49 protein-coding genes (2 of these 49 cut by a window edge) are annotated in these 57,671 nt (G+C 32.0%); 23 read left to right on the top strand and 26 right to left on the bottom strand.

Annotated features, from left to right (window positions below; translation table 11 throughout):
• The 5 genes from ruvA to ES044_RS01220 all read left to right on the top strand — a co-directional run.
• On the top strand, nt 1–468 hold the 3' portion of the coding sequence (ruvA, locus tag ES044_RS01240) for a Holliday junction branch migration protein RuvA (RefSeq protein WP_147117733.1). The gene continues 114 nt to the left of window position 1, outside the view; the window shows 468 of its 582 coding nt (coding positions 115–582); the start codon falls outside the window, past its left edge; it ends in the stop codon at nt 466–468.
• A 4-nt stretch (nt 469–472) separates the two neighbouring features.
• Entirely contained in the window at nt 473–7,660 is a 7,188-nt protein-coding gene (sprA, locus tag ES044_RS01235) for a cell surface protein SprA (RefSeq protein ID WP_147117732.1), read from the top strand.
• Nucleotides 7,661–7,682: 22 nt separating this feature from the next.
• Nucleotides 7,683–8,063: a glycine cleavage system protein GcvH gene (gene gcvH / locus ES044_RS01230; RefSeq protein WP_147117731.1), complete on the top strand. Its 381-nt coding sequence runs from the start codon at nt 7,683–7,685 to the stop codon at nt 8,061–8,063.
• A gap of 58 nt (nt 8,064–8,121) precedes the next feature.
• Nucleotides 8,122–8,406: a VanZ family protein gene (locus tag ES044_RS01225; RefSeq protein WP_223269090.1), complete on the top strand. Its 285-nt coding sequence runs from the start codon at nt 8,122–8,124 to the stop codon at nt 8,404–8,406.
• Nucleotides 8,407–8,469: 63 nt separating this feature from the next.
• Complete coding sequence (locus ES044_RS01220) at nt 8,470–9,189, top strand: energy transducer TonB (RefSeq protein WP_147117730.1); 720 nt, start codon at nt 8,470–8,472, stop codon at nt 9,187–9,189.
• An 894-nt stretch (nt 9,190–10,083) separates the two neighbouring features.
• On the opposite strand, the gene ES044_RS01215 is transcribed toward ES044_RS01220, so the two are convergent.
• Nucleotides 10,084–10,437, bottom strand: coding sequence for a toxin-antitoxin system YwqK family antitoxin (locus ES044_RS01215; RefSeq protein WP_147117729.1), 354 nt, complete (start codon nt 10,435–10,437; stop codon nt 10,084–10,086).
• A 760-nt stretch (nt 10,438–11,197) separates the two neighbouring features.
• On the opposite strand from ES044_RS01215, the gene ES044_RS01210 reads away from it, so the two are divergent.
• Nucleotides 11,198–12,004 (top strand): mechanosensitive ion channel family protein, encoded by an 807-nt coding sequence (locus tag ES044_RS01210; protein WP_147117728.1) that lies wholly within the window; start codon nt 11,198–11,200, stop codon nt 12,002–12,004.
• A 194-nt stretch (nt 12,005–12,198) separates the two neighbouring features.
• Here the strand turns inward: ES044_RS01210 and tsaB are convergent, their stop codons facing one another.
• From tsaB to ES044_RS01130, 16 genes are all read right to left on the bottom strand, one after another.
• Entirely contained in the window at nt 12,199–12,885 is a 687-nt protein-coding gene (gene tsaB / locus ES044_RS01205; protein WP_147117727.1) for a tRNA (adenosine(37)-N6)-threonylcarbamoyltransferase complex dimerization subunit type 1 TsaB, read from the bottom strand.
• 81 nt (nt 12,886–12,966) lie between these two features.
• On the bottom strand, nt 12,967–14,298 hold the full coding sequence (locus ES044_RS01200) for a TolC family protein (RefSeq protein ID WP_147117726.1): 1,332 nt from the start codon (nt 14,296–14,298) through the stop codon (nt 12,967–12,969).
• A 121-nt stretch (nt 14,299–14,419) separates the two neighbouring features.
• Nucleotides 14,420–14,644 carry a hypothetical protein gene (locus ES044_RS01195; RefSeq protein WP_147117725.1) on the bottom strand — a complete coding sequence of 75 codons (225 nt, stop codon included), beginning with the start codon at nt 14,642–14,644 and terminating at the stop codon, nt 14,420–14,422.
• A complete protein-coding gene (locus ES044_RS01190; RefSeq protein WP_147117724.1) occupies nt 14,637–15,176 on the bottom strand; it encodes a DUF420 domain-containing protein in 540 nt (179 codons plus the stop codon). The genes ES044_RS01195 and ES044_RS01190 overlap by 8 nt, the downstream gene beginning before the upstream one ends.
• Complete coding sequence (locus tag ES044_RS01185) at nt 15,169–15,813, bottom strand: SCO family protein (protein ID WP_147117723.1); 645 nt, start codon at nt 15,811–15,813, stop codon at nt 15,169–15,171. The genes ES044_RS01190 and ES044_RS01185 overlap by 8 nt, the downstream gene beginning before the upstream one ends.
• The gene (locus tag ES044_RS01180; protein WP_147117722.1) at nt 15,806–16,480 is read right to left on the bottom strand and encodes a hypothetical protein; all 675 of its coding nucleotides are present in this window, start codon (nt 16,478–16,480) and stop codon (nt 15,806–15,808) included. Before ES044_RS01180 ends, ES044_RS01185 begins: the two co-directional genes overlap by 8 nt.
• Nucleotides 16,481–16,559: 79 nt before the next feature.
• Nucleotides 16,560–16,898: a cytochrome C oxidase subunit IV family protein gene (locus tag ES044_RS01175; protein ID WP_147117721.1), complete on the bottom strand. Its 339-nt coding sequence runs from the start codon at nt 16,896–16,898 to the stop codon at nt 16,560–16,562.
• A 90-nt stretch (nt 16,899–16,988) separates the two neighbouring features.
• Nucleotides 16,989–17,972, bottom strand: a complete 984-nt coding sequence (locus ES044_RS01170) for a cytochrome c oxidase subunit 3 (RefSeq protein ID WP_147117720.1) — start codon at nt 17,970–17,972, stop codon at nt 16,989–16,991.
• 48 nt (nt 17,973–18,020) lie between these two features.
• Nucleotides 18,021–18,608, bottom strand: a complete 588-nt coding sequence (locus ES044_RS01165) for a heme-copper oxidase subunit III (protein ID WP_189663152.1) — start codon at nt 18,606–18,608, stop codon at nt 18,021–18,023.
• A gap of 2 nt (nt 18,609–18,610) precedes the next feature.
• Nucleotides 18,611–19,513, bottom strand: a complete 903-nt coding sequence (gene cyoE, locus ES044_RS01160; RefSeq protein WP_147117719.1) for a heme o synthase — start codon at nt 19,511–19,513, stop codon at nt 18,611–18,613.
• 225 nt (nt 19,514–19,738) lie between these two features.
• Nucleotides 19,739–20,302, bottom strand: a complete 564-nt coding sequence (locus tag ES044_RS01155) for a hypothetical protein (RefSeq protein ID WP_147117718.1) — start codon at nt 20,300–20,302, stop codon at nt 19,739–19,741.
• Nucleotides 20,302–20,859 carry an MOSC domain-containing protein gene (locus ES044_RS01150; protein WP_147117717.1) on the bottom strand — a complete coding sequence of 186 codons (558 nt, stop codon included), beginning with the start codon at nt 20,857–20,859 and terminating at the stop codon, nt 20,302–20,304. Before ES044_RS01150 ends, ES044_RS01155 begins: the two co-directional genes overlap by 1 nt.
• A gap of 4 nt (nt 20,860–20,863) precedes the next feature.
• Nucleotides 20,864–21,634 (bottom strand): enoyl-CoA hydratase/isomerase family protein, encoded by a 771-nt coding sequence (locus ES044_RS01145; RefSeq protein WP_147117716.1) that lies wholly within the window; start codon nt 21,632–21,634, stop codon nt 20,864–20,866.
• A gap of 127 nt (nt 21,635–21,761) precedes the next feature.
• Complete coding sequence (locus tag ES044_RS01140) at nt 21,762–22,019, bottom strand: SemiSWEET family sugar transporter (protein ID WP_223269089.1); 258 nt, start codon at nt 22,017–22,019, stop codon at nt 21,762–21,764.
• Nucleotides 22,020–23,516: 1,497 nt separating this feature from the next.
• The gene (locus ES044_RS01135) at nt 23,517–26,867 is read right to left on the bottom strand and encodes a leucine--tRNA ligase (protein WP_147117715.1); all 3,351 of its coding nucleotides are present in this window, start codon (nt 26,865–26,867) and stop codon (nt 23,517–23,519) included.
• Nucleotides 26,868–27,052: 185 nt separating this feature from the next.
• On the bottom strand, nt 27,053–27,649 hold the full coding sequence (locus tag ES044_RS01130) for a porin family protein (RefSeq protein WP_147117714.1): 597 nt from the start codon (nt 27,647–27,649) through the stop codon (nt 27,053–27,055).
• 203 nt (nt 27,650–27,852) lie between these two features.
• On the opposite strand from ES044_RS01130, the gene ES044_RS01125 reads away from it, so the two are divergent.
• On the top strand, nt 27,853–30,687 hold the full coding sequence (locus tag ES044_RS01125; protein ID WP_147117713.1) for a M16 family metallopeptidase: 2,835 nt from the start codon (nt 27,853–27,855) through the stop codon (nt 30,685–30,687).
• Nucleotides 30,688–31,565: 878 nt separating this feature from the next.
• Here the strand turns inward: ES044_RS01125 and ES044_RS01120 are convergent.
• The 3 genes from ES044_RS01120 to ES044_RS01110 form a co-directional block, all read right to left on the bottom strand.
• Nucleotides 31,566–31,808 carry a hypothetical protein gene (locus ES044_RS01120; RefSeq protein ID WP_147117712.1) on the bottom strand — a complete coding sequence of 81 codons (243 nt, stop codon included), beginning with the start codon at nt 31,806–31,808 and terminating at the stop codon, nt 31,566–31,568.
• Between the two features lie 119 nt (nt 31,809–31,927).
• Nucleotides 31,928–32,161 (bottom strand): hypothetical protein, encoded by a 234-nt coding sequence (locus tag ES044_RS01115; RefSeq protein ID WP_147117711.1) that lies wholly within the window; start codon nt 32,159–32,161, stop codon nt 31,928–31,930.
• 350 nt (nt 32,162–32,511) lie between these two features.
• Complete coding sequence (locus ES044_RS01110; RefSeq protein WP_147117710.1) at nt 32,512–32,907, bottom strand: hypothetical protein; 396 nt, start codon at nt 32,905–32,907, stop codon at nt 32,512–32,514.
• Nucleotides 32,908–33,355: 448 nt separating this feature from the next.
• On the opposite strand from ES044_RS01110, the gene ES044_RS01105 reads away from it, so the two are divergent.
• From ES044_RS01105 to ES044_RS19155, 5 genes are all read left to right on the top strand, one after another.
• Nucleotides 33,356–33,841: an RNA polymerase sigma factor gene (locus tag ES044_RS01105; protein ID WP_147117709.1), complete on the top strand. Its 486-nt coding sequence runs from the start codon at nt 33,356–33,358 to the stop codon at nt 33,839–33,841.
• Between the two features lie 4 nt (nt 33,842–33,845).
• The gene (locus ES044_RS01100; RefSeq protein ID WP_147117708.1) at nt 33,846–34,454 is read left to right on the top strand and encodes a hypothetical protein; all 609 of its coding nucleotides are present in this window, start codon (nt 33,846–33,848) and stop codon (nt 34,452–34,454) included.
• Between the two features lie 99 nt (nt 34,455–34,553).
• Nucleotides 34,554–35,951 (top strand): alpha/beta hydrolase family protein, encoded by a 1,398-nt coding sequence (locus ES044_RS01095; RefSeq protein ID WP_189663151.1) that lies wholly within the window; start codon nt 34,554–34,556, stop codon nt 35,949–35,951.
• A gap of 294 nt (nt 35,952–36,245) precedes the next feature.
• A complete protein-coding gene (locus tag ES044_RS01090) occupies nt 36,246–36,710 on the top strand; it encodes a glycine zipper family protein (protein ID WP_147117706.1) in 465 nt (154 codons plus the stop codon).
• 182 nt (nt 36,711–36,892) lie between these two features.
• Nucleotides 36,893–37,018: a hypothetical protein gene (locus ES044_RS19155; protein ID WP_262712385.1), complete on the top strand. Its 126-nt coding sequence runs from the start codon at nt 36,893–36,895 to the stop codon at nt 37,016–37,018.
• Between the two features lie 148 nt (nt 37,019–37,166).
• On the opposite strand, the gene ES044_RS01085 is transcribed toward ES044_RS19155, so the two are convergent.
• Nucleotides 37,167–37,619, bottom strand: a complete 453-nt coding sequence (locus ES044_RS01085) for a hypothetical protein (protein WP_147117705.1) — start codon at nt 37,617–37,619, stop codon at nt 37,167–37,169.
• 318 nt (nt 37,620–37,937) lie between these two features.
• Between ES044_RS01085 and ES044_RS01080 the strand changes: the two genes are divergently transcribed.
• On the top strand, nt 37,938–38,930 hold the full coding sequence (locus ES044_RS01080; RefSeq protein ID WP_147117704.1) for an IS110 family transposase: 993 nt from the start codon (nt 37,938–37,940) through the stop codon (nt 38,928–38,930).
• Nucleotides 38,931–39,099: 169 nt separating this feature from the next.
• Here the strand turns inward: ES044_RS01080 and ES044_RS01075 are convergent, their stop codons facing one another.
• The 5 genes from ES044_RS01075 to fabD all read right to left on the bottom strand — a co-directional run bounded on the left by ES044_RS01075 (nt 39,100) and on the right by fabD (nt 45,587).
• Entirely contained in the window at nt 39,100–41,319 is a 2,220-nt protein-coding gene (locus ES044_RS01075) for an AAA family ATPase (RefSeq protein WP_147117703.1), read from the bottom strand.
• A gap of 183 nt (nt 41,320–41,502) precedes the next feature.
• Complete coding sequence (locus ES044_RS01070) at nt 41,503–42,360, bottom strand: hypothetical protein (protein ID WP_147117702.1); 858 nt, start codon at nt 42,358–42,360, stop codon at nt 41,503–41,505.
• A gap of 26 nt (nt 42,361–42,386) precedes the next feature.
• Nucleotides 42,387–42,692, bottom strand: coding sequence for a hypothetical protein (locus ES044_RS01065; RefSeq protein WP_147117701.1), 306 nt, complete (start codon nt 42,690–42,692; stop codon nt 42,387–42,389).
• A gap of 165 nt (nt 42,693–42,857) precedes the next feature.
• Entirely contained in the window at nt 42,858–43,856 is a 999-nt protein-coding gene (locus ES044_RS01060; RefSeq protein WP_147117700.1) for a hypothetical protein, read from the bottom strand.
• Nucleotides 43,857–44,705: 849 nt separating this feature from the next.
• Nucleotides 44,706–45,587 carry an ACP S-malonyltransferase gene (gene fabD, locus ES044_RS01055; protein ID WP_147117699.1) on the bottom strand — a complete coding sequence of 294 codons (882 nt, stop codon included), beginning with the start codon at nt 45,585–45,587 and terminating at the stop codon, nt 44,706–44,708.
• Nucleotides 45,588–45,863: 276 nt separating this feature from the next.
• Here fabD and ES044_RS01050 point away from each other — a divergent pair, with 276 nt between their 5' ends.
• The 10 genes from ES044_RS01050 to arsM all read left to right on the top strand — a co-directional run.
• Complete coding sequence (locus ES044_RS01050) at nt 45,864–46,595, top strand: queuosine precursor transporter (protein WP_147117698.1); 732 nt, start codon at nt 45,864–45,866, stop codon at nt 46,593–46,595.
• Nucleotides 46,596–46,665: 70 nt separating this feature from the next.
• Complete coding sequence (locus tag ES044_RS01045) at nt 46,666–47,376, top strand: DUF547 domain-containing protein (protein WP_147117697.1); 711 nt, start codon at nt 46,666–46,668, stop codon at nt 47,374–47,376.
• A 38-nt stretch (nt 47,377–47,414) separates the two neighbouring features.
• Nucleotides 47,415–47,750: an arsenosugar biosynthesis-associated peroxidase-like protein gene (locus ES044_RS01040; RefSeq protein ID WP_018943417.1), complete on the top strand. Its 336-nt coding sequence runs from the start codon at nt 47,415–47,417 to the stop codon at nt 47,748–47,750.
• Between the two features lie 424 nt (nt 47,751–48,174).
• Entirely contained in the window at nt 48,175–49,227 is a 1,053-nt protein-coding gene (arsS, locus tag ES044_RS01035; protein WP_147117696.1) for an arsenosugar biosynthesis radical SAM (seleno)protein ArsS, read from the top strand.
• A 193-nt stretch (nt 49,228–49,420) separates the two neighbouring features.
• Nucleotides 49,421–50,104 carry a DUF2064 domain-containing protein gene (locus ES044_RS01030; protein WP_147117695.1) on the top strand — a complete coding sequence of 228 codons (684 nt, stop codon included), beginning with the start codon at nt 49,421–49,423 and terminating at the stop codon, nt 50,102–50,104.
• Between the two features lie 62 nt (nt 50,105–50,166).
• Entirely contained in the window at nt 50,167–53,361 is a 3,195-nt protein-coding gene (locus ES044_RS01025; RefSeq protein ID WP_147117694.1) for a SusC/RagA family TonB-linked outer membrane protein, read from the top strand.
• Between the two features lie 140 nt (nt 53,362–53,501).
• The gene (locus ES044_RS01020) at nt 53,502–54,941 is read left to right on the top strand and encodes a SusD/RagB family nutrient-binding outer membrane lipoprotein (protein WP_147117693.1); all 1,440 of its coding nucleotides are present in this window, start codon (nt 53,502–53,504) and stop codon (nt 54,939–54,941) included.
• A gap of 50 nt (nt 54,942–54,991) precedes the next feature.
• A complete protein-coding gene (locus ES044_RS01015; protein ID WP_147117692.1) occupies nt 54,992–56,326 on the top strand; it encodes a sodium:solute symporter family transporter in 1,335 nt (444 codons plus the stop codon).
• Nucleotides 56,311–57,138 (top strand): metallophosphoesterase family protein, encoded by an 828-nt coding sequence (locus ES044_RS01010; RefSeq protein ID WP_147117691.1) that lies wholly within the window; start codon nt 56,311–56,313, stop codon nt 57,136–57,138. The genes ES044_RS01015 and ES044_RS01010 overlap by 16 nt, the downstream gene beginning before the upstream one ends.
• Nucleotides 57,139–57,160: 22 nt before the next feature.
• Nucleotides 57,161–57,671, top strand: partial view of an arsenosugar biosynthesis arsenite methyltransferase ArsM gene (gene arsM / locus ES044_RS01005; RefSeq protein ID WP_147117690.1) — the 5' portion only. 458 nt of this gene lie beyond the right edge of the window; the window shows 511 of its 969 coding nt (coding positions 1–511); the start codon lies at nt 57,161–57,163; its stop codon lies beyond the right edge, outside the window.

Here is a 57,671-nt window from a genome sequence, read left to right as displayed (position 1 = left end):
CCTGCGGATGAAAACGTAGTTTTATTCACGCATTTATCCATCAGAGAAGATGCACACACCTTATTTGGCTTTATCAACAAAACAGAAAGAGAAATTTTTAAATTATTAATTTCGGTTTCTGGTGTTGGTCCCAGTATTGCCAGAACCATGCTGTCTTCTATGACTTCAGAAGAAATACAGAATGCTATTGCATCAGAAAATGTAACGCTAATTCAGTCTGTAAAAGGAATTGGTATAAAAACAGCACAACGCGTTATTGTAGATTTAAAGGATAAAATTTTAAAAACCTATAATATTGATGAAATTTCTTTTGCAAAAAGCAATACTAATAAAGATGAAGCGTTATCTGCTTTAGAAGTTTTAGGTTTTAATAGAAGACAATCAGACAAAATTGTAAATGCTATACTAAAAGAAAATGCTGATGCCTCTGTAGAACAAATCATAAAACTAGCTTTAAAAAAATTATAATCCATTGACTAGATTATTAAAAAATACATTTTTATTAGTCCTTTTTACTGTGTTGGTAAACTTATCAGGGCACGCTCAAACTACTCAAAAAAAAGATACTACAGAAATCAAAAAAGATACTTTAAATTTAAGGTACGATTTTAATAACACCCAAAAAGGAGGTCTTTTTTTAGATGATTTAGCAGAAAAAGAAATCGTTTTTGATAAAGTTTTAAACAGGTATGTAATTCTTGAGAAAATTGGCGATTATCAAACCAAAACACCTATTTATTTAACGCAAAAAGAATATCAGCAATATCGTTTAAAACGAGATATGTTACAATATTTTAAAGATAAAGTAAGCGCAACAAATAGTAAAAAGAAAGGTTCTGCTGCTGCACAAAAAGACTTGCTACCAACATATTACGTAAATAATAAATTTTTTGAATCTATTTTTGGAGGCAATACTGTAAAAGTAACTCCTACCGGAAATTTAAATTTAAAACTTGGTTTTATTTATCAGAATACAGAAAACCCTCAAATTTCTGAAGAAAACAGAAGTAGTTTTGTGTTTGATTTTGATCAGCAGATAAACGCCAGTATTCGTGCAAAAGTTGGTGAACGATTAGAGTTTACAGCAAATTACGATACCCAATCTACGTTCGATTTTCAAAATTTAGTAACCATCGATTTTACACCTACAGAAGACGATATTCTGCAAGGAATTGAGGCAGGTAACGTTGCGATGCCTATTAAAAATTCATTAATTAATGGTGCTCAAAGCCTTTTTGGTGTAAAAACAAAGCTACAATTTGGTAACACAAACGTTACCGCAGTTTTTTCTCAACAAAACTCTGAAAGTAAAACGGTTGTGGCAGAAGCTGGCGCCTATATTCAAGAGTTTGAATTAAGAACTACAGATTATGATAATGATCGACACTTTTTTTTATCGCAATTTTTTATCGATAATTATGCAAATTCGTTAAAACGATATCCTCTAATCAGCAGCCAAGTTAGCATTACCAGAATTGAAGTTTGGATTACCAATAGAAACGCAACCACAGAAGATTTTAGAAGCATTGTAGCGCTGGCAGATCTTGGTGAATCTAATGCTTCTCAAAACCCAGCGTATAATAATCTTGTTGATGATACGGGTTTAGTTCCAGATTTCACGAATCAGATCAGCATCAATTCAAATGGTCGGGAACATAATTTACCGCAAAATAATGCGAATAACATTTATGAGCAAAATGTATTAGACGGTATTAGAGATATCTCTACCGTAGATAATACGTTACAGAATCGTTTTCAGATGCAACAAGGTACAGATTATTCTATTCTAGAAAACGCAAGAAAGTTAGATGCAAATGAATATAGTTTAAACGCTCAATTAGGTTATATTTCTTTAAATAGGAGGTTAAATGATAGTGAAGTTCTAGCGGTTGCTTATGAATATACCGTTGCCGGAAGTATAAATGGTAGTGCCCAAAAATCTTTTAAAGTTGGTGAATTTTCTAATGACGGAATTAAAGCACCTCAAAATTTAGCGGTTAAATTATTACGCTCAGAAATTTTACAAACAAAACGTAAAAATGCTGCTACGGGTGCAGATGAATCTTTTCCTACGTGGCGTTTAATGATGAAGAACATTTATGCTTTAGGGGCGTCTCCTTTAACGCGAGACGGTTTTCGTTTCGAAATTTTGTATAGAGATGATAATACAGGTATTGCCTCTAATGTATTACAAAACTCAAATACGGCCAACATACCCAATGTGCCTTTAATTCAGATTTTGAAACTAGATCAATTAGATCAAAGTCAGTTTAGAACCGCAGATGGTTTCTTCGATTATGTAGAAGGCATTACTGTAAATTCTCAAAACGGATATGTTATTTTTCCAGAACCAGAACCTTTTGGTAACGATTTAGTTTTAAATCCAAATGACCCCGATGATCTTGGTTTAAATGCCAATGTAGATGAGCAATTTATATTTAAAGAACTTTATTTAAACACAAAAATTAACATCAAAAATAACTTTCAAAATAAAGATAAATATTTTTTAAAAGGATATTTTAGATCAGAAAGCGCCAGCGGAATTCCTATTGGTGCTTTTAATGTTCCTAGAGGTTCTGTTAGAGTAAGTGCCGGCGGAAGACAACTGGTAGAAGGTGTTGATTATGTGGTAGATTATCAGCAAGGTAGAGTGCAAATTATAGATCCAGGTTTGCAAGCATCTGGCACCCCCATAAGTGTCTCTACAGAAAATAACGCTGTTTTTAATCAACAAAGAAAAACCTTTATGGGGGTTGATGTTGAACATACCTTTTCTGAAGATTTTGTAGTGGGTGCAACCGTCTTAAATATCATGGAAAGACCTTTAACACCAAAAGTTAATTTTGGTGCAGATCCTATAAATAACACCATGTTTGGGTTTAATATAGATTATGCTACAGAAGTACCTTACTTTACAAAACTAGCCAACAAATTACCTTTTGTAGACACCGATGTCCCGTCTAATTTATCAATAAGAGCAGACATGGCTTATTTATTACCAGGAACACCAGACGGTATCGATGTTGCTGGCGCTGCAACTTCTTATCTAGATGATTTTGAAGCTTCTCAAATACCCATCAGTTTGCTATCTGCATTAGATTGGTATGAAGCCAGCACACCTAGATATGATGACATCAACGATAAGTTTAATGGCAAAAATAATGATTTATCTTACAATTATAAAAGAGGTAAATTAGCTTGGTATAGTATTGATCAAATATTTTACGGAATTGGGCAAACGCCAGCAAGTATTAATGCAGACGAATTGTCTAGAGCAGAAACGAGACAAGTAAATTTTGGCGAGTTATTCCCAAATCAACAATTTGATATTACTCAAAATATACAAGCAAGAACATTAGATTTGGCTTATTTTCCTGAAGAACGAGGTTCGTATAATTTTAATACAACGAATAATGATGTAAATGATAACGGAACTTTCAGGAATCCCCAAGAAAATTGGGGTGGAATTATGCGTGCCTTAAACACCAATAATTTTGACCAAGCCAATGTTGAATTTATTCAGTTTTGGGTGATGGATCCGTATCAAAACTACTCAATTACTACAGAAGAAGGCTTACCACAAAATATAAACCCGAATGATGTTTCTAGTCAAGTAGGAGATTTATACATTAACCTTGGTAATATTTCTGAAGATATTGTAAAGGATAATCGAAAAATGTTCGAAAACGGTTTACCAGAAGATGGCTTAAAATTAAATGGGGTAAATGTAAACTCCACAATCTGGGGAGATGTTCCTAGAAATCCTTCTATTATTTATGCATTTAGTGAGCAAGACGAGGCAAGAACCAATCAAGATGTTGGCTTTGATGGCTTAAATGACCTCGAAGAACAGCAAAATTTACAGCGAATTTCTGACTCTTTAAACTTGAATATTAATTTTAGCCGTTTAAACCCAAATGATATTGCGTCTGATAACTTTCAGTTTTTTAGAGGAGGATCTTTAGATGCCATCAATGCATCTATCTTAAAAAGGTACAAAGATTTTAACAATACGCAAGGCAACTCGCCCACCTTAAACCAATCTACCGAAGCCTACCCTACATCTTCTACAACTTATCCAGACGTAGAAGACATCAACAGAGATCAAACCATGAACACGGTAGAGAGTTATTATGAGTATAGAATTTCTATGAACAAGAACGATTTACAAAAAGGAAGAAATTTTATTGTTGATGAAAAAACAACGACTGTTACTTTAGAAAACGGAAATACACAGCAATCTAAATGGTATCAATTTAGAGTACCAATTAGAAACGGAACGCCCATAAACGGTATCTCTGACTTTAACAGCATTCGTTTTGTAAGGATGTTTTTAACTAATTTTAAAATACCTGTTGTAATTCGATTCGGAGAATTAGATTTGGTCCGTGGCGATTGGAGACGTTATACAAGAACTATAGATCCTGCAATTAATCCTGATAGAGAACTAAATCAGGCAGAATTAGAAAGTTTTGAGGTTGGCGTTGTAAGTATTGAGCAAAATAATGGCAGCTATATTCAGCCGCCAGGTATTGAACGCGAGCGTTTGCAAGGAACTACTTCAGTACAATTGCAAAACGAACAGTCCGTTACTTTAAAAGTAACCAATCTTGAGCCGAATAAAACAAGAGCAATTTTTAAAAATATTAGCATCGATTTAAGACGTTTTAAGAATCTTAAAATGTTTTTGCACCTGCAACCAAGCGGAGAAGGCCCTGTTAGTGATGAAGATTTTTCTGCCATTATTAGATTAGGTACCGACTTAAATGAAAATTTTTATCAAATAGAAGTTCCTCTAAAAGTTTCTACAAGCGGCGCTACCGCGCTTGACATTTGGCCCGAAGAAAATAATTTAGATGCGTTGTTAGAAACCTTCGGACAATTAAAAGTAGATCGAGACGGCATCCCTAACTTATTGCCCAATGAATTATATCCAGCAGTTGTTGCAGGTGAAGCGCCGGCTTATACAATTCGAGTAAAAGGAAACCCTACATTAGCACAATTAAGAACAGTAACACTTGGTTTGCGAAACAATGCTCCTTTAAATAAAAGTGGAGAAATATGGTTTAACGAACTACGCGCCTCTGGTTTTGATAACGATGCGGGTTGGGCAGCAGTGATGAATGCTGATGCTAATTTTGCAGATGTTGCCAATGTATCTGTGTCTGGTAGTATGCAAACTATTGGGTTTGGTAATGTAGAAGACCGTATAAATCAGCGTAGTTTAGATGAAACCAAACAATATGACATTGCTACAAGTATAAACCTTGGCAAGGTACTAACTCCTGAAAATTGGGGCATTCAATTGCCCATGAGTTATAGTATTGGTGAAAAATTTATTGATCCAAAATTTGACCCGCAATATCAAGATGTTACTTTAGCAGCTGCTTTAGAACAAAACCCGAATAGCGAGTTTTCTAGAGATTATACCAAAAGAACAAGCATTAGTTTTATCAATGTTAAAAAGAATAGAAACCCTAATACTACCAAAAAACCTCGCTTTTATAATGTAGAAAATTTAGCGGTTTCTTATTCTCACAATAAAGAATTTCATAGAGATTACAATATTGAAAAATATATCAACGAAAATGTAATGGCTTCTGCTGCTTATAATTTTAGTTTTGATTCTAAATCGATAGAACTCTTTAAAAACTCTGAAAGTTTTAAAAGCAAATACTGGAAATTTATCAAAGACTTAAATTTTAACCCTGTACCAAGAACGTTGGCTCTAAATTCTAGAATAAATAGAAGTTATAACGAACAACAATCTAGAAACTTAATAGAAGGTTTACCAAATCAACCAGAATTAAAACAACGTAGGTTTCTATTTGATTGGGATTATACAGTAGGTTTCGATTTAACAAAATCATTACAACTAAACTTTAACGCCACCAATAATTACATTTATGATGCTTTTGGGGGTGATGAAGAATTGCAAATTTTTGATAATTTCTTTAATACTGGTAGACCTAATCAATACCATCAAAAATTAAATGCAACTTATGCAATACCTTTAGATAAATTTTCTTTTTTAAGTTTTATACAAGCAGATTATGCATATACCGCAGATTTTGATTGGCAAGTATCATCTCAAGATGAAACAATTACAGAAAAAATTGGAAATGTAATTCAGAATGCAAATACCCATAATTTAAACACTACTTTTTCTTTTGATAAAATTTACAAAAAGGTTGGTTTTGAAAAGTTACTTTTAACAAAAGCACAACGTAAAAATGCAAAAGGAAAAAATGTTTCAAGAATAAAACTACAGAATCCGCTACCAATAGGTAAAAAGATTTTAAAAGGTGCTTGGGAAATTCTTACAGCTGTAAAACAAGGTAAAATAAGTTATTCAGAAAATAACGGACAATATTTACAGGGTTATGACGAAGGAATTGGCTTTTTAGGAGGATCACCAACTGCATTTGCTTTTGGTAGTCAAGTAGATATTAGAAATCAAGCCCTTACCAATGGTTGGTTAGTAAGCCCAAGAGCTCTTATCGATGATCCTGCCACCAACGAAGATGAAAGTGCTTTTTATAACAAAACCTATAGCAGAACTCATTATAATAAACTCGATTACACGTTCACCTTAAAACCTTTTAATGATTTAAACATTGATGTAAGAGGCAATAAAATTCAGACTTCAGATTTATCGCAACAATTAGATATTATTGCAGACGGCACTGAAAATGGTGCTATTGACTTTGGTATAGATTCTTTTGAAACGGGTAACTTTAGCTCAAGCCATTCTATGTTTTCTACTGCATTTACCGATGGTGACGCATTGTTTCAGAAAATGAAGGATTATAGGAGTGTTATTGCCAATAGATTTGCTTCAGAAAACCCAACGGTAGATCCGGCTGGCTTTGGCGCAAATAGCCAGCAAGTATTACTACCTGCTTTTATGGCTGCTTATTCTGGTAAAAACCCAAATACCGTAAATACAGGTTTGTTTAGAAATATTCCCATTCCGAATTGGACGTTACGCTATAATGGATTAATGAAAATGGATTGGTTTAAAAAGAATTTTTCATCGTTTGTAGTTTCTCATGGCTATAGATCTTCTTACACTATTTCTAATTTCACTAATAATTTACAATATGGCAATGATACCGCTTTTACAGCAACCAATGCCGCCAATAATTACGAACCACAACTGTTAATTGCAAGTGCAACTTTGGTCGATGAATTTTCGCCGTTGATAAAATTAGATATGAAAATGAAGAATTCATTTTCTTTTAGAGGCGAAATAAAAAGAGACCGAACATTAACCATGAACTTTAACAATAGTACCTTAACAGATATTGCGGGCACAGAGTATATCTTCGGTTTAGGATACGTTTTTAAAGATGTTAAAATGAATACGCGCTTTACAGGCAAGAAGACTACTTTAAAAGGTGATGTTAATTTAAGAGCAGATGTATCTTTAAGAGATAATTTAACACAAATTAGATATATTGATGAAGATAATAATCAAATTAGTGGTGGTCAAAGATTATTTTCAATTAAATTTACCGCAGATTATAGATTGAGTAGCAGTTTAACTGCTTCTTTTTATTATAATCATCAAACATCGAAATATGCTATCTCTACCACTTTTCCAAGGCAAGCCATAAACGGTGGTATTAATATAGTCTATAACTTAGGAGGAAATTAAAAATATAAAAACAATAAATAAGATGAACATACCAGCTGAATTAAAATATACAAAAGATCACGAGTGGATTAAGATTGAAGGAAACATTGCCACTGTAGGCATTACAGACTTTGCACAAGGAGAATTAGGCGATATTGTTTATGTAGATGTAGATACATTAGACGATACTGTGACAGAAGGCGACGTTTTTGGTTCTGTAGAAGCTGTAAAGACGGTCTCTGATTTATTTATGCCTTTAACAGGAGAAATCGTTGAGTTTAATGACACTTTAGAAGATGATCCTGAATTAGTAAACACAGACCCTTATAATAAAGGATGGATGATAAAAATAGACATCTCTGATAGTTCACAAATAGAAAAATTATTAGATGCTAAAGCGTATCAAAAACTTATTGAAGGATAATATCATTATTATTGCCATCCTTATTTCGATAGGTATTCTATGTTTAAGCCTCATAAAAATGCCAAATACAGGTATTAAGGTTGCTAATATAGACAAAGGATATCATGGCATTGCTTATTTTATACTCACAATAACCTGGTTAATTACCTTTTATAAAAAACCAGCAAAAAAGTACATCATAGTCATCAGCTGTATTATTTTTGGCATCATAATTGAAATACTACAAAGTACGCTTACCATTTACAGAACTGGAGATTATCTAGATGTTTTTGCAAATTCGTTCGGTGTAGTCGTAGCTTTAGTAGTTTTTAATTTATTTTTTAGAAAAAAAAATATTAATTAATGCTCATAGTTGCATTTAAAACAATAATTTATTTAAATTAGCAATCTATAAAAACTCTTTATAATGGAAATTAAGAAAAATCCTAAATCAAATTTAGAAAATTTTAGCAAAATTTTTATGCAAATAGGCCTTGTTCTAGCACTTTTTGTAACATATGTTGCCATAGAACAAAAGACATATGACAAAACCTATGGAGACCTAGGTGTTTTGAATATGAATGCAGAAATGGAAGAAGAAATTCCGATTACGGAAAGAATTGAGCCCGTAAAACCAAAAACTCCACCACCACCAGCTCCAGAAAAAATAGAAGTTGTTGAGGACGAAAAAGAAATTGAAGAAACTGTTATAGAATCTACAGAAACAGATGAATCTGAAGCAGTAGTCGTAGAAGAAATTATTGAGGTTGCAGAAGCAGAAGAAGTAATTGAAGATGTAAGTTTTATGATTATTGAAGATGTGCCTGTTTTTCCTGGATGTAAAGGAAGTAAAGCAGAATTAAAAGCATGTTTTAGTAAAATGGTTCAAAAGCATTTTTCTAGAAAATTTGATGCAGATTTACCAAATGAGTTAGGATTATCACCAGGAAGAAAAAGAGTATTTATTGGTTTTAAAATTGATAGAAGCGGTAAAATTGTTGACATTCAAGCAAGAGCTCCTCACCCAAAAATTAAGAGTGAAGTAATTAGTGTGATGAATCAATTACCAACAATGAAACCAGGAAGACAAAGAGGTAAACCTGTTGGAGTAAAATATAGCATTCCGTTTACTTTAATTGTAGAGTAAATAATTTTATAAAATTATAAAAAAACCGTTTAGAAAATTTCTAAACGGTTTTTTATTTTAAGCACATGTCTTTAGAAACAAATTATCCGAAGATTCCTCTAAAACTAGATGAAAAAAAAAAGTAAACCATACCTAAATACGATTTAAAAAGCTTGAGACAAATATAATTACCTTATTTATCAACAAATAGACCAAACTATAAACCCAAGTTTAAACAGAGCTTATACGGTCTTATTTGAAAATTATCATAGTACTTTTTTAACTTTGCAAAAGCATTAAACTTCTTTTCATAATAAGCTTTCTTTATTACTACTTTTCGCAAAATTATGGACGAATGAACAAAGTTCTCAATCCTATAGCAAAAACTACTAGTAACTTACAATTTCTCTTTGAATGTTCAATTTAAAGTTTAACTTTTAAAAGATTGATTTTCCCAAATACCTATCATACATAGAAAAGTCAAAAATTAACTTACCTTATCTTGATTTCCAATCCTGCGATCAATTTGTTTTTTAAATATCCTTTAATATCTTCAATTATTCAAATTCAGAACTTTTTCTAATAACAAGTATACTATCATTTGCAAGCCGGAACCTCTCGAATATTTTTAAAGAAGATAGTAGTATTCTTCACCAAATTCAAAAACACATTTTGAATTTTATTGTTTTTCACAACTTTATAGGGCTAAATTAGCTACCCACCTACTTCTCATTTCTGGGTGTATTGAGCAGTATTATTTTATTGTATACTACTGCCCTATCTCAAAATAATCGAAGATCTTTAAACATCTATTCTATAGCACGAAATTATCAAAAAAACGAAAAAAATGTAGCACAAGGAAAACCCATTAAAATTTTTACATTCCAATGGGTTTTTCTAAAAAATATTTTTATGCTAGTCGTTGTTTAAAGCAACTTTAGATTCTTGCTTCCAAACATTCACAGATGCCAATATATTGTTTTCGTAGTTAATTTCTTTTAAAGCTTCCTTTGTCCATAAAAACCATTTTCCTACTTTCTTACCATTTTCATAGTACGCTAACTGAACTTTATTTCCAGAGGTATCAAAACGTATCCATTCTCCAGTTAACTTTTTATCTTTAAAAAAGCCTTGCGTCTTAACAAGTCCGTTTTCGTAATAGTAAGTAGCTTTCACTAAATCGCCTTCTGCCTTATAAGTTGGTTTATTTTCTTGAGCAAATCCTATGGTTGCTATACTTAGCAAACAGATTGTTAAAAATTTTTTCATGTCCATTTTGTTAGAGTTTTAACATTACATTTACAAAGATAAATATAATTTTACAATTAAACAACATTTTGATAATATTAAGATAACATTGAGTTATAGTATTAAAAGTCATCAAAAATCAAAACCTATAACGATTATATAGTGATTTAAATCTATTATAAACCTCACTTTAAGGCAAATAACTTGCTTTATAAAATTTTAAATTACTTTTTAAACCTATATAATTGATCCTTTGAATACAACGAAACCTAAATTCTTTTTAATAGCTCCTACCCTAATAAGTATAAGAAAACTCTAATATATACCGTTAAATTAAAACGACTACCTTTTAAATTAGCGCAATTTATTTACAAATAACCTTCATGCGCATTGTTGCTCAAATACACATTTATGTGGTGTATTTAAAAATGGCTCTATGATGCGCAAAAGATAAATTTACATTTTATGGATTAAGGGCAAGCAAATTACAGAAAAACTAAATTTATGGCTGCAAACTAAAATTTATAGAGTGTTATCTAGTTGCAAGTGTATTATGGTCTGTAATTCCGAACCCATTAACCCAACCCCTTGCTTTCTTTTTAAGCTGCATTTTTATTGCAGAAACGATTAAAACTTTTATAACAAACAACGAAATATTTTTTGTCTTCAAACCAGAACTCCACCCTTAACCCTGTGATCACTCTTAAAATTTTAAACAAACATTTTAAATTTAAAAACCAAACCTTTACTTTTGCAGCTAATTTTCAAACAAAAAAATAAAATGGAAGACTATATTGAATCATCAAAAGACCTGTTATTATTATATGTACCAAAAATTATTACGGCTTTACTAATACTTATTGTTGGTTTGTTTTTGATTAAACTAATTATTAAATCATCTAGAAAGATAATGCAGAAAAGAAGTGTAGATATTACGCTTCAAAAATTTTTAGGAAATGTTTTGGGATGGGGTTTAAAAGTTTTATTATTTATTACAGTCATTTCTCAATTAGGGATTACAACAACCTCTTTTGCTGCAATTATAGCGGCAGCGGGTTTAGCCATAGGTTTAGCATTACAAGGATCTTTAGGTAATTTTGCCGGTGGTGTCTTAATCATGATCTTTAAACCCATTAAAATTGGCGATTTTATTGAAGCCCAAGGAAAAAGTGGTACAGTAAAAGAAATCGAAATTTTTACGACAAAACTAAATACAACAGACAATAAAGAAATTATAATTCCTAATGGTGCACTCTCTAACGGTACTATTGTTAATTATAGTACAGAAGCTACTCGCCGTGTAGATTTTACCTTTGGTGTTGGTTATGATTCTGATATCAAAAAAACGAAAGAGGTTCTTTTTAGCGTTATCAATGCACATCCCTTAGTTTTAAAAGATCCTGCCACTGCTGTAAATGTTTCTGAACTTGCAGATAGCTCTATTAATTTCTTTACACGTGGATGGGTTAAAAAAGAAGATTATTGGACTGTTAAATTTGATGTTATGGAACAAACAAAAGAAGCCCTTGACGCAGCCGGAATTGATATCCCATATCCACATAGAGTAAACATCAATAAAAACGAATAAAAATGCAAAACCTAGCGACAGAAGAAGCAAAGTACTCATAAAAATCCGCTTTTAACCCTTCGAAGCAGAGCTTGGATAATTAAATGCAAGATCTCACTAAATACTGAAACAAGTTCAGCCCATGAAACCGCAATTAGTTCAGTTTATGTTTTGAATGCATAGCTCCGCTATTTTTAAAAATTTGGTTACAAGAATTAAAAGGTGGGTTTCTTTTTCTTTTCAGGAATTACAACAAAATCTTTTAAATAAAAAGGCTCAAAATAAGCGACATTTTCTGTGTCGCTTTTTTTGTATTTATCATAAGATAAAACGGCCATTTCTTTTGCCGATGGAAATTTATCATCTATAAAAACAGCATTTTTATGTGTTATAATTTCTTTACATTTATGAGCGCCATCGCCTAAAAAATAAACTTTACCAAGAGCTAGATATTCACTAAAAGAATTTTCATCCATAATTTCGGCTCTTATATCTCTAATTTGTATGTTTTTTTCGTTGTAGACTGCCGCATAAACCTCCATTCTTCTCGCGTCTAGCATGGGTATAATTAAACCATTATCAACAGAAATAGCATGTGAAAGCGATGTTAAGGTTTCTATAGATATTAGCGGTTTCTGTAGCGCAAAACATAAGCCTTTAGCTGCAGAAACTCCGATTCTGAGACCTGTATAAGAGCCCGGACCTTTGCTAACCGCAACGGCATCAATATTATTTGATGTTAGATTAGTCTCTTTTAAAATAGCCATCATAAACGGGTGTAAAACTTCGGCATGAGAATAATTACCATTATTTAATTCTTTCAATGCTAAAATTCTACCGTTTTGGGCAATACTCACAGAACAGTTTTTAGTGGCCGTTTCAATATTTAAAATAATACTCAAAATCTATATTTTTTGACAAATATAAATCAAAAGAAAACCCCACTAAAATTAGTGAGGCTTATATGCTATATTATTGTTTTATTACTCTAAAATTAAATCGCCTGCATAGAACTGCAATACTTTCGTTTTAAATACATAGTCGTATTTTGACCGAATTAAAGTAGCTTGTGCATTTACTAAACGTGTTCTTACTTGATCGAAATCAAACTGTGTTATAGAACCATAATTATAACTTTCTTGCGCATTTTTAAATGCTTCTTCTTGTGCTCCTAAAGAAATTTTAGAGACTTCAAATGTCTTTAAAGCGGTCTTCACATCTAAGAACGATTGCTCTATGGTTTGTTTTAAATTTAACTTTTCATTGATTAATCTTGTTTCCGAAATTTCTTTATTAATCATAGATTGAGCGACTCTATTTTTTGTTTGGAAACGATTAAAAATTGGAATACTCATGTTAAATCCTCCACCATAACCAAAGTTATTTTCTAATTGATTTCCTAAAGTAGGATTTGAAAAACCATCTGGTAAATTTAAATTAAATCCAAAATTTGTCCCCATCGCTAGTGATGCATTTAAGGTTGGCAAAAAGGCAGCTTTTGAAATCTCAATATTTAAATCCGAGTTTTCTATGGCTAACTTTGCTCTTTCAATCTCTGGCATTCTATCTAAAGATTTGTCATAAACCGAAGATGAATTTGTATAGAATAAATTTTCTGAAGGCTCACCTATATTTACTGGAGCAACATCAAAACCTTCTAAAGAAACCTGTAATGCCTGTGCTAAATTTAATAAGGCAATATCTAAAGCATTTTCTTGCGTCACTATGGTCTGTTGATTTGTAGCAGCTGTAGCCTGTGCATTTAACAAATCTCCTTTAGGAACAACACCTGCTTTAAACCTTGCTTCAGCAGCTTCTATTTGTGTCTTACTAATTTTATATTGCACTCTAGAAGCACTCAAATTCTCTTTTGCAAAAAGAATATTTAAATAACTATTTACAACAAATAAAGAAATATCATTTTCAATTTGTTCTAAATCTAATTTACTAGATTCTACACCTAATTGTGCCTGTTTATAAATGTTTGTATTTCTAAAACCATTAAAAATTGTAATTCCAGAACTTAAATTTGCAGTACCACTTAAAAATGTAGTGCTAATTCTGTTTTGAGTAGTAGGATCAAAACTGGTACCAAAGTTCAAATTACTTCCTGTTCCAGCATTTAAGTTTGGTAAAAAATTACCTTTAGAAATATCGACATCCTTTTCTGCTAGCTCTAAACTTAACCTGTTTTGTTGTATCGAGATGTTCCTTTTTAGAGCTTCATCTACACATTCTTTGAGTGTCCATTGTTTTTGTGAGGAAACAGCCATAGAAATTAATAAGGCTGTTAATACTAATACTTTAGTTTTCAATACGTATTTATTTTTGGTTGATATCAGTTTATATAGGGCGAAAAGAAATAAATTCTTCTCATACTACACATAAGACGACCAAAAGTAAATTTTGTTACAGAATTTTACTCTTATTGGAATGTTAATTTTTTACCTGATTTTTTTTATATCGATATAAAGTAAAAAACAACCCGAAAATTAATAAATATGGAAAGACCATTAAATAGGATATTCCATTATTAACACCCTCTGCCATACCTAAATCTCCAGTTTCTAAAACTGCCTTACACATGGCACATTGCGCATTTGATACTATTGATGAAGAAATCATCAAAAAGAAAAAAAAGAAAAATTTTTTGTTATACATAATAAGGAGAGATCATAAAATAAACAATTACACCCGTTATGGCCACATACAACCATATTGGAAATGTCTTTCTAGCAATTTTTTTATGTGCTGTAAAATCGCCTAACTTGGCTTTCATATACGTTAGTAATACCAAAGGAATTACGATTACAGATAAAATTATGTGCGTTATTAAAATAAAATAATAAATATAAGCTATAGCGCCTTCTCCACCAAATTTGGTTGAGTCGGAAGTCATATGATACGCTATATACATCAACAAAAAAACAAGAGAACAAGAAATTGCAACTGTATTTAACTGTTCATGTAGCTTTTTGTTTCCGTTTTTTATTGCGATTACAGCTGCAATTAAAACAACAGCTGTTAAACCATTTATAGAGGCATAAATTGGTGGTAAAAACTTAAGAGGTTCAACATCAAAGCCCAGCTCTCTTAAATTAACCCCAAACAATGCGGCAACTGCTAAAGGAATAACAATAGATAAAGCCGTAATTATTTTCTTGTACTTTTTTTCTTGTGCTAGATTATTCATTTAACAGTAGTTTAATATCTTCTTTCAACTCTTTAATTTGATCCGGAAAATCTTGCTCTTCTAACGCTCTATAATACATAATAGGGTTACCATACTCATCTTTTCTTGAGCGTATTATACCCTCTTTATCTATAAGAGCAAATAAACCTGAATGATAAAAGCCTCCATGCGCTTCAACTCCTTTTCCTACAGGTAATTTAAAACCTTCATTAGAGAGTTCAAAAACAAACTCTTCTGACCTACCCGTTAGTAAATGCCAATTTTTATGAGTAATCCCTTTATTTCTTGCATACTCCTTTAAAACTTCTGGTGTATCAATTTCTGGAGTTATAGAAATTGAAGCGATTCCGAATTCTGGATTGCCAAAAAAGGCATCTTGAATCGTGACCATCTTTTGATTCATAATTGGGCAAATTGATGGACATGTAGAAAAGAAAAATTCTAATACATACACTTTACCATCATAGTTTTTATTCGTGATTGTTGCGCCTACTTGGTCGGTGAACTCAAAATCTGGAACTTTACCAAACTCGACCAAATCTGCATCTTGAAATCGACTCACTATTTTTGGTACTGTATAAATACCAAACAACAATATAATAAATGTAATGCCTATATATGAGTATTTTTTATTCATAACCTACCTCTTTTCTATCTGCCTTATTCTTATTCTTAACCTTAAAAGCTGCATAATACTCGTAAAACAACACATTTATATCATCTTTTAACTTGCTTTTAAGCACAGATACAGAATTCATATTGTAGCCGTATAGTTTCCCATCTTCCGCATCTTCATCATTGGTTCTTCCCCTTAAATTTACAGCCTTGTCTACAAGAAATGCTTTTGTAGAAGATAGTTTTACAAGTGGTTCTTTTACATTAAAAGACTCATAAAAACCTTGAATTTCTTCAGGAGAACTTGCTACAAACACCCATTTTTCCATATCCGTAAAAGACCCTAATTGTTCTTTTAAAACATTTACCTCATTTTCTGAACCAATAGGATAAATCGCTACAATTTGAAACTTTTTAAAATCTAAAAACTTTTTATAAATTTTTTCATTTAAGTTTAAAAGTCCAGATTTGTTCCTGTTTATATTTTCTCCAAGAAAACAAACTACAGAAACATGATCTTTTAGATTTACCTTATTACTTGCATCAATTTCAGAAACATCGATAATATTTTCTGTAACAACAGGTAGTTTTTTGAAGTTATTTTCTCCGGTAGATAACAGCAGAAAACAGATTAAAGGAAATATAAAAAGTAAAAATAATACGATTCTTTTTTTTGTAAAAAACTTCATGTCTCAAAATTGATTTAGTGAACAAATAAGATTTTAAGCGTATAAAAAAAGGTGGTTAAAACCACCTTTTAATTTTTAATTACCATTTCACAAGTGGTGATAATGTTTCGAATAAATACCCACCCTCTATTAAGAGCAAGGCAACAAGATAGCTGATTAGAAAAACGGAAGTCCAAACTACAGCGCGTCTAAACCATTTCTTTTCTTCTTCCATGTGCATAAAAGCCCAAGTAATTCCGTATGCTTTTGCCAAAGTTAAAATAATAAAGATCCAGTTTAAAGGGCTTGTTCCTAAAAAATTGGTAAGATGTAATACATCTGGTTTTATAATACCGAAAGCTACTTCTACAATTGTTATTGCAGATAATATCCAAAATACATTCCAGATTCTTTTTGTATGAGATTGTGCGTGTGCCATTTTAAATGCTATTTTTAATTTTCTGGTTTCACAGAAAAACAGTTTTAACTGATTCCCAAAGGCTTGCACCTTTAGGCAATTTTATGATGATTAAACTAAGTAGAAGAAAGTGAATACGAATACCCAAACTAAATCTACAAAATGCCAATACAAACCTACCTTTTCTACCATTTCATAATGCCCCCTTTTTTCATAGGTTCCAATAAGAACATTAAAGAAAATAATAATATTAATTGCAATACCCGATACTACGTGAAATCCGTGAAAGCCCGTAATAAAGAAAAAGAAATTTGCGAATATGGTATTACCATATTCATTAGCTGTTAAATTAGCACCTTGAATAATTAAATCTCCTTTCGCTAATTCTTCTAAACCTTTTTCTCTAGAAAGTATAATTTTCTGTTTTATATCAAGATTCATGCGTTCACTTCTAATTTGAACAGATGGATCTGCTTTGTAAGAAGCTAAAACTTGCGCCATTGAATACTCGGGCACTTCTTCAGAATCGCTTTCAAACCACAAACCATTTTTTGTTGTATGTGTAACTCTAGCGTCCATTCTGTCTCCTACAATGAAATCTGAAAAAGCTATTTGCTCACCATCTTTCACAAATTGTAAAACTTTACCTTCGGATGTTTTTACTGCTCCGTAAGAACCATTGATAAAAGTGTTCCATTCCCAAGCTTGAGAACCCACAAAGATTAAACCACCAATAATAGTAGCAAACATGTACCAAGCCACTTTATTTCTCTTCATTTGATGACCAGCATCTACTGCCAAAACCATCGTTACCGAAGAAAAAATCAGTACAAACGTCATAAACGCCACATAATACATAGGATATACACCATGAATAAAAGGAACGTGCGTAAATACTTCATCTGCAATTGGCCATGAATCAATAAACTTAAATCGAGTTAAACCATAGGCAGCTAAAAAAGCTGAAAAGGTTAAAGCATCAGAAAGGATAAAAAACCACATCATCATTTTACCATAACTGGCCTTAAATGGTTTTACACCACCACCATTCCAGGTGTTTTTTCCGTCTGACGGTACAGCAATATTTGCTTCCATAAATAATTTTTAGTTAAATCTTAATTTTTCAAAATTAAACATTTTTCATCATCTAATAAAATAGAAAAAGAAAAATAGATAGATCCATAATAAATCTACAAAATGCCAGAATATCGCACCTAGTTCAAAACCAAGCATCTCGTCTGAATTATATTTGTATTTAAAATGATTATAAATTACAACTAGCAACACAATAATACCCGCAATCAAGTGAATAACGTGCATAAATGTAATGCCAATTATAAATGAGGTGGATACTGTGCTTTCTGGTCCTGTAAAAAATAACCCGACACTTTTTAGTTGATTAAAGCCAATATACTGTTGCCAAACAAAACCAATTCCTAAAAGGAAGGTAATGATTAATAACACTAAAGATACCTGTCTTTTATCTTTTTTTAAAAAGTGCTGCGACAAAATTAGCGTTATACTACTCGCAACTATTAAATAAGTGCTGATATGAAATGCCTGTGGCAGATCAAAAGCAACCCAATCGTCACGGTTCATACTAATTACATACGCACTTGTTAATCCTGCAAAAAACATGATCATACTGATCATAGAAATCCATAACATAGGTTTCGCAGCTTTCTTTTTGGCTACAATGTACTCTTGTTTTAAAGCTTGTTCTTCTATCATTTTTAATGTAAAAATTTATCTACTACATACACAACTTGCACTACGGTAATATACAAAACACTAGATAGCATTAGCTTTCTAGCATCTATGTTCTGTTCAGATTTATGCAATATTATTGCATAATATAACATTACAAGCCCTAATAAAGCAATAATAACTGCGGTTAAAGGATAAATATAGAACTCTCCAGAAACCATTAAAACAGGTGCTATTGACACTAGAATCATAATGATTGTATAAAAAATAATTTGCTTTACAGCTCCTTTATCTTTTGTATTCATCGGCAGCATATTAAATCCTGCCTTTTTATATTCTTCAAACTGTAACCAACCAATTGCCCAAAAATGGGGGAATTGCCAAAAAAACTGAATCATAAATAAAAAACCAGCCTCGATTCCGAAATTATCAGTTGCCGCTACCCAACCTAACATAAATGGAATTGCACCAGGAATTGCACCCACAAAAACAGTTAAAGGTGTAACCGCTTTTAAAGGGGTATATGCACAGGTATATAAAAATATAGAAATTGCACCAAATAATGCTGTTTTGGGATTGATACTATATAAAATAGACAACCCTAAAATCGTAAATAAGATGGCAACAAACATAGCAAAATTAACAGACATTCTACCTGTTGGTAATGGCCTGTTTTTTGTACGCTGCATCAATGCATCTGTATCTTTCTCTATAATTTGATTAAATGCATTCGATGCACCTACCATAAAAAAACCACCTAATGCTAATAAAATAAGTGTTGTAAAATTTACAACATCAATTGCTAATAAATAACCTGCAACCGAAGAAAAAACTACACTTAAAGACAACCCAACTTTGGTAAGCTGTTTTAAGTCTGATACAAGTGTACTCATTGATGTTTTGTTCTCTAAAATTACCGTTGAATTCATATCTCACTAATAATATGCAAAGATATTTGATAATTATCAATTTACCACATATTTCTGCCCTTTTGTTAGTTAAAAAACACAAAAAAACCCACTCACAGAATGAGTGGGAAAATTGCTATGAAAAAGAAAAAGTGTGATTTAATTAAAAACCACATGCAAAGGTAAATTATATATTATACAACGCTATCATTATTTTACTTTTTCTTTCATAATATATTTTAATATTTACAACCTCTTTTGAAGCAAAAAATTAGGAAGTAAACTATCTGTTGATATTAAAAGTTTATTGACTTTACTAAAAATATAAACGCTGTCAAAAACCTGCTCCTTACTGCTTATAATTGTCTTGTTTAAAAAAAGCGAATCTTTACGATAAAAATACGTTCCTTTTTGAACACAACTATAATTTGAAAAAGTAGTTTTAAACTCGAAAGTAGCGTCTCCAAATAGTTTAATTTCAACATCATTTGTATTCTTCTTTTGACTTTTAAAAGTTTGAAATTCGTTTTTAAAAAAATTTTTATCATGAAATTTTAATCCTAAAAATAATGCCGTAAAAAAAACACCTGCAATTATTAACGGTTTAAAATTAAACATCTCTTTTCCAAAAGAAATGGTATACAAATCATTAAACACATTTGTTATAAAAACGATTACAAATACAATTGTAAGTACCCCTACCACCAATAAATCTTCGTCCCCAAAACAATAATCATCAAAATGAAATAATTTATAAATAGGAAGTAATGCCAAAAAAATTAGTAAAAAATATCTTTTGATAGACTTCATTATATCCCTTTTTCTTTTTTCTTTTTGATTAATAAATCTGCAATTGTTACATTATTAGTACCACTTTTTATTTGATAAAACTCATCGCCTGCTTGTACAAAGCCTGTTTGCAATACTTTAAAGTAAACTCCGCATTTGGTAGTGTTCCATACTTGTTTTACAATTTTCATATCCTCAAAACGAATCCCTAACTTATGACAAGGATCTCTTTGCAAAGTTGCCTCTAAAATAGCTTCACCTACTTTAAAAGTATCCCCAACACAAATTTTTTCTTCATCTAACGTATCCATCGTTAAATTTTCTCCAAACATTCCAAAAGACCATTCTAAATTAGGGTACAAAGGTTTCCAATATTCATAATGCTTTAAGGAATAGCCATAGACGGCTTGCTCAATTCCGCCATGATATTTTCTGTCAGAAATTTCATCGCCTTTCACCTCTTCTCGATCTAAAAAAACAGCTGTATCAACCGTATATTTAAAGATACCTGTAACCACTTTTTTACCGCCGCTAATAACCTCTTTTCTTTCCCCAATATTTGTAGAGACAATTTTCATTTTTTTATTTTTTAGCAAATTTAGACAATGCCTTTTTAGTAGATTCAGATACTACTAATTCTCCTGAAATCTTTGCCCTTTTAACTAATAATGTATCCCAATGATTGGTGTTTTCCCATAATACCTTTTTCATTTCTGACAGTGCTTGTGGGTTATAAGACGATAACTTTTCTACCAAAATCTCTACCTCTTTATCGAGTTCTTTTATGTTTTCAAGAACTTTGGCATACAAACCTTTTTCTTTTGCCCAATAGGCGTTTTTCCAGCTAGTAGCGTCTATTGTTAACTCAGATAAAGCGGCTAAACCTATTTTACGTCTTACGGCTGGTTCAATCACAAAGGGACCAATACCAATTGTAAATTCTGATAATTTTATGGCAGCATTTTCAGTCGCCAATACATAATCGCAAGCAGCAGCTAAACCAACACCGCCACCAACAGTTTTTCCTTGAATACGCCCTATTATAATCTTATCACAAGCTCTCATGGCGTTGATCACATTTGCAAAACCAGCAAAAAATTGTTTGCCTTCCTCCAAATTTGAAACCGCCACTAACTCATCAAAAGAAGCACCAGCACAAAAAGCTTTTTCTCCTTCCGATTTTAGAATAATTACAGAAACTAAATCATTTTTTGAAATTGAATTCAATTCTTTTGTGAGTCTTGTTAACAATTCACTCGGAAAAGAATTACTTGCAGGATGTCCAAACTCTAGGGTTGCAATATTATTTTGAATGTTGGTATATAAACTTCCGTTTTGTCTTGTAGTTGTCATAAAATTCGGGTTTTATCAAAAATAGGTCTTATTATCAGAATGCCAATAAAAATAAGTAAGATTTAGAGAATGAAAAAAGTCATTACTTATCAGGTAATGACTTCTTTGATGTATCAAATTTGATTTCTTATTTATACTTTAACTTCATCAGCACTAAATAAAAGGATAAAACTGCTGTGATTGAATTTGCCAATATCATTGCTAAACTTTTTAAATGTATCCCATAAATTAGCCATAATACAATGCCTATAAAAAAAGTGATATACATGGTTAACGAAAGCCCTGAAGTGTCTTTTGTTTTGTGTGTTTTAAAAACTTGTGGTAAGAAAGATGCTGTTGTTATAAACGCAGCAACCAAACCAATAACTTCATAAAAATCAATCACTTTTTTTTACTTTTTTTTGATGAGTTGGTTTGTCTTTTGCTTTTCAGAGATCCCATATTACAGAATCAGGTTAAATATACATAAAAAGAATATTCATAAGTCTCAAAAGTTCTCGATACAATTCCGCAAAAAGGCGGAATCACTCGAACTGACAGACTCCTAAAACTCTTCTCCACAAACACTAATACATAACGTACACTAATTGTGCTAACTAACAATATTTACTATTTTTTAATGAGTCTATTTGTCTTTTATTTTTCATGGACTCCTGCATTCTTGCAACATTCTCAACTCAAGCCAGAGGAATTAAGAAAAGTTCTCGATACAATTCCGCAAAAAAGCGGAATCACTCGAACTGACAGACCCCTAAAACTCTTCTCCACAAAAAAGCTAACACTAAATGAGTACTGCATCTGTTCACTAACGATGTTTACTATTCATTCATGAGTCTATTTATCTTTTATTTTTCATGGACTCCTGCATTCTTGCAACATTCTCAACCCAAGTCAGAGGAATGAAAAATAGCTTCAAAAGTTCTCGATACAATTCCGCAAAAAAGCGGAATCACTCGAACTGACAGACTTCTAAAACTCCTCTCCACAAACAAGCTACTACTAAATGAATACTACTTGTGCTAACTAACGATGTTTACTATTTTTAATGAGTCTATTTATCTTTTATTTTTCATGAACTCCTGCATTCTTGCAACATTCTCAACTCAAGCCAGAGGAATTAAGAAAAGTTCTCGATACAATTCCGCAAAAAAGCGGAATCACTCGAACTGACAGACTCCTAAAAATATTTCTCCACAAACAAGCTAACACTAAATGAGTACTGCCTCTGTTCACTAACGATGTTTACTATTCATTCATGAGTCTATTTATCTTTTATTTTTCATGAACTCCTGCATTCTTGCAACATTCTCAACCCAAGTCAGAGGAATGAAAAATAGCTTCAAAAGTTCTCGATACAATTCCGCAAAAAAGCGGAATCACTCGAACTGACAGACTCCTAAAACTCCTCTCCACAAACAAGCTACTACTAAATGAATACTACTTGTGCTAACTAACGATGTTTACTATTTTTAATGAGTCTATTTGTCTTTTATTTTTCATGGACTCCTGCATTCTTGCAACATTCTCAACTCAAGCCAGAGGAATGAAAAATAGCTTCAAAAGTTCTCGATACAATTCCGCAAAAAAGCGGAATCACTCGAACTGACAGACTGCTAAAACTCTTCTCCACAAAAAAGCTAACACTAAATGAGTACTGCCTCTGTTAACTAACGATGTTTACTATTCATTCATGAATCTATTTATCTTTTATTTTTCATGAACTCCTGCATTCTTGCAACATTCTCAACCCAAGTCAGAGGAATGTAAAATAGCTTCAAAAGTTCTCGATACAATTCCGCAAAAAAGCGGAATCACTCGAACTGACAGACTCCTAAAACTATTTCTCCACAAACAAACTACTACTAAAAGCACACTGCCTGTGCTAACTCACTATGTTTACAATTTTACCAGGAACAATGATTACTTTTTTAGGAGCATTCCCTTCTAATTGAGCAATTGTTCTTTCGTTTTCTAATACTGCTTTTTCTATTTCATCTTTTGATAAATCTAGCGAAAGATCTAACGTGAATCTCATTTTACCATTAAAAGAAATCGGATAATTTTTTGAGCTTTCAATTAAATGCTTTGCATCAAAAACAGGAAAATCTACCGTTGAAATACTTTCTATATGCCCTAATTTGCTATATAATTCTTCAGTAATATGAGGTGCATAAGGCGATAATAAAACCAATAAAGGTTCTAATATTTCACGTTTCTTACATTTTAGAGCTGTTAAATCGTTTACAGCAATCATAAACGTAGAGACAGACGTATTAAAAGAGAAATTCTCAATATCTTCTTGTACTTTTTTAATTGTTTTATGTAAAACCTTCAACTCCTCTTTTGTAGCTTTATCATCAGAAACCTCAAAAGTCTCTTCGTTGAAATACAACTTCCATAATTTCTTTAAGAATGATGAAACTCCAGAAATACCTGAAGTTTTCCAAGGTTTTGTTTGCTCTAAAGGCCCTAAAAACATTTCGAACAGTCTTAATGCATCGGCACCATATTCTGCAACAATATCATCAGGGTTTACAACATTGTATTTAGACTTCGACATTTTCTCTACCTCACGACTAACTTCGTACTTTCCGTCTTCTAAAATAAATTCAGCATTTATAAAGTCAGCATTTAAAGCATGATTTTTAAAAGCATCTACATCCAGTTCATCCGAAGAGTTTACCAAAGAAACATCTGCATGAATTGCAGTTTTTGTGATCATCACTAAATCTGCAAAATTAGGATCTAATAACTTGTTGTCTAATAAATACTCTTTAACAACAGTTTCAAATTCATCATCTGAATTAAATACGTTTTTCGAAACAAAAACTGTTGGTATCTTTTCTATCACATCATCATTCGATTTATCGATAGCACAGCCATTTTTCACGAAAGCAGTTGCTTTATATACAAAAGCAGAAGTTCCTAAAATCATTCCTTGATTGATTAATTTTTTTGCAAATTCATCTACAGGAACAATTCCTTTATCAAACAAGAATTTTTGCCAAAAACGTGCATATAATAAATGACCTGTTGCATGCTCTGAACCACCGATATATAAATCTACATCTTGCCAATACTCCATAGACTCTTTGCTTGCAAATTCTTCTGAATTAGTAGCATCCATATATCTGTTAAAATACCAAGAACTACCCGCCCAACCTGGCATTGTGTTTAATTCTAGAGGGAAAACTGTTTTATTTTTCAATTTCTCAATAGAGACAACTTTCTTTCCGCGAGAATCCCAAGCCCATTCTGTTGCGTTTCCTAAAGGTGGTTTTCCGTCTTCGGTTGGCAAGTAGTTGCGAACTTCTGGCAATACAATTGGCAAATGTTTTTCATCAATCATTTGAGGCATTCCGTCTTTATAATAGACAGGAAAAGGTTCTCCCCAATAGCGTTGTCTGCTAAAAACAGCATCACGCAATCTGTAATTTATTTTTCCGTAGCCAAATCCTCTTTTTTCAAGTTCGAAAATCGATAATTTTAAGGCTTTCTTATATTTTAATCCTGATAAAAAATCTGAATTTGCAATTTTTGTTCCGTCTTTTCCTGAATGTGCTTCTTCTGAAATGTCTACGTTTTCAAAAATATTAGGAATCGGAATTCCGAACTTCTTAGCGAAATCAAAATCACGTTGATCACCACAAGGAACTGCCATGACAGCGCCGGTTCCATAACCCGCTAACACATAATCTCCAATCCAAATTTGAACTTTATCACCAGAAAAAGGATGAATTGCGAATGCCCCTGTAAAGGCTCCAGAAATGGTTTTTACATCTGCCATTCTATCGCGTTCAGAACGTTTTGATGTAGCTTTAATATAATTTTCAACTTCAGCTTTTTGAGCATCCGTAGTTATTTTAGCAACCAATTCGTGCTCTGGAGCCAATGTCATGAACGAAACTCCGAAAATTGTGTCTGGACGCGTTGTAAATACTCCAATTTTGTATTGATTTTCTTTTTTAGCAACCACTGCTAATTCCGTTTTTTCAACTGGTTTTGAAAATTGAATTGCTGCATTAATTTTAGAAACAACTCCTAAAACATTTTTAAGTATTTCTTGGTCGGTAAAACGAACGATATTGAAACCTTCTTTTGTAAAATAAGCGGTTCTTGCAGCTTCCTCTTCTTTGCCAGAAAACTCAACAATTATATTTTTTGCTAAACACACATAATCTACCAAAAATGTACCGATAGTATATTTTTTTCTAAATTTTGATGCCCCTTTTTTATTTTTTAATTCATACCAAAGGGTTGTTTCTGCTTTCGATAAATTTTGCCTTAATTCTTTTAAAGCTTCTAATTCTTTGTACGATAATTTTACTTCAGAAGTCGTTTTTTCATCACCAGTGGCAACATCAAAAGAAACCATTGCGCCTTGTGAACGCCCAATCCAATTTGTTTGAGAATCTTTTAGAGGTTGTGGCCAGTCAATTTTTTCTAACCCGTCTAACAAACGCTGCGCGTAGGCAGAAATTCGCATTGACCATTGCGTCATTTTTTTTCTGATCACAGGGTGACTTCCACGTTCTGAAACGCCGTTTACAATTTCATCATTTGCTAAAACAGTGCCTAAAGCAGGACACCAATTTACTTCTGTATCCGATAGAAATGTTAATCTATAATTTAATAAAATTTCTTCTTGCTTGGTTTTTGTGAACGCTTTCCATTCATCCGAAGAAAAAGAAACAATATCTTCATCACAAGCTGCATTTACAGTTGTGTTTCCTTCTTTCTTAAAGATTTTTTCTAAACCAGCAATATCTTCTGCTTTATCCGTGTCTTTATTATACCAAGAATTAAATAATTGGATAAAAATCCACTGTGTCCATTTATAATATTCCGGACTTGACGTACGTACTTCTCTGCTCCAATCAAAAGAAAAACCAATTTGATCTAGCTGTCTTCTATATGTTTTTATATTCTCTTCGGTAGTTTTTGCGGGATGTTGCCCTGTTTGAATTGCATATTGTTCTGCTGGCAAACCAAAAGAATCATACCCTTGTGGATGCAATACATTAAAGCCTTTATGACGCTTGTAACGTGCATAAATATCAGATGCAATGTACCCTAAAGGATGCCCAACGTGCAAGCCCGCACCACTCGGATAAGGGAACATATCTAACACGTAATATTTAGGTTTTTCAGAATGATTCTCGGCTTTAAAAGTTTGGTTTTCAGCCCAAAATTTTTGCCAATTCTTTTCTATTTCTTGATGGTTATACTGCATTTTTTCTGCTTTTGAGGGTGCAAATTTACGTTTATTCTTTAAAAGAATAAACGTAAAGATGAACTTGCTTGCACAAGAGTGTTTGTTAGGTTACAAAACACCCATAAAGAAGAACAACTATTTTTAAACCAAAAAGCCTCTTCATATACATAAAGAGGCTTTTTTTTATTGCTTGTATTTTTTTTTTAGAATTGATACCCTAAAGTCATTTGAAAAACACCGTTTTTAATATCTGGGTTTTCAGTAACCGCAATTAAACCTAAATTATATCTTGTTTGAAAAAAAACACCACTTTTAAACTGATACCCTAAACCTAGGTTTAACCCTAAATCAAAATTTTCTGCAGCTGTATTTATGCTGCTTCCACTATTTTGATTTACTGGAACTAATTCATCTTTGAGTAAAAAAGAAAATTGTGGCCCCGCTTCTACTGTAAATCCTTTAGCAACATAATATTTTACCATAATAGGAAGTGAAACATAATTTAAATCGTACATAAAATTGTCTCTTAATTGCGCACCTTGAGCCGAATACAATAATTCTGGTTGAACAGAAAACTTTTCAGTAAACAGAATTTCTGCTGCAACTCCTATTACAAAACCTGTTCTAGAATCAATGTTATTTGCATTACTTCCGTTTACGGAAGCTATATTCATTCCTAATTTAATACCTAATTTAACATCTTTTGCCTTTTCTGTTTCTGCAAAAGCAGTGTCCTGTGCGTTTACCGTTCCTGCAAAAGCAATTACAACGCAAGCAACCCATAATTTTTTAACCATCATTTATTTAGTTTTTATGTATGCCAGTAAGACAACTGTTGTGCCAATTTGTTACAAGATTCATTAAAATTCAACCTGCTAAAACTAACAAACTGAAAAACTGCATAATACCTACAAATAAATATTCTTATTTTTTTAAATTTAACAAAATAAAATGCAATTATTATTTTCATTTCAGTAAATTTCGTGCTCAAAAACCAAATAAAATGAAAAAAATAGTGCTTGTTTTTTTAGCAGTTGCAACTTTTCTTGGATGCCAAAATTCATCCGAAGAAAAAGTCCCAGAATTAAGTATTAATTACAAAAAAATTGAACTCGATAATGGTTTAGACGTAGTTTTTCATGTCGATAAATCTGACCCAGTTGTTGCTGTAGAATTAATGGTTCATGTGGGTTCTGCAAGAGAAATTGAAGGCAGAACTGGTTTTGCGCACTTATTTGAGCACTTATTATTTTTAGAATCAGAAAATTTAGGGAAAGGTGGTTTGGATAAAATGAGTGCCAAAATTGGTGGTTCTGGCGCTAATGGTTCTACGTCTAGAGATAGAACAAATTACCTACAAACCATACCAAAAGATGGTTTAGAAAAGATGATTTGGGCAGAAGCAGATAAGTTGGGTTGGTTTATAAACACGGTTACAGATCCTGTTTTAGCAAAAGAAAAGCAAGTTGTTAAAAACGAGAAAAGACAAAGTGTCGATAACAGGCCTTATGGACATAATCAATATGTGATTGACAAAAATCTATATCCAAAAGACCACCCGTATAATTGGCAAGTCATTGGTTCTTTAGAAGATTTACAAAATGCAACTTTAGAAGATGTAAAAACATTTTTTAAAAAATGGTATGTGCCAAATAATTCGACTTTAGTATTGTCTGGTGATATTGATATTGAACAAGCAACAAAATGGGTGCATCAATATTTTGATGAAATCCCTAAAGGGGATGAAATTCCGGCTCAAGAAAAAAGAGCAGGCATGGTTGCTGAAACAAAATCTTTCTATTACGAAGATAATTTTGCAAGAGTTCCGCAATTAACGATGGCTTGGCCAGCGGTTGCTTCTTATCACCCAGATTCTTATGCTTTAGAAGTTTTAACAGCATATTTATCTAGCGGAAAATCTGCTCCATTAAATAAGGTTTTAGTAGATGATTTAAAGTTAACTTCTTTTACAGGTATGTATAATTATAATTCTGAATTGGCAGGACAAACGCAACTTTCTATAAGAGCTTTTGATGGTATACCTTTAGATACCATTAAAGCAGGAATTGAACTAGCCTTTGCGAAATTTGAAGCAGAAGGTATTTCTGAAAAAGATTTAAACAGAATAAAAGCAGGACAAGAAACGAGCTTTTACAGAGGTTTATCCAGCGTTTTAGGCAAAGGAACTGGTTTAGCTTCTTATAATACGTATACTGGGAATCCTGGTTTTGTAACTGAAGATTTAAAAAATACCATTGCGGTAACCACAGAAGATGTGATGCGTGTTTATAAAAAATACATTCAGAATAAAAATTATATTGCTACTAGTTTTGTACCTAAAAACGCTGCGAATTTAGCCTTAACAGGTGCTGTTTTAGCGGATGTTGTTGAAGAAAAAATTGTGACTGGCGCAGAAGAAAAATTTGACCCAAAAATTGCTGCAACCTATGAAAAAACTCCTTCTTCTTTTGATCGAAGTATAGAACCTCCTTATGGAGAAACTCCTTCATTAGCGGTTCCTGAAGTTTATAAAGATGAACTTGCAAATGGTTTAAAAATATTGGGAATTGAAAATGATGAAGTTCCTCTAGTACTCTTTAATTTAACGATAGATGGCGGACAATTATTAGAATCTATGGATAAATTAGGCCTTGCTAACTTAACGGCAGATTTATTAAACAAAGGCACACAAAACAAAACGGCACAAGAATTAGAAGAAGCCATTCAAGAATTAGGGGCTTCTATTGATGTGTATTCTGATGCTGAAAACATTAGTTTAAGAGGCACTACTCTAGCCAAGAACTATGAAGAAACGTTGGCTTTAGCGCAAGAAATATTGTTAGAACCAAGGTTTGATGAAGCTGAATTTACTTTACTTAAAAAAGCAACAATTGCCCGTTTAAATCAGCAAAAAGCAAATCCGAATTCAGTAGCAAGAAATGCCTATAATGAATTGATTTTTGGAAAAGACAATATCCGCTCTAAAAATATTTTAGGAACTGTTTCTTCTGTAGAAGCAATTTCTATAGAAGACGTAAAAGCATATTATAACAAAAATATTTCGCCATCTGTAGCGAATATGTTAGTGATTGGCGATATTTCAGAAAAAAAAGTGGTTGCTTCTTTACGTAGTTTAAACGAAAATTGGGCAGCAAAAGAAGTTACGATTCCTGCCTATAAAGCGCCGGCAACACCAACAAAACCAGCGGTGTATTTTTATGATATTCCGAATGCAAAACAATCTGTTTTACAGTTTGGGGCGCCAGCTTTGGCTGAAACTGATGCAGATTATTACCCTGCAACGGTCATGAATTATATTCTTGGAGGTGGCGGATTTGCTTCTCGTTTAACACAAGAATTACGCGAAGGAAAAGGGTATACCTACGGAATCGGTTCTGGCTTTTCTGGTACAAAAGCAAAAGGAGCCTTTACCATTTCTAGTGGTGTTCGTTCTAATGTAACATTAGAATCTGCTCAATTAGTCAAGAAAATTTTAGAAGATTACCCGAATACTTTTTCTGATAAAGATTTAGAAACTACCAAAAGTTTTTTAATTAAAAGTAATGCCAGAGCTTTTGAAACTGCAGGTGCAAAGTTAAGAATGTTATCTAACATGAGTACTTATGGATGGGAGTCTGATTACGTAAAAGACAGAGAAAACACCGTAAATACAATGACAAAAGAGCGCATTACAGAATTAGCGAACACATACATAAGCCCTGATAAAATGATTTGGCTGGTTGTAGGTGATGCAGAAACCCAACTAGAAAGAATGAAAGAATTGGGGTATGGAGAACCAATTTTATTAAATGAAAGACAGAAAGAAATTAAGAATTAAGCTACTTTTATGCTGAAAAGTAACCAAGATCTTTTAGTGCTCAACTTTGCGTAAACGAATATAAGTTCGTTATTTTAAAAATTAAAGATCCTAATTTCAAAATTTGAAATTAGGATCTTTTTTTACGCCATTAAACGGGTAAGTTTTATACAGCCACCTTAAAGTTCGAAATAGTTCTTTAAATGAGAGGAGGTCATTGATTTTTAATATTGTTTTTGATGGCTTTTGGCTTTTGATGCGTTCCTACTAGCTTGTTCTCTGTTCCTACTGGCTTCTGTTGCGCTCCTACTGGTTTGTTTTCTGTTCCTACTGGCTTGTTCTCTATTCCTACCGGCTTCTGTCGCGTTCCTACTGGCTTATTTTCTATTCCTACCGGCTTCTGTTACGCTCCTACTGGGTTGTTCTCTGTTCCTACCGGCTTCTGTTACGCTCCTACTGGGTTGTTCTCTGTTCCTACTGACTTCTGTTACGCTCCACTGGGTTGTTCTCTGTTCCTACTGACTTCTGATGCATTCCTACTAGCTTGTTTTCTATTCCTACTGGTTTGTAATGCGTTCCTGCTGGCTTTTGATGCGTTCCATTTAGTTTCCGATACTATTTTCTTATACAAAATAAAGAGTCTAAATTATTTACCAACATCTCATACACCGATGTCGTCCCCACTAAAAAAATCATCAGTAAATTTTATGCGAGCAAATTATGCAGAATTAAGTTTTTTAGAACTTTATAGGTCTGTTGCATCTGCGGTTGGTTTCGGATACAAAAACTCGTAAAATTTAGAGATGTGCTATATGAGCAGAAATATTTTAAGCGAATACAATCTTTGGAATACTGTCGCTCTGCCCTATCCTTTATTTTTGGGTATTCATTATTTTAAATTAGTATTGGTCGATAAAAGAAATTTCACCATCAATATGATCTTTAACATATATTGGGTGGTTTCGAATTTTTCCTGCGTAGGCTGATGCGTCAGTTTTAACAGTCATTATTTGATGAATATCAAGTATTAACTCTATTGATAAATCTTTATCTAATCTATTTTCAATTTCTTTAATAGCCCTGAAGTTATTAATAATCATCTGTTCAGATTCCGTTCTTGGTTTTCTTCCAGATTTTATCATATCTCTAGCAACGTAAATTGTTGTTGTTGCGCCCTCTATTTGAGAAGAAGCTATAGCTTCTTCTCAAATAGAGAATTTTTGAAATATTCTTGCTGCTCTTGAGGTGTTATTAAATTTTTTTATAAACCTCCAATTAGTTTTAAATCAAAGTTATGTAAATCTTCTTGTATGAATGAAGTTAAATTATAAGAGAAATTATGATTTCCAAAACCCAACCTTTTCGCAGCGAGAAATCTATGTGCTTTAATTGTTTTCCAGGCTTTTTCTGGATTCTCAAATTGCAAGTTAGGACGATGCTTTATTTCTGACCAATAGAAGTATCTCTTATCTGTTTCTTGAAAGAAAGAAACCATTTCCTCTTTTTTTAAACACGCTATATATTTGTTGAAATCTAGCTTTTAAATTCTTGGTGGTTTCTCTATCTTCATGTTACAACGTGTTATATAATGACTTAAATATAACACATTGTGACACGTAAATCAAACTTTTTTAAGTGATTTAAGAGTTCATGGGTTGAATTATTTAGCCTATGTTTAGGATGTAGTAGGCGCTTAGTACTATTTTAGAATGTGTTTATACATGGTTAGTTGCGACGGTTAATCACTAAAGATAATAAATAACTACAGAATAAAAAGTGCGCGAGGACTTTCCAAAGTAAGCGATTACCAAGCAATTAATTATGTACGGTGTTGGCAGTAGTTTTTTAGTCTGTTGATTGGATAATTGTTATTCCGTCAAAATAGTTTCCTGCTTGAAGTCCAACTGTAAGTATTCTTTCAGAACCAGTGGTGTTTTCGTATAATTTGATAGATATTTCTTTTCCGTTTTTTCTTTCCAAAGTAAATGCTGATTCGGTAATCGTAAAATTATTAGTGGTGGTATCGACATTGCTTAAATCGAAGTTTTGACCGTCTTTGAAAAATATTCCTGAAATCCACCACCAATCTCCTTCCGTCGTAATAATTGCCGAGTTTTCAAGTGAATCAAACCGCAATTCTTTTTGTGATAGTTTTATATTGTCGTTCCAATCTCCGTCCTTATTATCCGAACAAGACATATTGAATATTACTATTAGAATTAAAATGATGTTCTTTTTCATTGTTGCTAATTTAAGTTATATTTTGTAGATGCATTAATTTCGAAATGGTTGCGTCAAATTACTGCCAACGTCTCTGTATATGGCTCGTAGCGTGCAAATAAGCTGTTGCCATTCGGTCGAGTACAAGCCAGTCTTTTAAATTTAGTTATATTTACTTTTTCTCAAATATAACTAAATTTAAAAGACTGGCGACTTCGCAAATATGCCTTAACTTCCTTTAATTAAATACTTGGATATGAGATATATATGTTGTTACCCACCGTTTTTTTAACGATGCCTTTCAGCTTTATGGAATTTACGCACTTCAGTTATTTTATTGTTCTGTAGTTGTACTATATTAATTTTTCTTCTCTCTTTCTCATTAAGAATGATTAGCCAACTAAAAAAAATGAAATATTTTGTGCTTTTTTTAAGTAAGTACATACTAATAGAGTATAGCGAATAATTTATGACACAAGAAAAACAGTTTGTAGAAGTAATTCAAGAGAATGAAGGCATCCTCTACAAAATGACAAGGTTATATGCCAATAATAAGGAAGACCAAAAAGACTTATACCAAGATATTGTATATCAGTTATGGAAATCATTTAACACATTTAGAGGTGATGCAAAGCTAAGTACTTGGATTTATCGCATCGCATTAAATACAGCTCTTTTATATCTAAAGAATAATAAAAGAAAAGGAAATAAAACGTCACTCGATGGAATAGTATTGATTAATGAAAATTACGACCCAGTTCTTGAAAAGCGTCTTAAAATATTATATGCTCACATTAGAAAACTGGGTGAGATTGATAAAGGAATTGTTTTTCTTTTTTTAGAGGGAAAAAAGCATGAAGAAATATCAGATATAACAGGTATGTCCACCAGTAATATTGGTACGCGTATGGTACGAATAAAAGGAAAATTAAACAAACAGATGACAAAAAAATAAAATTATGGAACTCGAAGAAATGCAAGCGACTTGGTCTCAGATGAGCGACCAACTGGATAATCAAAAAAAAATAACCAATAAATTAATTATGGAAATGACCAAAGAACGTTATAAAAATAAAATAGGTATACTGTCAAAGTATGAAGGAATAGGTGCTGTTATCTGTTTTATAACGGCGATTCTCCTAATTTCGCGGTTTTCTGAGTTGAATACTTGGTATTTATTGGTCTCTGGTATTTTTACTGTTTGTTATATGATTGTACTTCCATTAATCGTGTTGCGCTCCATTAGAAGTATGAAAAGTATAGACTTAACCAATAATAATTATAAAGAAACCCTTATCGCTTATGCTAAAAAGAATAGACAATTCCTACTAACACAAAAAGTTGGTGTCTATCTTAATTTTATTCTTTTGGTTGTTAGTTTACCCGTTATCATTAAAGTATTTAAAGGAAAGGACATATTTGTTACAAACATCAATTTGGTTTACTGGTACATTCCTGTAATGGCAGTTTTTCTAATTTTATTTTCTATTTGGGGATATGGCAAATATAAAAACGTAACGGATTCCGCATCTCATATTCTAGAAGAGCTTGAAGATACATCTTCTTAAATAACAATCAAAGACCAATTTTATTAAAAATTCAATTACAATTTTATGCTGAAAAATTTCAGCAAGCAATACTCTATACTAATTTTAAAAATTAAAACTATGAAAACAAACATAATCACAATCTGCCTATTGTTTTTAACATTAACGGCACTTTCGCAGAATATAACAGGAATATGGAATGGTGCTATTGAAGTGGATAAAGACACAAAATTCAATTTTATATTTAACATTAAAGAAAATGGAAAAACATATCAAACCACCGTTGATATTCCAACACAAAGAGTAAATGGAATTAAAGCACTAAAGACATTAGTCACAGCTGATAGCTTAATAATAGACTTTTCAAATGTGGGAATGAAATATAGTGGAAAATTTAATACCAATCGTACGTTAATTAACGGTAAATTAGTTGAAGGCTTAAATTCCTTTTCCCTAAATCTCTCAAGGAATTCGGTGCTTGAAACACCAAAACTCAATAGACCTCAAGAGCCACTAAAACCCTATTCCTACATAGAAGAAAAAGTAAGTTTTGTAAATAAGGACGCCAATATAAAGCTGGCTGGTACATTTACACGTCCTAAAGAGAATAAAAAATATCCTGTTGCTATATTGATAAGCGGTAGTGGTCCTCAAGACAGAGACGAAACCATATCACAGCACAAACCCTTTCTGGTTCTGGCAGATTACCTTACTAAGCAAGGCATTGCCGTACTGCGCTATGATGATAGAGGGTTTGGTGCATCAACGGGCAATCATTCTAGAGCAACTACTTACGATTTTGCTTTAGATGTTATTAGTGCTATCGATTATTTAAGAACAAGGCACGATGTTGATGCAAATAAAATTGGTTTGATAGGACATAGTGAAGGTGGTATCATTGCGCCTTTAGTAGCCAATAAAGCTGACAATGTTGCTTTTATCATTTCTTTGGCAGGTACGGGAATTTCTGGAACAGAACTTTCAGTCATTCAGTCCAAAACGATGAGACCATTCCCTGTACCTGATGAAGCAGTTTACGAAAAGGCAATTAGAGAAGCAATTAAAATAGCAAAACAGAATAAGGATATTTCTGTAATAAAACCAGAATTGATGGAACACTATAATGAGACTATAGCGCCCATACTTAAAAATCTTGGTGTGCCAGAAGTTAAAGTGAATGAAATTATTACAAGCTTGGTGGCTATACGAACCACAAAATGGGTTCGTTATTTTTATGACTATAATCCAGCCGATGAATACGAGAAAGTTAATTGTCCTGTTTTATCGTTAAATGGTAGCTTAGATACACAAGTAGAGGCAAAAATCAACCAAAATGGTTTACGCAATGCATTGACCAATGGAAAAAATAAAGATTTTGAAATAATCGAACTCGAAGGCTTTAATCATTTATTCCAAAAAGCAAAAACTGGTAAAATGGATGAATATTCTGATATTGAAGAAACGTTCTCTCCAAAAGTTCTCAATATAATTTCGGATTGGATTTTGAAACGTGTTTAAGGCGAAATGAACTATTTTTTATATTAGAATATCGGAATAAATCATAAGATAATTCGTGTTCGGGATGTTTTTTTAAATGGTGGGTAACGTTCATGTGTATGGCATGTTGCGAGTAAATAAACAATAATTTTCAATAAATAATAAATTAAATAAAATGACAAAGACTAAAGAAGTAAACCAAAAAAAGCAATGTGTTATAAACGGTGTTGTAGCCAATTAAAAAAACAGCCACTTGAACTTATAAAGTGTAACAAATTTATTAATCAACGACTTATAAAATAAACGAGATAAACAATGAACATAAGCGACACTTCCGAATTATTAAACAGTTTATTATCTGAAACGGATAAAAAATCAGAAAAAAAAATCTATAACTGTTTTATCCGAACATTATCATCTTTAAAAAATAGAGATTTAACTAAAAATCAGTCACATTTAATACAAGAAAAACTTTCTTCATTGGATTTAAAAGCAACAACGGAAAACAGAAAAAAATTCTACAAACAGAAACTTTCTGAATTTAAAGCATTTCTGAAAAATAAATTTTCTTTCACGTCTGAAGGATATTATACAAGAATGGGGATGGTTTATGGAATGATCTTTGGAGCGGGAATTGGTTTATCAATTGGAACGGCTATTAATCCACCTTTAGGAATAAGTATTGGATTGTCTATTGGAGCAGGAGTTGGAATGGTACTTGGAATGATATATGGAGCAAGAAAAGATGCAGAAGCAAAAAGACAAGGAAGAGTTATTTAAAAGAAAATTCGGAATGAAAAACTGGCTACAACACCGTATATAATTTATTGCTAGTTCCAGCCTAATTACGAAAATCCTCGCGGATTTTCTATTCGGTTTTTATTTGCTCAATTACGTGCTAAACAACGCAACAAACCATATACAAACACGTTAGTAGCCGTTCATTCCAAGAATTAGAACACTTGGCAGAAGAGCTTGAATGTGCAAATATGTATTTAGATGACTTAAACATCCCAAAAAAAGACGAAAGTGGAAATGAATACAGTATTGTTGGTAGAATTAAATACCTTGAACAGAATGGCTTCTAACGTTCTCCTATAACCGTCAGTAACGGATTTATATTCGTTAATTTTCGGTTTAGCACAGACATTAGTAATTATGAGTGGATCCGGAAGTAGTCGAATCCGCCGTAATTGCAGTTATATATTGTTGGCAATTATTTATTAGATTCAATCACTAAAAAGCATATCCTAAACCAATTCCGACCCCAAGAATTCCAAGTTTAGCCTTAAATATAAAACCGCCATCGGGTTTTTGATAACGATACCCAACATCTAATAATGGATAAGTAAAAGAATTTGAGACATCACTGTCTTTCCCAGAGAAAATCCCTGCATTTAATTCAAAATGAGAATTTTTTTTCCCCGTTAACATTGTTACTGCTCCTAATCCTCCAAAGCCACCGGCAGCCATAAGCAAACCGCCATATCCAAATCCTGCTCTACCAAACCAAGATACCCTTTCTCCTTGATATATACTTCGTTCATAATTTACAAATGCATGAACACCTGGAATAATGCCAGTATCAAAATAGATGCTATTTTTACTTAATATATTTTTTTCTGATGACTGTGCATTGGCGGAAAACCCAATTGTTACAATCGATATTACTAGTAAAATTTTTTTCATTTTAAATTTAATTTTAGGATTAGTCAATAGGTGTGCCAAGATTTGGTACAATTAAATGTAACTCTTTTATTATTGATTGTTGCCAACGTTGTTCTTTACTTTACACTTGAATAAAGTAGTTATTATCTTTACTAAGAAACAAGAGGAGAACTAAAACGTTGTTTTGAATATCAGTTCCTTTGCACGTATCAGTCCTCTTGTTTTTCTTAAGTTGCTTTAGGACCATTTGGAATACCAAGAATTACTTCTTATTAAAGGTGATAGTCATTGCAACATTTGTGAACAATTTCTTAATTACAAGAAATAATACTTAAAAATATGAAAAATTATTCAGATGTTATTGGTATCGATGTATCAAAATTAACGATTGATGCACATATTCACAATCAATGCGTACACCGAGTGTTTTCAAATACACCAAAAGGGTACAAAGCACTTTTGTTTTGGACAGAAAGCTACCTAGAAGATCAGGTCTATTTTTTCTGTTTTGAGAATACAGGCCATTATTCTACAAATCTTAGTATTTATCTTTCAGAAAAAGCTATCGATTACGTTGAAGAAAGCCCATTAGCCATCAACCGATCTTCAGGTGTTGTTAGAGGAAAAACAGATAAACTTGATTCCGCTATGATTGCTAGATACGCTTGGATTTATAGAGAAGAGCTTATTTTAAGTAGTCCAAAAGCAAAAGATATTCAAGAACTCGGAAGACTGTTATCCTTTAGAGATCAGCTAGTAAGGAATAGAACGGGTAAAGTGAGTAGTCTCAAAGAAATGGAAAATTTACTTAGTAGTCCATCGACTGATGATTGCTGTAAGATTATTAAAAAAACCATTCATTATCTTACAAAACAAATTATATCACTAGAGAACCACATCAAAAACCTAATGGTTAGAGATGAATCATTACAAAAGAATTATGAGCTTTTAAATACCTTAAAAGGAGTTGGATTAGTTCTTTCTTGTCAATTGTTATATCACACTAGTAACTTTAAGCGCTTTGATAGTTGGCGACAGTTTTCAAGTTATTGTGGTATAGCACCTTTTGAACACAGTTCTGGAACTAGTATACATCGAAAAAACAGCATTCATCACATAGGTGATAGAAAAATGAAAACACTGTTAACGCTAGCCAGTGTTAGTGCGATACAATGCGACAAAGAACTAAAACAGTATTATAATAGAAAGGTTGCAGAAGGAAAACCCAAAATGGTTGCTATAAATAATGTTAGAAATAAAATTTTATCAAGAGCTTTTGCAGTCGTAAAAAGAGGAACTCCTTATGTAGAATTACAAAAATTTGTAGCTTAAAAAAAGATTTTATTTAATTAGGATTTGACCTTGGAATACGTATGAGGAAAGTTGCGTGTTTTAAGCACAAAAGTTAGTAAATAAAACACAGATTTAAAGTCTGCGAAAACTTTCGTAAATAAGCTAAAACAAGCAATTAATTTTATAAGGTGTTGTGCGTTCGTACTTTTTATTTTATCATTTTCTTGTGGTGTTCCTCATAACCTGCTACTTTAAAAAGTTCAGCAAAACCATCTTTAAAATCTTTATAATCAAATTCCTTAAAGTCAAATATATTTTGTCCTAAAGAATGAGATTCTCTATTTATATACCTATAAAAAGCTTGAAATCTATTTGTGTTTAATGGTTCTTGCCTGAAAAAGTTATTTAAATCTTTTTTCTCTACAAAATTGAAAAAATACTCAATTACGTTTCTCATACAATTCGCAATCAAAGCTGGTGGTTGTTTTTCGTCTTTTATAATATACCAATAAGCTTGATAGTCATTTTGAATTTCTTCATATTTCATTTTTTGGAAGCGACTCCCATCATTGTTTTTTAAAAGTCTAAATAGTTTTTGAGTTTCTTTTCGTTCATCGTGTTTTGTTTCTGTAATCTCGTAGAAGAAATAAAGACTATGAGTTAATATAAAAACTTGTTCATACTTATAATTCCAAATATTCACCTTTTCTCCAGTTTCCTCATCTTTTTTAGTTTCCTTTTTCCCAAAAAATTCGTTTTTAATTAACCTTCCAATATTAAAAACATAAATGTGAGAAAGACTTGAAATTGGGTCGTCAATTACGATTATTTTCTTTTTACCTGTTTCTGTAGCATCTTGTTTTCCTCTACACATTTCTAAAAAGTACAAAAAACTTATTATCATTTTTTCTCCTTCACTTAATGAACGGAATACTCTTTCTTTGCTTTCTCCTCTAACTATTTTGTAAAGGTTTTCTTTGTGATTTTCAATTTCAAAATCAGTAATTCCCAAGTCAATTAATCCATCATTAATATTTGCAATTGCTTTTTCAATATTAACTGTTTGCTTTTGTTGTTCTGATATAATTGACTTCTCTTCAAGAATTGTTTTATCAAAACTTTTAATAGTAGTATTAAGCGAATCAGTTTTAGTTTTTGATATACTTTTGTCGGAAAGGTATGAGCTAATTGTTTGGTCATAATCCCAACGCATAATTTGCCAAAAAGTCTTTTTTATTGCTGTTTTTACTGTTGCCTTTTTATCAATTTTATCGTTGTGTTCTAAAATAGAAGCATTAATTTTAATTATAACTTCATTGACTTCTTCTAATAATTTCGTTGAATTTTCAAGAGTTTGAGCTACACTTGGATTTTTTATCTTTTCTTCAATCTTTTTTTTATTCGATTTAATCAGTTGATTAAATGCATTTAATTTGATTTCAAAATCTTGCTTAAAAGTTTCAAATTTTGGATTGGCTTCGAAAGTTGTTTTGTTTGGGATTTGCAGAATTGCTTGTGAATATTCTTCAAGAAAAGTTTTTATAGAGATAATATCTGCTTCATAAGAAACATCAAAGTAATTTTTTATGTTTTCTATTAATTCGCTTGAAATGGTTTTTTCTTGACAAAAAGGACAATTTTCATTTTCTTCAAATTGTTTTTCGGGTAAATATTTTAATCCCGATTTTACCCAATCAGAGTTTCCAAGTTTTGTGATTAGTTCAGATACACTACTATTTTCATTACCTACGATTTGTTTATCGAAAATTTTTGCAGTTTCTATATTTGAAGATGAGAATATTATTTTAGGAAAAAAACCATATTTCTGGGCGTTTTCTCCCATAATTTCCTGAACATCATTCTTTAAATCATCAATACTTTTGGTCGGTTTATCAGCAGGTTTCGTTAATCCTTGGATGTGATTAAATAAATTGTCTTTTGAACCTTTATAACCTTCTAAACAAAACTCAAGAACACGGTCGCCACCACTAAAATCGGTTTTTATTTTCCAAATAGTAACTTTTGCGTTTTCTAATTTTTTACCTATTGATATATTTTCTGTTTCTAATTCTTTGTTTTTTTTGGTTTTTTGTCCGTCAAGGTTTTCTATTTCTTTTTCAGCATTAGCAATTTTTGTGATAGCTTCTTTGTTTTCTTTTGAAAGAGTAAAAATTCCTTTTAAACTTTCAGATTCGAAAAAGTTCTCTTGGATAAAAGTTTGATTATAAACAAGAATTTCGTGATTTTCATCTAAACCTACAACAGAGCAATCTTTATACTTTTCATCTGCTCTTTTTAAAAGATAATTTGAAAAAGTACTTTTTCCTGTTCCATTTAAACCATAAATAAGATTCAATGCTTTGTCAGTTTCTAAAGTTGCTTGACTTTTGTAACTCGCTACTTTATTTAAGTCTATTTTGGTTATCATTTTCTGGTCAGTTTTTGTTTTTTACGAGAGATTGGTTGTATGACGCACAACGTTTTTGTATATGGTTTGTTGCGTGTTTCAAGCAACTAATTTAGTAAATAATTACCGACCAAGAAAGTCCGCGAGAACTTTCTTGGTCGGTAATTAGCTAGCAATAAATTATATACGGTGTTACCAATAGTTTTATTCAATTAATTCATATTCTATTGTCATTTTACTTCTACTTTCTTTAGAATAATTAATTTCTTTTCCATTTTGCATTATTGATTTTGTTAATGTGTATTCCATAATTTTATCATTAAAATTAAGTTCAAAACTTTCAGCATCTTTAATTTCTCCAATTATTTTTCCATTTTTAAATTTACCTGTAAACTTTCTCAATCCAGCTCCATTATTTCCAACACAATTTTGATTATGTGTTCCTTCAACTTTTTCATTTTTGTTTATTTTAAATATAATTTCATAAGAGCAATCTTCAGTTCCATAACCAAAACTATATTCCTTTCCCTTTTCAAGTATAAATACATTTTCTTTATAATAATTTTCAAAAGAATAACTAGTACTTAGAAGGTCTCCTATTTCGTCTGGCATTAGAGTTTCTACAATTATTTCTCCTTCACTAGTTTCTTGAGCTTGATAATCTACGTCTACTTTTTGATTTAATAATTTTTTGATTTGATTTCTTGTAAATTTCAGTTTATTTTTTTCTGCCTCTTCTAAAATATAATTTTCGACTTCTGATTTTAATTTTAAAACTATGCTAGCTGAACAATCGCAAGATTTTAATTTTTCATTAACCGCTCTTGTTCTTATTAGTTCTAATTCAATATTTTCTGTATAAAAATGTTTTAAATAATCTTCATCAATACCTCGTATATTTTTTAAATTTTCAATTTCTTTTAGCATCTCTTCTTCAAATAATTCTTTAACAGTTCTTTTTACAAGAGAGCTATCACATTTTAATTCGTCTTCGCTACAAGATGTAAAAGAAGTAAAAGAAGTAATAATAATAGCAATTAATAACAATTTCAATTTTTTCATTTTTTAGTTTTAATATTAGTATTTATTTATTGAGTAATTAAAGTTGAGTCACAGTTCGGGCAGATAACTTGGTTTTTTTCAGAAGAGAATCTCCATATTCCTAAAAATATCGCTGGAATAATTCCAATCCCTGTAAAACAAATTGGGATTAAAATCCAATATGATAAATACCAAGGAACTATTTGTTTTTCAATTCCCATTAGACCTTCGTAGCCACATTCTAAACAAAAACATTCTTCTGTTTTTTTATAGTTTCTTAATTTTTTTAAAATTTCGGGATTAGTTTGCTCAGGAATTTTCTTCTTTTTCTTCTTTTTTTTTGTTTTTTCCATTTTTGGTTTTAGTGGTTAATTATTGGTAACGTATTTGTGTATGATTTTTTGCGTGTTTTAAGAGACTAATTTACTAAATAAAACAAGAACCAAGAAAGTCCGTTTGGACTTTCGTAAGCTAGCGATTTGCCAGCAATTAATTATACACGTTGTTGCCCGCAGTTATTATAGGAATTTTAATGAAAATAACCATTTGTTTATATCAGCAGCTAATTCAGTTTTAATTATTGGTTGTTTGTCAAATACTTTTATTAAAACTATGTAGATATGATTGTCTTTATCCGCAAAAAATATTTCTCCAGTTTCAAATATTTTATTTGGTTTATTCTCATATTCACGAGTGTATTTAGTGTAAAAAACTTCGGATTTTTTCTGAATACTTTCCAATTCTAAAATATTTCCATTTGTAAGTGAGCCATAAACCATTCCATTGAGAATTAAATTAAAAATCAAACTACTTGAGTTTTGATTAAATTGTTTTTTGGCTGTTTTAATGACTTGATTAACAATTGTGCTGTCTATATCAAGTTGTTTTAATAGAGTTTTCTCCTTATTAATGTTTTTATTAACTATTTCAAAAATATTCTTTGCAACATCTTTTTTAACAACAATAACATTTATAGAAGAATTAAAAATCTCTTGTTTTCCTTCAACCTCTATTTTCAATGAATCTTTGTATTTAAATTGATGGAATTTATATTTTCTTTTATAGTTTTTAAATTCAGGGTTTTTAAAAATACTATCTAATGTAAAACTATATTCTCTACCTAATTGTAATTCAATCGGATTAATTTCGAGTTCTTTTCTTATAAAATTAACAGGTGATATTTGCTTATAATTCCATTTTGAACTTGTTGTATCTGCGTAAAAATTCCCACTTGCTAGATAGCTTGAATTCGGTAATAATTTATTGTTTTTAGAAACAAATAATTGTTTCACATCAAAATAGTCATTTTCTCCAATATTTCTTTCTATTGAGGATATTTTAGTGTTCAGTTGAGTTATTTCGGACGAATGTTTCTCTTTTAGGTTATCAATTCTATAATTGTATAACCAAACTAAAATAGAACCTATTGTTCCAATAATTGCTAACCAAAAAAGAATATTATTCCTTTTGCTTTGCTTTTCAGTTTCTTTCTTCTTTAGTCTTTTCTTTTTATTCAATTTCACTCATTTTTGAAGTTCGTGGTTAATTATGCACAACTCCTTATATCTGTATAAATATAAGTGTTATCTGTTTTTTTTTCTAAAGATAATACAATGTGTCCATCCTTATTTACTTCCAAAAATTAAAATTTAAAGAAGCCTTTTAAATCTATTTTCTATTAATTTTTATCTCTAAAACAAGTTTGGTTTTATCAAATATAACTTGCTATTCTAAAAACAATACAATCCTTGAAACTATATGATTAACCCTAATTTTTAATATTGCCTATCTTCTTAATTTTAAACAAGAGTATGACAAATATTTTAATATTATTTACGGGATACCATACAAACACCCTTTTAATCGTATTATTTTTATTTTTTATGGAGGTTTGTCATTTATACTGAAGGTTAGCTTGGTTTATATGCCTACTTTTATAAATAGCGATAATTCCATTTGGCTATCCTTGTAATTAAAGGAAAGTCTGCAAATTTTGAAGAGAAATTGTAGTTTGAAGTGCAGGTTTATTTGAAATCATGACCCTAGTATTATTCAGTAGACAATAAATTTTATTGGATTCCAAAGATGATTTGTCTCTTACATTTCATCCGCTTTCTGCTTTTCTATACCCTCTATCTTACCGAAAAAACACGAATAAAAGATAAAATATTAGTGTCTTTCCGTTTTTAATAATCGCAGATATCCTTTTAGAAACAAGTGAATACTCTCTATTTTAAAACAATTTATTCACTTAAACTATCTTTAAACAGGCACTTATAATTTTAAATCATAGCCGCAAAACATCATAAAAAAAGCTTGTAAAACAATTAATTTTACAAGCTCTTTTAATCCTTAATTTTAATTTTTTATACAACTACTGCACCACTTGCAGCAACACTTCTATCAATTTTACGCATTAATCCTTGTAACACTTTCCCTGGACCCACTTCTATAAATTCAGTTCCTCCATCAACAATCATTTGTTGTATGGATTGTGTCCATTTTACTGGCGCGGTTAGCTGACTCATTAAATTTTCTTTAATCTCATCAGGATTTGTAACTGCCTTTGCCACTACATTCTGATACACTGCACAGGTAGGTTTGCTAAATTCGGTTGCTTCAATTGCCGCCGCTAACTCTTCTCTAGCCGGCTCCATCATTGGCGAATGAAATGCCCCGCCAACGGGTAACATAATTGTTCTTCCTCCTTTTTCTGTTAATACTTTACACGCCTCTTCAACGGCAGAAATTTCACCAGAAATAACCAATTGACCCGGGCAATTGTAATTTGCAGCAACTACAACTCCATCAATTTCGGCGCAAATATCTTCTACAATTGTATCTTCTAATTTTAAAACTGCGGCCATGGTAGAAGGTGTAATTTCGCATGCTTTTTGCATTGCCAAAGCACGTTTAGAAACTAATTTTAATCCGTCTTCAAAAGACAAAACGCCATTGGCAACTAAAGCAGATAATTCTCCTAAAGAATGACCTGCCACCATTTCTGGTTGAAAAGAATCTCCTAAAACTTTCGCTAAAATTACTGAATGTAAAAAGATTGCAGGCTGTGTAACTTTCGTTTCTTTTAATTGGTCGGCAGTTCCTTCGAACATAATATCTGTGATTGAGAACCCTAAAATATCGTTCGCCTTTTCAAAATATTCTTGCGCTAACGGATACTTTTCGTATAAATCCAATCCCATTCCTGTAAATTGTGCTCCTTGACCCGGAAAAATATATGCTTTCATTTTATCTTGTTTAGTTGTTGATTTGTTTAACTGTAATACAGACTGCGAAAATAATCATTTTTATTTGAAGCTATTTCCTGCTTTCCGCACTCGCTTTTTTTAGGCTTAATTTATTTCAACCTCTGTGCAAATGTGGAAGTAATTTTATGATTTATAACAGCTATTAAAAGAGTTCGGCCTAAAAAAGAGCTCAAACAAATGCTTCAATCAGGGCTAAAACAAACGAGAAGTTAACGGCATTATCAAAACTGATCAAATATTTAGTAACTTCGTTCTATGACAAGTAAAGACAAAAAATTAGCAGATAATATTTACCTAATTCTAGCTGCTTTATTTATTGCATCGCTAGTAGCGTCCAACTTAATTTTTCAGAAATTCTTTTACTGGGAACCTTTTGGTTTGTATCGTTTTGAAATTTCTGTCGGAATTTTACCATACCCCATCACTTTTTTAATTACCGATATTTTATCAGAAATCTACGGAAAAAAGAAAGCAAACAAAGTGGTTATCGCTGGTATCTTTGCTTCGTTTTTTTCGATGCTCATTATTTTACTGGCAGATTTTGCGCCTGCAATTGAAAATTCTCCCATAGACGATGCTATTTTTCATCAAGTTTTTGGCTTGTCTCCGCTCGCTGTTTTCGCTTCTATGATTGCTTATTTATGTGCGCAATTTGTCGATATTAAGATTTTTCATTTTTGGAAAGACCTTACGAAAGGGAAACATTTATGGCTTCGAAATAACTTTTCAACATTTGCTTCTCAATTTATAGATACGTTTACAGTATTATTTTTACTCTGTTCTTTTCAAATTTTACCTTGGCCTATTTTTACTAGTCTTTTAATTAGTGGTTTTCTTTTTAAGGTAGTGGTTGCCGTTTTAGATACTCCTATATTGTATGGTGCCGTTTTTCTCTTTAAACGGCGATTTAAATTAGCAATTACAGATGAAATTACAGATGAAATTTTATTTGGTTCCGACAATAAAATCGATCAAAAAAAAGTTTAAAATTATTGAACTCTTTTTTGTAATCAATGAAAAAAGACTTCGTCTAACAAATCGGAAAACAACATAACTCATGAAAAATATATTTTTAATAACAATCATTTTTCTAACATGTACCAAAGTAAATGCGCAAAGCTCAATTTTTAATGATCTGTTACAAAAGCATGTTTCTAAAACCGGAATTGTAGATTACGAAGCCTTTAAAACGGATGAAACTGCATTAAATAGTTATATTTCTTATTTAGAAAAAACTTCACCTACAAGCTCATGGTCAGAAAATAAACAAAAAGCTTTTTGGATAAATGCCTACAACGCTTATACCATTAAACTAATTTTAGAAAATTACCCTCTTAAAAGTATCATGGATATTAAGGAAGAGGACAAAACTGCTTGGAAAATTTCGTTTGCTAAAGTTGGCGGAACAACCTACACGTTAGATTATATAGAACACGAAATTTTACGTAAAACGTTGTTTGATCCAAAAATTCATGTGGCGGTAAATTGCGCTTCTGGCTCTTGTCCTAAATTAGGAAACATCGCTTTTACAGAAGAAAACATAGAGGCTACCCTAGAAAAATTAATGCAAGAATTTGTGAATGATTCTTCTAGAAACGACCTCTCTAAAGATAAAGTTCAAATCTCTTCAATTTTTGATTGGTTTCAAGACGATTTTACAAAAAATGGCTCTGTAATTGAGTATTTAAATACATATTCGAAAACTGAAATAAACCCCAATGCTAAAATCTCTTATTTGAAATACGATTGGAGTTTGAACAGCAAATAATTACTATCTTTCAACTTTTAATTACATAAAATATACCAATGTCTAAAAATTATTACGATGCGGCCGATTTAAGAAAATTCGGTAAAATTACAGAATGGAATGAAGAACTTGGCAACAAATTTTTTGATTATTATGGTAAAGTATTTGAAGAAGGCGCTTTAACGGCACGTGAAAAAAGTTTAATTGCCTTGGCAGTTGCACACACAGAACAATGTCCTTACTGCATAGATGCCTATACAAAAGACGGTTTACAACGCGGCATTACCAAAGAACAAATGATGGAAGCAATTCATGTTGGAGCCGCTATAAAAAGTGGCGCAACTTTAGTGCATGGAGTTCAAATGATGAATAAAGTGAATAAGTTGGAAATGTAAGCAGCCTCTAATTTTGCCTTTTGGCAAAATTTTAAAGGTCGCTTATCACGCTTTTGGGCGTGATCTCTATATGAAATTTTAAAGTCTGCTAATCCAGAGAAACGAGAGATCTCATAAAAAGAGAAAAAGCTATTTTTTACTAAAAAGCAAAAAATGTGCTTCATTTAAAGCTCTTTTGGACTGGAAAATTAGAGTCTGCGTATCCCAAGAAAAGGCATGATCTAAAAACAATAAACTTCACTAATCTTTAAAAGGATTTTAAAATAATTTACAGCATTTAAAAAGCATTTCGACAAGCTCAATGTGACATCCATAATTTAAAATAAGCTTTACAACAGAACCAAACCACAATTTTTTACGTATATAATTTAAAGAATTAGAAGCATTAAGATGCTGAACCAAATTCAGCACAAGAAAGTTTAGCATGAAAAAATCATTAAAAGCAAGAAATAACGATATTGCAAAAACGGCACGTCAAATGGAAATTCTTTCGAGCGGAATTTTCGCAAACGGAGAATTACCAACATTTGCAGCAAAAATTAAAGAAACAGGTCATTTTCCATTGCGTCCTAAAAAACTAGAAATTCTGCAAATAAACCTCGGTTATATGTGCAACCAAGTGTGTTCACATTGTCATGTTGATGCAGGTCCTGATCGTAAAGAAATTATGACTTTAGAAACAATGGAGCAATGTTTAGATGTTATCAAAAAGACAGAAGCTCATACATTAGATTTAACAGGTGGCGCCCCAGAAATGAATCCTAATTTTAGATGGTTTGTAGAAGAAGCCTCAAAAGCGGGAATTAAAGATTTTATTGTGCGCTCTAACCTAACCATAATTAGAGCTAATAAAAAATATTACGATTTACCAGAATTCTTTAAAAAACACGGAGTTCATGTAGTTTCTTCAATGCCTCACTGGACGCGTGGAAAAACAGACAAACAACGTGGTGACGGTGTTTTTGATAAATCTATCAAAGCATTACAAGAATTAAACGCGGTAGGTTACGGTTTAGAAGGTTCTGATTTAAAATTAGATTTAGTGTATAATCCTTCAGGAGCATTTTTACCCGGAGATCAGCAGGCGTTAGAAAATGATTTCAAAAAAGAATTAAAAGGTGAATTTGATATTGATTTTCACAGTCTTTTTGCGATTACCAATTTACCCATTAGTCGTTTTTTAGATTATTTAATAGCATCTGATAATTACGAAGATTATATGCACTCCTTATTGGATGCCTACAATCCTGCTGCTGTAGAAAATGTAATGTGTACAAATACTATTTCTATTAGTTGGGATGGTTGGTTGTATGATTGTGATTTTAATCAAATGCTAAATTTAAAAGTAGCTAGTAAAGTAAAACATATTTCAGAATATAACGAAGATTTATTACAAGACAGAAATATAATTATCAATCAGCATTGTTATGGTTGCACTGCTGGCGCAGGAAGCAGCTGCCAAGGTATTGTAGCGTAAAGAAGCCTTTTTGCCCTTTGGGCATTTCCCCGAAGAAGAAAAGGAGCTACATTGGTGCTAAAATATTTCAAAAGGTATCTCTAAAGAATTAGGACTTCTTGTAATTATGAAAAAAATAATAAATTAAAAAAATACCTGCAAGATTTTGATACTGAATCAAGTTCAGTATCAAAACCTTGCAGAAAAATAAAAAGTGCTCAAAAAGAAAACTGCCATATTAATTTTTGCAAATTCTGCTGAAAAAGAAGCAGAAAGAAAATCGTTTCTTTCTGCGGATATTTTTTCTGCGCTGAATAATCAAACTTTAAAAAAAGTTAAAAAATCGGGAATTGATTATTTTCTTATTTCTGAAAAACAACAAGTTGGAAATACTTTTGGTGAGCGTTTTTCTAATGCCATTGAAAGTGTTTTTAACAACGGTTTTGAAAACGTCATTACCGTTGGTAATGATACTCCGCATTTAAAAACGCGTCATTTAGTTCATACGCTGCATCAATTAGAAAAAAATGATTTTGTTTTAGGCCCTTCAATAGATGGTGGTTTCTATTTAATGGGGCTCAAAAAAAAGCATTTTCAGAAAGAAACATTTTTAAAATTACCTTGGCAAACTAATCGTTTACAAAAATGTATTTCGTCTATTGCAGATAAAAATCATTTAGAAATTAACTTTCTAGAACCTCTAAATGACCTCGATACAAAAGAAGATCTCAAAACAATTCTTAACAGCTTCAAGAAAATTTCTTTTTCCATTTTAAGACTTTTACAAGAATTATTCTTCAGAACTAAAGACACTTTTCTCGAAGAGTTTATTTTCTTTTCAGAAACTTCCTACACTCAAAACCTTAATAAAGGTTCTCCCATAATCTCGTGTACATAACTTCGTATTACTTTTTTTGAGATTAAAAATCAACCATTTATTTTACACAAAATCATTACTAAATGAAGCACATTTTTATGTGGATTTTTATGCTACTTGTTAGCGTAAGTTTTTCACAAATTAAAATTACAGGAACCGTTACAAACAAAAATACTGGCGAAAAATTACCTGTAGTAAGCATCACTACTATAGACGGAATAGGAACCACCACAGATGACAATGGAGATTTTACGATTACCGTTACTTCACAGTCTGATGTTTTAGAATTTTCTTATTTAGGCTATCAATCACAAAAAATTACGATTGGTAACCAAACAGTCTTCAATATTCTTTTAGAAGAGGAAGACACCAATTTAAATGAGGTGGTCGTAACCGCTTTAGGACTCAATCGAAAAACAAAAGAATTAGGTTATGTGGTTCAAGAGCTAAAGACAAAAAATTTAACGGAAGTTAAAACACCTAATTTTCTAGATAATTTAGCAGGAAAATTAGCAGGTGTAACGATTTCTCAAGGAGCAACAGGCGTTGGTTCTTCCTCAAAAATAACCATTCGTGGAGAAGCTTCTTTTTCGAATAACAATCCGCTTTTTGTAGTAGATGGAACGCCAATTAACAACAACACTGTTTTTAATTTCACCAATGAGGCCGCTGCTGGTTTTCAGGAAATAGATTTTGGAAATGGCGCCATGGAGGTAAATCCTGACGATATTAAGTCTGTAACGGTTCTAAAAGGACCAAGTGCTGCCGCTTTGTACGGAACAAGAGCTTCCAACGGAGTTATTGTGATTAGAACGAAAGACGGTACAAAAAAGAAAGGTTTGGGAATTAGTATTAATTCTTCGATCACTTTTGATACTGCTTTTCGATTGCCTGAATTCCAAAATGAATACGGACAAGGAAACTCTGGTAATTTCGAATACATAAATGGTTTAGGCGCCGGTGTAAATGACGTCATATCTTATTCTTGGGGACCCAGATTAGATGCTGGAAATCTCATTCCGCAATTCGATAGTCCTGTAACTTTGGCAGACGGAACTATCGTTCGTGGTGGAGATACTTCTTTGTATTCTGGTAATTCGATTACGCCTACTTTATTCCAATCGAACCCAGATAATTTAAAAAATTTTTATCAAACAGGCGTTACAACCATTAATAATGTAGCTATAAACGATCGTTTTCAGAGAGGTTCTTACCGACTATCTTTTACAGATTTAGACAGTGAATCTATTATTCCTGGTGTAAATTTAGATCGAAAAACAACGGCTTTAAAACTTAATTTTAATCCGACAGAAAAAACTAGAATTACCTCTTCTGTAAATTATATAAATTCTAGCAGTGATAACCGACCTTCTAATGGTTATGGTAGTGAAAACGTGAATTATTCTTTGGTTGCTTGGGGACCAAGATCTTTAAATATTGAGAACTTAAGAGACTACTGGCAACCCGGATTAGAGGGCGTGCAACAATATAATTTTAATTATACGTATTTTGATAATCCGTTTTTTATCTTACATGAAAACACCAACTCTTTTCACAGAGATCGTCTTTTTGGAAACATTTCTCTAAATCATCAGTTTACAGAAAAATTGAGTATCTCTTTGCGTTCTGGAATGGATTATTCATCAGAAAAAAGAAGATTTAAACGGAACTTTAGTAGCAACCGTTTTAAAAACGGAGCCTATGCAGAACATGATGTTTTTTACAGAGAAGTAAACACAGATTTCTTGGTAAATTATACCGATAATTTTGGCGATTTTTCTTTTGATGCTTCTTTTGGAGGGAATAGATTAGACCAAACTGCTTCTACAAAACAATCGCAAACAACCAATTTAGCGCAACCTGGTATTTTTAGTTTGAACAATGCCGCATCGCCCATTGAAGTTTTTCAATTCGATTCTAAAAAACGAATTAATTCGTTATACGGAATTGCAAAATTTGGTTATAAAGATTTTTTATATGTTGATGTTACAGGAAGAAACGATTGGTCTAGTGCTTTGGCAACTCCTTTTTCTGTGGATGGAACCTCTTTCTTTTATCCGTCAGTTTCAACAAGTTTTATTCTATCAAATTTTGTAAAATTGCCAGAAAATATTTCATTTGCGAAGTTAAGAGCGAGTGTTGCACAAGTTGGTAATGACACCAATCCCTATCAAACATCTAGCGCCTTTGTATCGCAAACGGTCTTTAACGGCCAGCCCACATTTAGCAATCAAAATTTTATTCCGAATGCAAATTTAAAACCAGAAGTTACGACTTCTTATGAATTTGGTGCAGATATACGTTTCTTTAAAGACCGATTAAATATCGATTTCACCTACTATAATGCCACCACAAGCGATCAAATTATTTCTTTACCCATTGCAATTTCATCTGGCTATCATCAGCAAGTAATTAATGGCGGAAAAGTAACGACAACCGGTGTTGAAATTATTTTAAGCGGAACGCCCATTAGAAATAGAAATTTTACTTGGAATACTACCTTCAATTTTGCCACCAATAGATCTGTGGTTAACGATTTACCCCAAGATGAAGGCCGTTTAACGTTGGCGTATAGTAGCATTTACAACAGCGCCAATCAGACAGTTTGGTTTCAGGTAGAAGAAGGCGGACGAGTTGGCGACATGTATGGAACTGGATATCAGAAAAACACAGAAGGTCAATTTCTTTTAGATGATAATGGCCGTTATATCGCTGATAATAATTTGATTAAAATCGGGAACTACAATCCTGATTTTACGCTAGGTTGGAACAACTCTTTCAATTATAAAAGTTTTAATGCAAGCTTTTTGTTTGATTGGCGTCAAGGAGGAGAAATCGTTTCAAGAACGAGAGCGCTAGGAAATGTTGGTGGTCAATTAGCCGAAACTGCCTTTAGGCCTGATGCCGGTATTGTGGCGCAAGGTGTAAATATAAATTCTGGCCAACCCAACACAGTTCCTGTTTCTGCAGAAAGTTATTACAGACAATTTTACGACAGAAATCACGAAGAAAACAATGTGTATGATGCTTCTTTCTTAAAATTACGTCAGTTTTCTTTTGGGTATACCTTACATTTAAATGAGGGTTTTTTAGGCTTACAAGATGCATCTGATATGAACTTTTCTTTTATCGGCAATAACTTATTTGTGATTACAGAAAATCCGCATTTCGACCCAGAACAATTAGCCGTTCAAGGAAACGGATTTGTTAGCGGAGTGGAAGATATGAGTTATGCCACCAGCAGAAGTTTAGGTTTTAAAGTAGCCTTTAATTTTTAACCTGCAAGACATTTACGAGGAACGAAGATTCCTTGTAGGTTTTAAAAAGTTAGATAATAATTGAATATTTAGATTCCTACAAGAATTAGATATTAACATACCTACAAGGTTTTTGAAACCTTGCCGGATAATTCAAAAAAATGAAAAAAATTATATATACAATTGCAATTTTAGCCTTCACATTGGCAAGTTGCACCAAAGATTTTGAAGACATCAACACAAATCCGAATGCTCCCGTTGCCGTGCAACCCAGTTTGTTATTAAGACAAGTAATCTACGATTTTGGCGAGCAAATGAGTTACGAAGGCTTCGTTGCTGGTGATTTATTAGCGCAACATAGAACCGCATTAGATTTTAATTTATTTGACAGACACGATTTAAAAAGTCCGCAATTAGGAGGAAATCCTTGGCCCGTATTTTTTACAAATTTACGAGACAATGAAATCATTTTAAAACAAAGCAGAGAAGCTACTGCTTTTGCAGTTTATGAAGGACCTGCTTTAATCTTAAAAGCATATATCGCTGCTGGCTTAACAGATTTATTTGGTGATGTTCCTTATTTTGAAGCTTTTAATGGTGTTGAAGGAACGGTAACTCCCAAATATGATTTACAAGAGGATATTTATCAAAATGAAAACGGAATTTTTGATAATTTAGATAAAGGAATTACTGCGATTCAGAATTATGGAGGATCCATTCCGCTAGAAGGCGATATTTTATACAACGGAAATTTGGAGTCTTGGGTAAAATTTGCCAACTCTTTAAAGATTAAATATCTCATCAGAATTTCTGCAAAAATTGATGTTGCTGCGCAACTTCAAACCTTATTTACAAACGGAAATTACATCAAAAGTAATGCTGAGAATGCCGTTTTTGATTTCACAAATTCAGAGCCTAATAGTTTTAGATTGGCACAATTAAGAGTCGGCGATTTCAATAATTTTGTATTATCAGAAACCATGGAAGAAATCTTAAGCAATTTAAATGATGCTAGAATTGGAACATTTTTTAGACCGTTTGCGAATTCAAATTCAAACGGATTTAATGGTTTAATCAACGGTATAAATTCGTCTACAACTTCAACAGCTTTGTCAGACTATTCTTTAGCAGGGAAAAGTTTTAGAGAAGACACATCAACATTAGATGCCAATTTTATGACTGCTTGGGAAACTAGTTTTTTACTAGCAGAAGCGGCTCAAAAAGGATTCATTTCTACCAACGTAGCAACTTTATACAATGAAGGAGTTACACTAGCTTTTGAGTATTGGAACACTGATTTAGCTGCTACATATTTAACAGGAAATGCTAATTTAAATGCACTTGGTACAACTCCTTTAGAGCAAATCATTACCCAAAAATGGATCGCTTCTGTAATCAATGGTTATGAAGGATGGATTGAATATAGAAGAACAGGTTTTCCGAACTTAAAAAGCGTTTCTGCCAGTTTAAATAAGGGTTTAATTCCTGTAAGAATGCCTTATCCTGCAGAAGCTGCATCGTTGAATTCAGAAAATTATAAAGTAGCAGAAACAGCAACCAATGGAAATAGTTTGGATATTCCTGTTTGGTGGAATGAGTAAAATTAGACCTCACAGGTTTTAAAAACCTGTGAGGTCTTCTATATAAATTTATGGAAGTAATAAATTATCAATGGGGATTAATTTTAATATCAAGTTTGATATTATTTTTCTTGTCACCTTTAGCAAAAACAACAGATCAGTTTTTTAAAGCTGTGAACAAGAAAAAAGCGCCCAATACTTTAGTATTAACTGGGAGTCTAATCATTTCTTGGATTTTTGCAAAAAGCATTACCAACGCAGCCAATCTCGGGTTAGAATTTGGTTTGGTTGGTGGTGTTGCCTATGCAGGTTATTATTTGTCTTTTGCTGTTGCTGGTGTTATTATTTACCAATTAAGAACCAAAGGAAACTTTAAAAGTATTCATGAATTTTTGATTTCTAAATTCGGGAAAAATGCCATGGCAATTTTTTCTATTCTGATCGCTTTTAGGCTTTTTAATGAAGTTTGGAGCAATACCATGGTCATTGGTAGTTATTTTGGCGCACAAGGAAGTACTTCTTATTATTGGTCAATTATTTTATTTACAGTTTTAACGTTATCTTATGCTATAAAAGGTGGTTTGAGCAGTTCAATTTTTACAGATATAATTCAAATGGTGCTATTCTCTGTGTTGCTAATGATCATTTTAGGAACTATTTTTTCTGTGGATGATTTTTCGACGCAACAAATAGCTTCGTCAGGAACTTGGAGTTTTGAACTCGGCCTAAATCTCTTTTTCGCAGCACTTATTCAGTCTTTCAGTTATCCTTTTCACGATCCTGTTTTAACAGATCGAGGTTTTATTTCATCACCCAAAATAACTAGAAAAAGCTTTTTATGGGCAAGTTTTTTAGGCGCAATTTGCATTGTTTTATTTAGTTTGATTGGTGTGTATGCGCAAACAAAAGGAATGAAAGGACAAGCTGCCGTAGAAGTAGGAAAAGCATTTGGAGTCGTTATTTTATTAGTTATCAATTTTATCATGATTACCTCAGCAGCCTCTACGTTAGATTCTACTTTTTCATCATTTTCTAAATTATTGGCAGTCGATTTAAATTTAGGGAAAACGGTTTCTTTCGGAAGAATCACCATGATTGTAGTGGCGGTTTTAGGAACAATCCCTGTATTTTTTGGAGCAGAAATTTTATCAGCAACCACCATTTCTGGAACCATGGTGATTGGTTTAACACCTATTTTTATTTTTTGGAAAGTGAAAGTGCCAAAAGTAAGTTTTTACTTGAGTGTTTTCTGCGGATTAGTATTTGGGTTCTTTTTAGTGTTTGATGTTTTTCCGGAAGCATTGATTTTTACAAAAGGAAGATATGCCTCTTTATTGTGGGTAAATATTTGGGGAATTATTAGTTGTATCATATTATATTTTATTCCGAAATGGATCAAAAAATAGAGAGTTTAGATAAAATAACAGGAAAAATACTGCTTTTTGGCGGTGTTTACAGCAATTTACAAGCTTTAGAAGCTTTAAAGCAAATTGCTGAAAAAGAAAATATTGCTCCGGAAAACTGCATTTGTACTGGCGATATTGTTGGCTATTGTGCGCAACCCGAAGAAACGGTGCAATTGTTTAAATTGTGGGGCGCCAAAAGTATTGTTGGCAATGTAGAAATTCAGTTAAGAGAAAATGCTGATGATTGTGGATGCGATTTTAGAGAAGGTTCTCGTTGCGATGATTTTTCGCAACTTTGGTATCCTTTTGCACAAAGTAGATTGTCTGAAAATTCGTTAGAATTTCTGAAAACATTGCCGAATCATATCAATTTTCAATATGCGGATAAAAATGCAACTGTGGTTCACGGTTCCTATTTTCAGGTATCAGAGTTTATTTTTAAATCTACAGATTGGGCAGTTAAAAAACCAAATTTCGAGGCTACAAATTGCAATCTAATTATTGCCGGTCATTGTGGTTTGCCATTTCATCATCAACAAGAAGAAAAAATTTGGTTGAACCCCGGCGTTATAGGAATGCCCGCAAATGATGGAAGTCCGGATGTTTGGTATGCAATTATTGAAGACTCAAATGATTTGTTTAACTTTACACATCACACATTACATTACAATTATAAATTAACGAGTACCTTAATGCAAAACGGATTGTTACCTGAAGAATATTCAAGAACTATTATTACAGGTATTTGGGATAATACAGAAATATTACCTGCAATAGAAAGTGGTTTGCAGGGATTCGGAATTCAATTGTAATAAAATATTTAAAATAAGAAACATGAGCTATTTAGAAACTACCCATAATGTATATAAAGAAGCGGCTTTAATACCAGATGTTGGTCTTTGTTGCACTACGAATCCTATTTGGGAATTACCAGGACTTAAAATTCCAAGAATAATGCAAGAAATGAACTACGGTTGTGGATCTACGGTGCATGCAAGAGATTTAACGAACAATCCTAAAATGCTATATGTTGGCGTTGGTGGAGGCATGGAGTTGTTACAATTTGCTTATTTTAACAGAAGTAAAGGTGGCGTAATTGGTTTAGATGTGGTGGATGAAATGTTAGAAGCATCTCAAAAAAACTTTAAAGTTGCCGAAGAGCAAAACGATTGGTTTAAAAGCGATTTTGTCGATTTACGAAAAGGTGATGCGATGAATTTGCCTGTGGATGATAATTCGATTGATGTGGCTGCTCAAAATTGCTTGTTTAATATTTTTAAGTCTGATGATTTAAAAAAAGCGATTGCAGAAATGTACAGAGTTTTAAAACCTCACGGAAAATTAG

The sequence above is a fragment of the Polaribacter sp. IC066 genome (genome assembly GCF_007997085.1).
Lineage (GTDB): Bacteria > Bacteroidota > Bacteroidia > Flavobacteriales > Flavobacteriaceae > Polaribacter.
Note: the sequence above shows the minus strand (reverse complement) of the source record. Positions and strands in the feature narration are given on the sequence as shown.

Coding starts and splice junctions, on each gene's coding strand:
- ES044_RS01105 (WP_147117709.1), top strand. CDS start 33,356: ATGACACAAGAAAAACAGTTTGTAGAAGTAATTCAAGAGAATGAAGGC.
- ES044_RS01095 (WP_189663151.1), top strand. CDS start 34,554: ATGAAAACAAACATAATCACAATCTGCCTATTGTTTTTAACATTAACG.
- ES044_RS01010 (WP_147117691.1), top strand. CDS start 56,311: ATGGATCAAAAAATAGAGAGTTTAGATAAAATAACAGGAAAAATACTG.
- ES044_RS01175 (WP_147117721.1), bottom strand. CDS start 16,898: ATGGCACACGCACAATCTCATACAAAAAGAATCTGGAATGTATTTTGG.
- ES044_RS01115 (WP_147117711.1), bottom strand. CDS start 32,161: ATGGTTTCTTTCTTTCAAGAAACAGATAAGAGATACTTCTATTGGTCA.
- ES044_RS01130 (WP_147117714.1), bottom strand. CDS start 27,649: ATGATGGTTAAAAAATTATGGGTTGCTTGCGTTGTAATTGCTTTTGCA.
- ES044_RS01050 (WP_147117698.1), top strand. CDS start 45,864: ATGACAAGTAAAGACAAAAAATTAGCAGATAATATTTACCTAATTCTA.
- ES044_RS01170 (WP_147117720.1), bottom strand. CDS start 17,972: ATGGAAGCAAATATTGCTGTACCGTCAGACGGAAAAAACACCTGGAAT.
- ES044_RS01110 (WP_147117710.1), bottom strand. CDS start 32,907: ATGAAAAAGAACATCATTTTAATTCTAATAGTAATATTCAATATGTCT.
- arsS (WP_147117696.1), top strand. CDS start 48,175: ATGAAAAAATCATTAAAAGCAAGAAATAACGATATTGCAAAAACGGCA.
- ES044_RS01185 (WP_147117723.1), bottom strand. CDS start 15,813: ATGAATAAAAAATACTCATATATAGGCATTACATTTATTATATTGTTG.
- ES044_RS01080 (WP_147117704.1), top strand. CDS start 37,938: ATGAAAAATTATTCAGATGTTATTGGTATCGATGTATCAAAATTAACG.
- gcvH (WP_147117731.1), top strand. CDS start 7,683: ATGAACATACCAGCTGAATTAAAATATACAAAAGATCACGAGTGGATT.
- ES044_RS01135 (WP_147117715.1), bottom strand. CDS start 26,867: ATGCAGTATAACCATCAAGAAATAGAAAAGAATTGGCAAAAATTTTGG.
- ES044_RS01040 (WP_018943417.1), top strand. CDS start 47,415: ATGTCTAAAAATTATTACGATGCGGCCGATTTAAGAAAATTCGGTAAA.
- ES044_RS01125 (WP_147117713.1), top strand. CDS start 27,853: ATGAAAAAAATAGTGCTTGTTTTTTTAGCAGTTGCAACTTTTCTTGGA.
- ES044_RS01015 (WP_147117692.1), top strand. CDS start 54,992: ATGGAAGTAATAAATTATCAATGGGGATTAATTTTAATATCAAGTTTG.
- ES044_RS01075 (WP_147117703.1), bottom strand. CDS start 41,319: ATGATAACCAAAATAGACTTAAATAAAGTAGCGAGTTACAAAAGTCAA.
- ES044_RS01085 (WP_147117705.1), bottom strand. CDS start 37,619: ATGAAAAAAATTTTACTAGTAATATCGATTGTAACAATTGGGTTTTCC.
- ES044_RS01145 (WP_147117716.1), bottom strand. CDS start 21,634: ATGACAACTACAAGACAAAACGGAAGTTTATATACCAACATTCAAAAT.
- ES044_RS01025 (WP_147117694.1), top strand. CDS start 50,167: ATGAAGCACATTTTTATGTGGATTTTTATGCTACTTGTTAGCGTAAGT.
- ES044_RS01020 (WP_147117693.1), top strand. CDS start 53,502: ATGAAAAAAATTATATATACAATTGCAATTTTAGCCTTCACATTGGCA.
- ES044_RS01150 (WP_147117717.1), bottom strand. CDS start 20,859: ATGAAAATTGTCTCTACAAATATTGGGGAAAGAAAAGAGGTTATTAGC.
- ES044_RS01045 (WP_147117697.1), top strand. CDS start 46,666: ATGAAAAATATATTTTTAATAACAATCATTTTTCTAACATGTACCAAA.
- ES044_RS01190 (WP_147117724.1), bottom strand. CDS start 15,176: ATGAATAATCTAGCACAAGAAAAAAAGTACAAGAAAATAATTACGGCT.
- ES044_RS01120 (WP_147117712.1), bottom strand. CDS start 31,808: ATGATAAAATCTGGAAGAAAACCAAGAACGGAATCTGAACAGATGATT.
- ES044_RS01090 (WP_147117706.1), top strand. CDS start 36,246: ATGAACATAAGCGACACTTCCGAATTATTAAACAGTTTATTATCTGAA.
- cyoE (WP_147117719.1), bottom strand. CDS start 19,513: ATGAATTCAACGGTAATTTTAGAGAACAAAACATCAATGAGTACACTT.
- ES044_RS01210 (WP_147117728.1), top strand. CDS start 11,198: ATGGAAGACTATATTGAATCATCAAAAGACCTGTTATTATTATATGTA.
- ES044_RS01070 (WP_147117702.1), bottom strand. CDS start 42,360: ATGAAAAAATTGAAATTGTTATTAATTGCTATTATTATTACTTCTTTT.
- ES044_RS01195 (WP_147117725.1), bottom strand. CDS start 14,644: ATGTATAACAAAAAATTTTTCTTTTTTTTCTTTTTGATGATTTCTTCA.
- ES044_RS01155 (WP_147117718.1), bottom strand. CDS start 20,302: ATGAAGTCTATCAAAAGATATTTTTTACTAATTTTTTTGGCATTACTT.
- ES044_RS01100 (WP_147117708.1), top strand. CDS start 33,846: ATGGAACTCGAAGAAATGCAAGCGACTTGGTCTCAGATGAGCGACCAA.
- ES044_RS01165 (WP_189663152.1), bottom strand. CDS start 18,608: ATGATAGAAGAACAAGCTTTAAAACAAGAGTACATTGTAGCCAAAAAG.
- ES044_RS01065 (WP_147117701.1), bottom strand. CDS start 42,692: ATGGAAAAAACAAAAAAAAAGAAGAAAAAGAAGAAAATTCCTGAGCAA.
- fabD (WP_147117699.1), bottom strand. CDS start 45,587: ATGAAAGCATATATTTTTCCGGGTCAAGGAGCACAATTTACAGGAATG.
- ES044_RS01180 (WP_147117722.1), bottom strand. CDS start 16,480: ATGAAGTTTTTTACAAAAAAAAGAATCGTATTATTTTTACTTTTTATA.
- ES044_RS01220 (WP_147117730.1), top strand. CDS start 8,470: ATGGAAATTAAGAAAAATCCTAAATCAAATTTAGAAAATTTTAGCAAA.
- ES044_RS01215 (WP_147117729.1), bottom strand. CDS start 10,437: ATGAAAAAATTTTTAACAATCTGTTTGCTAAGTATAGCAACCATAGGA.
- ES044_RS01225 (WP_223269090.1), top strand. CDS start 8,122: ATGCCAAATACAGGTATTAAGGTTGCTAATATAGACAAAGGATATCAT.